Origin of the sequence: Labrenzia sp. C1B70, assembly GCF_000475395.1 — a bacterium.
Taxonomy (GTDB): Bacteria; Pseudomonadota; Alphaproteobacteria; order Rhizobiales; family Stappiaceae; genus Roseibium; species Roseibium algicola.
This window is the reverse complement of sequence record NZ_AXCE01000006.1, coordinates 285,268-342,938: the sequence shown is the minus strand read 5'-3', so window position 1 is coordinate 342,938 and position 57,671 is coordinate 285,268. Positions and strand designations below refer to the sequence as shown.

The following is a 57,671-nucleotide window of genomic DNA, read 5'->3' as shown; positions in this document are numbered from 1 at the left end:
TTGAAAAGGCAACCGGATACCTGTCATGTAAGCGCCGCTTCCACGGTCGCGCAGCCAAACGTAACGCTCGCACCCGAACCAGAACCAAAGAGGCCCCGAATGCCCACCTTTCCAGGTGACACACCTGACCTGCGCCGTGCGATCATCGAGACAGCCCGCGCCTTGCCTCGTCTCGGACTGACCAAGGGCACGTCAGGAAATGTCAGTGCACGCACCGAATCCGGTTTTTTGGTGACGCCGTCGGGAACGCCTTACGAAAATCTGACTGAAGACAAGATTGTCGCGCTGGACTGGGAGGGCTGCTACCGCGGCGAGACACTACCGTCTTCCGAATGGCGGATGCATCTTGACTTCTATCTGGCGAAGCCGGATTGCGGCGCGGTGGTGCATTGCCATAGTCCTCGCGCGACCGCCCTGTCCTGTCACCGGCGCGGTATTCCTGCATTTCACTATATGGTGGCGCTTGCCGGTGGCGACCGTATCGAATGCGCCCATTACGCCACCTTCGGCACCCGCGGATTGTCCGAGGCAATGATTTCAGCACTTGGCGACAGAAACGCCTGCCTGCTTGCAAATCATGGGCAGATCGCCGGTGGAGCAACCTTGCAGAAGGCGCTGTCAACCGCGGAAGGCGTGGAAGATCTGGCAGACCAGTATCTATCAGCCCTGATCCTGGGTGAACCTGTGATACTGGATGCGGAGGAAATGACCGTAATCTTGAAAAAATTCAAAACCTACGGAAAACAAACAAGCGAACTTGAAGACGGCCAGACAGCTGCCTTCGAACTGCCAAGACGGATGGACTGAAAATGCGGCTGGGAATTGACTGGGGTGGAACCAAGATCGAAATCATCGCTCTTTCCAACGAGGGCGAGGAACTGTTCCGGCAACGGGTCGACACACCCAGGGACGACTATGAAGGTTGTCTGGAAGCAGTCCGTTTTCTGGTCGAGGCGGCCGAAAAGGCAACTGGACAGACGGGAACGCTCGGTCTTGGAATTCCCGGTTCGCTTTCCCCCAAGACAGGCCTGGTCAAGAACGCCAATTCCACCTGGATGAACGGCAAGCCCCTGGACCAGGACCTGCAGAGGGTCCTTGGCCGCCCGGTTCGTATCCAAAATGACGCAAACTGTCTCGCTGTTTCCGAAGCGACCGATGGCGCAGGTGCTGGAGCGCATATCGTTCACGCTATCATCATCGGCACAGGCAGCGGCTCGGGCATCGCCATCGACGCGAAAGCCCATCTTGGTGCCAACGGCATCGGTGGCGAATGGGGAGCGATCACCGTGCCCTGGCTAAAGCCGGAGGAGTATCCGGGTCCCGACAGCTGGATCGGCCACAAGGGCGCCATCGATCGCTGGTGTTCGGGAACGGGTTTTCAGCTTGACTACAAGGACAGGACCGGAACGCTGCTGAAAGGCCATGAGATCATGGCACTGAAACGTTCCGGCGACGTGGTGGCAACTGCCGTCTACGAGGCTTATGTCAGCCGTCTTGCCCGTGCGCTTGCAATGTCGGCTAATCTGCTCGATCCGGACGTATTCGTCCTGGGTGGCGGCATGTCGAATATCGACGAACTTTATGCCGACCTTCCCCCCGCGATGACGCCTTACATCTTCTCCGATACCTTCGAGACACCGATCCGCAAGGCTATGCACGGCGACAGCTCTGGTGTGCGGGGAGCTGCCTGGCTCTGGGGGTGAGAAATCACCTGGAAACCAAAAACGACAAACCGACCCCGCGAGTTGCGGGATCGGTTCTTAGGGGCATGGCAAGACTAGCCTGACTTTTTCGCTCCAGCGCCGCGCCCTTTGCTGACGAGCACAATCCCTGCCCCGACAGCTGCGACGGCCGCCAGTTTCGCCATGTTTGGCACTTCACCAAAGGCGAGATATCCAAGGCCAAGACCAATCACCGCGGCGACGGAGCCTATCTGGCTGAGATAGACAGGCCCGGCTGTGTGCTGAAGGCGAAAATACAGCCCGTACTGAAAAGCGAATATCGTTATTTGGGCTGCCAGCAGGCCAGTGGCCTCCAGTGACCAGGTGCCGGGCACAACGGGGATACCGGCCATGGCAGTAAATAGTCCGAGTGCCGCAAACCCGACCAGCATCATGCCGAGAGCAAGATTGACCGGCCTTGCGCCTGCTGGCCACTTCACCGTGCGAAAAATGTTTCCGGAAGCCAGGAATACAGGGATCGACAGAGCAAACATTGCCCACCAGGAGGCATCCACGGAAAGCTGACGTCCAGACGCCGCCAGCAAGATGCCACCAGCCAGACCGAACAGAACGCCAACCCCACGCAGAACCTGAAACTTCTCCAGGCGCAACAGAACAGCAAATCCATAAGTCAGAACCAGCGGAAAAGCGTAGCTCAGGGAAACAAACCCCGCCCCGACCTTTGGCGCAGCAACCACTGCGATCATGTTCGGGGCAATGAACAGGAGACCGCTGACCAGCAGGTAGAAGGCAAACTGGCCCCGGCTGACACCTGTGTCCCCTTTGGCGGCGATACTTCCTCCGGACGCAATCCTGCTAATAACGAACAAACCCGCAGCACCGCCAAGGATGGACCACTGCAACAGGGCCAAAGGATGCCACCCGGTCATGGGGGCGGCCTTCGCAATCACCGTGGATACGGCGAGAAAACCACCGACAATCAACAACAGCACCAACGGCTGATCCAAAGGACTTTCACGCCTCTCGCCTGAAAGAGAAGCTTGTTGCTGCAGGGAAGCCGTACTTGCGGATGTTCCTAATCTGGTCGTGTCCACCATGGGACTGTCCTTCCTCACAATTTGGCGCTGGCTTGATGCTGCACCGTTACCAGAACAGATAACGCATTTTATCTTGATTTCAAGATACTTAATTTCAAGATTCTTGACATCAGTTGACAGAACCACCCGAAACAGCGAGTATCGGAACAACAAAAACAGTCGATATGTCAGCTAGTTACGCAACCTCTTGTTCCCTTGTAAAAAAGTGCGTCATCTGACTGGAAATGATCTGGAGTTTCCGACCATGACCACCCGGTCAAGCGACACCAAGAAGCCATCGGATCACCTGTTCGGAGATCCGGAAGACCTGCTAATCGACCGTGCGGAGCGCGCGCGCAGGCAATGGCAAAGGGAAATACCCGAGATCGCGGAGCAGTTGTCGCCAATGGTTCTGCTTGGTCGATTGAACGAAGCATCTCAGGTGATGGGTCGCGACTATCTTGCCCCTGCCTACGCGGATATCGGACTGAAGACGGGTGAATTCGATGTTCTGGCGACCCTCGTGCGGTCAGGACCACCCTACAAGCTGACACCGACGGAATTGTACCGGACCACGATGATGAGCTCGGGCGGCATGACGGCCCGGGTCGATAAACTGGAGAAAGCAGGTCTGGTTGAACGCTGCCCGCATCCAGATGACAGGCGGGCACTCACCGTTTGCCTGACCCCAAAGGGACTGGACCTGATAAAGGGGCAAATGCCCGACTACATTGCAAAACAGCAGCAGGCGGTGAGCGGGTTAAGCGAAAAAGAACAACAGCAATTGTCAGACCTTCTGGAAAAGCTCATTCGCTCCGTCAACGATCCTCTTGGCAAGACCTGACTGGCGCATACGCTAGCCAGGCGCCTCTGGTCTGGAAACCACAAGCCACCCCGGCCTTGTGACTTACCGTCACTGTGATGGAAACCCGGATTGTTTTCCTGTCCCAGATGACCAATTCTTATCCGTAACAACACACCGGGACCACACATCATGCTCAAATGGGTTACGCGCATTCTCGCCATCATGCTTTTCGTCCTGCCGGCACAGGCACAGGAAGAGCTGCAGATCCGGGATATTGAAAAAGGTACCGGCGAAGAAGCAAACGTCGGTGAAACGGTGGTGGTGCACTACACCGGCTGGCTGATGGACGGAACGAAGTTCGACTCCAGCGTCGACCGAGGCACGCCATTTTCGTTCACGCTGGGAGAGCGGCGCGTTATTCCCGGTTGGGAAAAAGGCGTCGAGGGCATGCAGGTCGGCGGCAAGCGCGAGCTGATCATTCCGCCGGACATGGCTTACGGGTCGCAAGGCGCAGGCGGGATCATTCCGCCGGATGCAACATTGAAATTCGAAATCGAACTGCTTGAGGTCAAGGCGAAGAAATTCTCCGATATCGACAACGGCACCCTGAAGGCAAAGCTCGCCTCAGGCACCACGGTCATTGATATCCGGCGTCCTGACGAGTGGAAGCAAACCGGCGTCATTCCGGGCAGCCACCTGGTTACGTTCTTCAATAACAGTGGCCAGGTGAACCCTGCCTTCGGCAGCGAACTTCAGAAGTTGATTTCCGGCCCCTCGGACGAAGTGGTGTTAATCTGCCAGACAGGGCAACGAAGCCAGGCTCTGTCAGAATATCTCGCCGGACAGGCCGGCTTCACCAACGTGATCAACGTCGAAAAGGGAATTGCACACTGGATCGAAGATGGCGGCGAAGTCACTCAGGCAGCCTTGCCGGAGAATTGCTGGCTCTGCTGAGTTCGGATCGTCCGCCTTATTCCAGTTGATCTGGAAGAGCTCGTCAGACAATGACGCCACCGCTGGTTCAGTGATCCAGTGGCGGCATACGGTTCCAGGCATCGAGCGCGGCGATCTTGTAGGCCTCGGCCAGCGTCGGGTAATTGAAGGTGTTTTCGACGAAATACTCCAACGTACCACGCAGATTGAGAACGGCCTGACCGATGTGAACCAGTTCGGTCGCCCCTTCGCCCACAATATGACATCCTAGAAGCCGGCGGGTCTTGAGCGAGAAGATCATCTTCAGCATGCCGGTATCGAGGCCCATGATGTGGCCGCGTGACGTTTCGCGGAAACGGGCAACGCCGCACTCGTAGGGAATGCCGCGTTCCTTGATCTCCTCCTCGGTCATGCCGACGGTCGAAATTTCCGGAACCGCATAGATGCCGTAGGGAAAATACTCTGGCGGATCGTAGGCCTTTTCTCCCAATGCCTGGCAGGCTGCAATGCGCCCCTGCTCCATGGATGTCGAGGCAAGGCTCGGAAAACCGATGACATCTCCAGCCGCATAGATATGCGGTACGTCGGTCTGAAAAGTCATCGGATCGACCTTCAGACGACCACGGTGGTCCACTTCCAGGCCGCAGCTTTGCAGGTTCAGGTTCGGGGTCGCGCCCATGCGCCCTGCCGCAAACAGGATGACGTTGGACCGGACACTACGGCCGCCTTCCAGCGTGATTTCACATTCTGCGGGACCGTGTTTTTCGATCTTCTGGACTTTTGCCCCGAAGCGCAGCGCAATTCCGCGGTCTCGGAGCTGATGCGTGAAATCGGCAACGAGCTCCTTGTCCAGGAAGTCGAGCATCGTTTCACGCGGCTCGATCAGCGTCACGTGTACATCGAGCGCGGAAAATATCGAGGCATATTCGACACCGATAACACCTGCGCCGATGACAGCGACCGACCGGGGCAATTCGCCAAGCTCGAGGATCTCGTCGCTATCGAGAACATACTCGCCATCAAAGGGAACATAGTCGGGGCGGAAGGGCTTGGTGCCGACGGCGATGATGAACTTGTCCGAGGTGATGAAATGAACTTCCCCGGCATCGCCCTCCACTTCGATCTTGTGCGGCTCGATGAACCTTGCCTCGCCCCGGATCGTATCGACCTTGTTTCGGGCAAACTGGTGCTCCAGAACCTCGACCTCGTGATTGAGGGTGATGTGCAACCGCGCACGAAGGTCCGCAGCCGTCAGGTCTTCCTTCACCCGGTAGGAGCGGCCGTAGAAGCCCCGTTCGCGCCATCCGGTCAGGTTGAGCACGGTCTCACGCAAAGTCTTGGAAGGAATGGTCCCGGTGTGCACCGAAACGCCGCCGACCCGCCGTCCGCGTTCCACCACCAGAACATTGTATCCGAATTTTGCCGCCTGAATCGCCGCCCGGCGCCCGGCCGGTCCGCTGCCGATCACAACCAGATCGTAGTGTTCCATGTGCCCCTCACTGCCAGTTTTCTGTCAGCCACTCGGCCTCCGTTCGTGCGGAGGCACCTTGTTGAAAATCGCTGCACTGCAAAAACAGCATCTTGGCGGAAGGGTCAAGAAGGCAAGCAGAAAATGAAGGTTTTCCGTGAGCTTTGGTGGAGAAGCCGGTCCTGACCAGAACTTGTATCCAGGTTGCAAGACAAACACGGTCGGTCATCTATATACTCGCCATCGATGAGATTCTCGGTCTCTGCCGAGCCATTTCTCTCACATTTCATGCGACCTTTCAGGAAGCTGAAGTTCGAGAGCGAAACGAAAATATGAAGGACCTTCACGACAGCCAGGCGTGAACGGGTTTCCCAACACTGAAAGGGTCGACCACCGAAATGGGATCATCGCCTTCCCAGACGGCGTGCCGGGCAATGGCATTGCTTGAATGTATTACAGTCAGGCTGCCGCATGCGTTGGTTCTATTCAGTGCGATGCTGCTGTCGCCGATCGATAACGCGAAGGCGGAACAATCCGGCCAATGCCCGATGCATGAAGAGATCGTTCTTGCAGCGGAAGATGCCTTTTTTCCCTATTCAGGCCTTCATGAGGGAGAGCTACGCGGATTTGCAGTGGATCTAGTAACCGCCGCCTTGAGCGCAAAACACTGCGACGTCACGCTTCACGTCATGCCGTACAACAGGTGCATACGTGAGGTCGCGCAGGGCAGACAGCTTGGCTGCTTCGACACCACCGGCTCGGATGAAAACAAGCGCAATTTCATTTTTCACCAGACACCGCTCTTTTTCGGAAAGATCCTGGTCTACAGCCATCCGGACAACACGGCGAAATTTCATCCCGATTTCCTGAAAGACAAGACCTTCTCCGTGGTCAGAGGGTACACCTACACCGACGCCTTCGATGCCGACGAGACGATCTCGAAGGTTGAAGTGGATTCCGATCTGCAGACACTTGCGCTGGTAGCGAAGAGGCGAACCGACTACGCCGTCGCTTACGAAAAGGTTGCCGACTTTCACATCAACAACAGTCAGGATCTCATTTCCCCAGCCCCCAAGGCTGTCCACGAACTCGCAAGGTTCGGTCTCTTCGTGTCGTTTTCCAAATTGACGCCCGAGCGCTCAAGCGCGGTAGCAGCCCTTCTCGATGAGGGACTGCACGCCATACAGGAGAATGGGACTTATAATGATATCGATGCAGCCTGGGACGAATGGCTGAAGCACGGTCTGAAGGATGGGCGCCCCGCGCCGCACTGGAAAAGCCGGTAAAACGTCAGGTAGTCTTTTTTCATTGCCATCCAGAAGCGTATAATCTATCCCTCTTGCCATGAACATGAACCTGAAAGCAGCTTGGTGGTGGCGTCGCGCGAAATAGGCGGCCAGCGATCAGTCATGCTCTGAAGGGATCGAGTATCAAACCAAAGGCCGCCGCGGGACACCGCTGGCGGCCTTGGTTCTTTATAAGGCCGTCACAAAGGCAGCCACCAGAACGGGACCAGAGACATGCCGGTGCTGGCAGACCAGACCTATGAAACCGATTGCGGGATCACCATCCTGCGCACATCGCGCCCTTCCGACTACGAAACCGGAACGTCGGAATGGATCGACCGGCTGGATGCCGAAATGGGGGCGGTCCTTTCCTCCTCCTATGAATATCCCGGACGGTATACTCGCTGGGACATGGCGCTGGTGAACCCGCCCCTGGTGATGGAAGCAACGGACAGAAACGTCGAGATCCGTGCTCTGAACGACCGCGGCGGCCTGCTGCTGCCGGCAATTGCCGAAGTGTTTAAAAAACATGACGATGTGGACACGTTCAATGCCGACACCGGCAAGATCCAGCTAACGGTCAAGCGGCCCAACCGGTTGTTCAACGAGGAAGAACGCTCACGCCAGCCGTCTACCTTTTCGATCATCCGTGCCCTGAAGGACATGTTCGCCTGTGGCGATGACCAGCTCGGGCTCTACGGCGCCTTCGGCTATGACGTTGCCTTTCAGTTCGAGCCCATCGAACAGAAGCTCGACCGACCGGACGACCAGCGCGACGTCGTCCTGTTTCTGCCGGATGAGATCCTGATCGTCGATCACCACGGCAAACGCGCCTACGTGCTGGAATATGACTTTGTTGTCGGTGGCCGTACCACCAAGGGCATGGAACGGACGGGAGCCAAGCAGCAATATACGCCGGCGAACCGTGACCCGGGCCGCGGCGATCATGAACCTGGCGAATATGCAAAGCTTGTCGAGAAGGCCAAGGACTACTTCCGCAGGGGCGATCTGTTCGAGACCGTGCCCGGCCAGACCTTCTACGAGCCCTGCGCCAATCCACCGTCCGCCGTTTCGCGGCGCCTCGCCCAGATCAACCCTTCCCCCTATTCATTCTTCTTCAATCTCGGCAATCAGGAATATCTCGTCGGCGCTTCGCCGGAGATGTACGTCCGGGTCACCGGTGGTCGCCGGGTGGAAACCTGCCCGATTTCCGGAACGATCCGGCGCGGCAAGAACGCCATTGAAGACGAAGCCCAAATCCGCAAGCTGCTGAACTCTGCCAAGGACGAAGCGGAACTGACCATGTGCTCCGATGTCGACCGCAACGACAAGAGCCGCGTCTGCGTTCCCGGCTCCGTTCGGGTGATCGGGCGGCGGCAGATCGAGATGTACTCCCGCCTGATCCATACGGTGGACCACATAGAAGGCATCCTGCGTGAAGACATGGATGCGCTCGATGCTTTCCTCTCCCATACCTGGGCGGTAACCGTGACAGGCGCGCCCAAACGCTGGGCCATGCAGTTTATCGAAGACCATGAAAAGTCCCCACGCGCCTGGTATGGCGGCGCAATTGGTGCCGTGCTCTTCAATGGAGACATGAACACCGGCCTGACGTTGCGCACCGTGCGCATCAAGGATGGCACAGCCCAGATCCGTGCCGGCGCGACCCTGCTGTACGACAGTGTTCCGGAAGACGAGGAAGCCGAAACCGAACTGAAGGCGGAAGCCATGCGGGCAGCCGTTCGCGAGGCCGGTCTTGCCGTCAACGCGCAGGAAAAGCGCGAGGACCGGAAACCCGGCAAAGGTATGAAGATTCTGCTGGTCGATCACGAAGACAGTTTCGTGCACACGCTTGCCAACTATTTCCGCCAGACCGGCGCAGATGTCGTTACCTATCGAACCCCGGTGGCAGACCACGTTTTTCACGACGTCAATCCGGATCTGGTGGTCCTGTCTCCCGGCCCAGGCAATCCCAAGGACTTCGACTGTGCCGCCACCATCGGCCGGGCTCGCGCGCGCGCCTTGCCCATCTTCGGTGTCTGCCTCGGGCTGCAGGCGCTCTCCGAATACTTCGGGGCGGAACTGGGCCAGCTTGACGTACCGATGCACGGCAAGCCATCGCCGATTTCCGTTTCCGGAAACTCGTTGCTGTTTGAAGGCCTCAACGCCCCGGTGGTCGTCGGCCGCTACCACTCGCTTTACGCCAAACGGGAAACGGTGCCGGCAGATATCCGCGTGACTGCGGAAACCGACGACGGGATCGTGATGGCGATAGAACATGAGAAAGAAGCGATCGCGGCGGTGCAATTCCATCCGGAGTCGATCATGTCTCTGGATCAGGATGCCGGCCACAAGATTATAGAAAACGTGGTTACACGCCTTGTTGCGTCAAAAGACCAACAGGTGGCAGCAGCTTCCTGATTTGCGAGCGCCAGGGCAATGTCAGCCCTCTCCAAACGTTGAAATCCCGAACGGCGCCGTTGATGGCGCCGTTTCACTTTTTCCATTCAACGTCTTGTTTCTCAATACCGTTTACCCACGCGCGCGAAAAGTGCCTGCCCATTTCGTTCCTGAAATTTGATGTTCCTCATCTGAAAATTTCGTGACTGAAAAATCAGGAACGATACCGGGTGTCATTGCATTTTCTCCCCGACCGCCTCAACGGCACGGACCTCAAGTCAGGTCTCAGTCAGTTGCAGGTGTCTCACGAAGCAAAGGAGAAAACCAATGCTTACCCTTAAGAAGACAATCGTTCCGCTCATGAGCGCATTCATCGCCTCCACGGCAATGGTCAGCTTCGCACAGGCGGAAGACCCTTGCGGCAGCGACGGAAGTGGCGACAAGCCAATCGTTGCATGTCCTGAAGCAAACGCAGCAGCTGCGGCTGACGCACCGGTTGATGCCCCCAAAGCAATGGTGGGCGATCTTGACGGTGACGAACCGTTGACCGCCGAACAGCAGGTTGAAGGCCGTGTTGAAAACCACGCTTCAACCAAAATGGACCTGGACGGCAATCAGGCAACCAACCAGCCGCTCATGGACAAGACCGACGGCAACGATTCCTGATTGAGCCGTCGAAAAACAGTCGCGCCGAACCGGCGCGGCTTTTTTTCTTTCAACTCCCGGCACCCTCGTGATTTTTGTCACGATTTTTCCCGCAACCTGAGGTAAAGCTGACGCAGTTTTTTTGAAGGAGATTTTCCTTGCATATTCTGCTTGCAGCTCTTGGCATTTTAGCCGCTGGCGCTTTTTGGATCTATCGAGTTCGCAGGGTCGCCGACAACACCAGGGTGGTGCTTGATGCTGCTCAAGACATCAAGGCAGCCGCGCGGCGTTTCGGGTTCAGGACACGAGCAAACCAGCACCCGGCGGAAGGTGTCGATGACCCTCGTGTTTCGGCTGCAGCTCTCCTGGTCCTCGTCGCCGAAACCGATGGCGGCATTTCCAGAGCCGAACAGGATATGATCCTGGAACAGCTTCAGTCGGTGTTTGCAATGCCTGCCGGTGAAGTGGAGGAACTGTTCCAGTTTGCCAAATGGCTCGCCAACCAGAGCAGCAATCCGGACGACATGATCCGGCGCCTCATCAAACGTACGGTAAATCTTGGCGGCCGCGACACTCTGCCAGATTTGATCCGCATGGTCAGTGCGGTGGGAAAGGCCGACACCGGAACCCTTACAGACGACACCCAACAAGTGATCGAGCGTCTCAAACAACTGAATGCCTGAGATCTAATTTTACGTTACGTAACATTAGTATCGAAAGATAAGTTCTGCATCTTCGTTTCGCATGTTTCAGCATGCTTTGAAGACTGCTTTGCCAAAAGAAAGTTGATTAACAGATTACAACAGAGTTCTATAGATATACGCAGTCTGGTTTATTCAGCCTTCACTGTTGAAAAGTATAAATACCAAATCCTGTCAAAACAGGTTTCAGGGAGACATGATGGCCGTAAGCGTACCAGAGGCAAGGACACGCCGGGTTCGGTCGTGGGGTGACGCATGCCGCTGCCTCGTGGCGGCAGCCATTGTGATGTTTCCCTTTTATGGTCAACCTTCCGCAGCCGAAGATGGCGCGTCGTTGAAGAACCACATCCTCGGTCTTGGGACCTGCCCTCCCTGGAACCCGCAATCGGTCGAAATCTGCCGTTACAGCGTGGACAAGGTGATGTCCTCACTGGCCCCAAGGCTCGACGCCGGGCCCGACCGACAACACTTGCTTGTCAACGAGGGCGCCAGTGCTGCGGCACTCAAACTCAAGGCAACCGAACTTGCCAACAAGCTGGGACCTGAAGACCGGCTGGTGATCTATGCCAACTTGCCACTTGGTGTTGTCGAGCAAACCGGTACCGCTGACCAAACCAACTATGCGCTGGAGCTCTGGGCCAGCGCCAAGCCCGAGACAACGCTTCAGGCGATCAGCGACGGAACCTGGATGTCTGCTTCCGCATTTGCGGCACTGATCCACGCCATTCCTGCTGGCGAAGTCATTTTGATACTCGACACCAACAATCCTCAGGCGTTCGACCTTGGCCTTCTTGAACATCATGCGGTCGATAACAAGAACAGGCCGGAAGCGTTGGTCATTTCCTCAGGTCCAGGCCAGTCAGCCAATTATTCCGCAGACCGTACGATATCGCTGTTCGGAAAGCATCTCGCTGTCGCGTTGCACGCTGGCGAAGGCACCCTGCAAGACATCGTGACGACGGCTGTCAACGGCACCCGGCAGGCGGCCATTCCCATCTGCGCGGAACTCAAGGAAAAGCGCGGCGAGACAACCGAACCGCAGCCCGACTGCACCCAGGTGCCGGAAATACACGATCCCGATGCCCTGCTGAACAGGACCGTGCTTCTGCCACTGTCGGAATCCAACGTGAACTGAAGCAGGCGTCTAGCTGGCCAGGTTCTTCTGGTTGGCCGCTTCAAACACCTGCAGCCCGCCGAACTTCAGCCGATCGAGCGCCTCACTCACTTCTTCCGGGATACTCCGGACAAGTTTGGACGTCGGTGCGGGCATTCCGATCAGATAACCCTGAGCTTCGTGGCATCCGCGCTGTGCCAACAGGCAGAGCTTTTCCGTGTCTTCCACGCCTTCGGCGACGACGCGCATCTTGAGAGCCTTGCCGAGCCTGACCACCGTTTCGATGATCGCCAATGAACCGTAATTGCGCTGTGCTTCGGATACGAAGGACCGGTCGATCTTGATGCAATCGAAGGGAAAGCGGCTCAGGTAGCTGAGGGAGGAATAACCGACGCCGAAATCGTCCAGCGCTATTTTCACCCCGATTTCCTTCAGGCGTGTCAGCACCGCCAGCGCTCTGGCGTCGTCTTCAATCAGAGTGTTTTCGGTGATTTCCAGTTCGATCCGCCCTGCCGGAACACCTGACGTTTCGATGGCTCTGCGAACGTCATCGACAAAGTCCCGATCGCGGAACTGAACCGGGCTGACGTTGATGCTGATGCTGGCAGTCGTGATTGTCGAAGAGGCTATCCTCAAGGCTTCAGCCAACACATATTTGCCGATCGGAACGATCTGTCCGGAAGCCTCCGCGACGGGAATGAACTCGGCAGGACTGACAAGTCCCCGCTCGGGATGGTTCCAGCGGATGAGCGCTTCATAGCTGACGATACGCGCGGTTGCCAGGCACATGCGCGGCTGGAAAAACAACTCGAATTCGCCCGCCGAGAGTGCCGTATTCATGTCCTTTTCCAAGGCCCTGCGCTGGCGGACTTCATCCCCCATGCCCGGCTGGAAGACACAATAGGTATGCCGTCCGCCGTTCTTGGCGTTGTAAAGCGCGATGTCGGCATTGGAGATGACCTGGTCTTCGGCGTCGTATCCGGTCATCAGCGCAACACCGATGCTTGCACCCGGTTTCAGAATTAGCCCGTGACCACAGTCGATCGGCTCCGACAGGGACTTGACCAGACGCATGGCCATATCCTCTGCCTGATTGGCGAATTGGATGCCGTTCTGGATGATCGCAAACTCATCGCCGCCGAGGCGTGAAACGGTATCGCCGTGGCGTCACGAGTGGCGCAAACGCTCGGCGGTGACCCGGATAACGATGTCACCGACCGGGTGACCGTGCAGATCATTGATATCCTTGAAGCGGTCCAGATCGATGATCAGAAGGGCTGCCGACATACCGTGCTGCTTGCACTTGCCGATGGTCTGTTTGAGCTCGGCATTGAAGACGGCGCGATTGGGCAGGTCCGTCAACGGATCGTGCTGGGCAAGGTGCAGGATCTGTGCCTCAGCCTTCTTGCGCTCCCTGAGGTCAACCAGAGCGGAGACGCGGGTCGGAATGCCGCGATAGGAAATGACACGGGTGCGGATCTCGACGGGCACACGCTCACCGGAGCGGTTGATCAGAGTGACTTCCCTCGGTTCCTTTTCCGCCTTGACCAGATGCTCCTCGAGCGTGCCGGCGAGTTCATTGTCGACAAACTCGTACAGTCCGCGCATCTCGAGTTCGTCAATCGGATAGCCGATGAGATCCTCGAAGGTCTTGTTACCGTCCAGGATCCGTCCGTCGACCGAAATGACGATTGCATCGAATGTGGCGTTGGCAAGGGCCGACAGGCGTTCAGCCTCTTCGCGCGTGCGCTTGGCGTCTGCGGCACGATTGTGAGCCTGTTCCTCGTTCTGAACGGTGTCCATGAGCGCATTGAACAGTCGCGTCAGGCGCTCTGAATCATCGCCCTTGGCAACTTCCAGCCTCATGGAAAGGTCCGCCTTGCCGGCAATCAGGCGATCAAGAGCATCTTCCACATGTCCGATACCGAGCCGCGTGCCGTGCTCCGCCTCGTTGAGGCCAAGATCTTCACTTGCAAGGTCGAGCCGGATCGGCTGCATCTTGTTCAGGACGGACAGCACGAGCCAACCGGACCCGAAACTCCAGACAAAGCAGGCAAGCGCTCCGGTGAACTGGACCAGAAACTGCGGTAGATGAGCTCCCAGCGGCAACTGGTCTGCTGGTGCCAGAAGCGCCAGGCCCAGCGTACCGGCAACGCCTGAAAATCCGTGTACGCTGATTGCACCGACGGGATCGTCAATCTTCAGGACACGTTCCAGAAGGACCGCACCGAGAATGGCAACGGCACCTCCGGCAGCGCCGATCACCAGTGCACCGACCGGGGCCAGAAGATGGCAGCCGGCAGTGACGGCAACCAAGCCACCCAATAGCCCCGAGATCGAGTTTTCCGGCAGAATGACCTTGTCTTTCTGCCGGCCAAGAAGATACCCCGCCCCGGTGCCAGCCGCGGCGGCGAGAACGGTGTTGGCAAGGATCATCGGCACATGCCAGGAGGCGGCAAGTGTGGAGCCGCCGTTGAAGCCAAGCCAGCCGACAAAAAGGATCAACGCACCAGACGTTGCAAGAACGGAACTGTGGCCCTGAATGCGATAGGCACGCCCGTCGGCTCCGAAGCGGCCGGATCTCGGCCCCAGGATCACACAGGCAGCCAGCGCGATCCATGCGCCCGTGCCATGGACCACCGTTGACCCCGCGAAATCGACAAAGCCGATGTTGGCAAGCATTGCCGTGGCATCTGAAAACAGCGCCTGTCCCCAGGCCCAATGCGCAAACACAGGGTAGATCAGCCCGGCGGTCAGCACGGAACACCAGATGTACGCCGAAAGGCGCATGCGTTCTGCCACCGCACCGGAAATGATCGTTGCCGCCGTACCGCAGAACATGACCTGGAAGGCGAAGATGGTCAGCCCCCAGGGATCAAGGTCGGACAGACCGAACAGCCGCGTATCAAATCCCGCAAACCAGCTTCCGCCGGCGCCGAATGCCAGCGAAAAGCCAAAGACCGCAAAGATCAGAACGGAGACGGCGAGATCGAGAAGGTTCTTCTGGGCAACGTTGATCGAGTTCTTGGAACGGACGAGGCCAGCTTCCAGCAACATGAAGCCAACTTGCATCAACAAAACCAGCCCGGCTGCAAACAGCACCCAGACCATGTCCAGGCTCTTCTGGAAAGTCGCCAGCTCCATTGTCTGCGCGGCCATTGCCGGTCCCGCCACCAGAATACCGGCACCACAGAGAACGGATCTAGTGTATGCCGCCCGGCTCATGATGTATTTGCCCCACTGTTCGAAAACACAGGCATGATTTCGCCGAGAGGTTAATTCTGTCTTGCTAATTTTGTCAGGTCTTTTACTGCAAAATGGATGCCCAATTCTTCGGCAGACCCGCCAAAATTCCAATGAGCAAAAATATCAATTTAAGCAATTGAAATAATTGATCAAAATCCTCTCAGCCACGCCAACTCCAACGACGTGCCGGGTATATTCCATCAAAAAACATGCTCAAAATTAAAGCAGCTAACAATCTGTAAAAGTTGAAGAATTTCCGCTGCCACTTGCCAACAGGCGGTTTGACATCAACTCACACAAGCGGATTGCAGGGGCATCCGTTTCAACGGCCCTGCAGTATCTAACCGGAAGTCTCACCAGCAAGCGCACATGCCTGCCCGGCAATGGCCTCACCAGTTCCTGCAACAGCTGCCTCCGCCCGGCGCACCGCTACCACACCCTTGAGCCGGGCAGTCAGCCACGTCCAGTCTTGAGGATCCACCCTCACCTCTCCCGTTGCACTACGCGGAGGGATCTCCCGGAAGCCATCGTCCTGGGCCTCGGCAATCGCAAAGCGGAAAACATAGTTCGGGGTCATGCCCATGCGCAGATCGGAGATGACGAGTTTTCCGTCGTCCAGTTCGGCCCTGTAGTAGCCACGGCTGAACCAGTCCAGTTTCCGGAAGGCTTGCGTATCTTCAACGCAGGCAACGAGTTCCGGGTGTCGCGGATGGGTATAGATCTCCGGTTTCCCACCCTCGTCCAGAAGCGAATAATACAGATTGTCGTAGCGGTCTTCCTGAAGGCCGATAACCTTCCAGACGAGAATGTTGAAGGGAGCCGCAATTGCAAAAACCTTGTCCGGAAGAATGCCTTCCTGCCTGAACAGATCCTGCGCCTTCTGCTCGACATGACGCTGAAGGACGACGCTCAGGCCAAGATATCCGGTCGAAACCACCAGCGCAGCCGTCATCCAGGCCTGAAAGCGTCGTGTCCAGTTTTTCCTGAACAGAGCCCAGATCACGACGGCCAGAAGAGGCAGGGTATAGAGCGGATCAATAATAAACACCGACCCGACGCCGACGGGATCCGGATAAAAAGGCCAGAACAGCCGCGTGCCGTAGACCGTCATTGCATCAATGCCTGCATGGGTGGCAAGACACAGGAAGACAGTGAGCCAGGTCAGCCAGCGGCAGTCCCTCAAGCCCTTGAACAGCCTTATGAGCCCCTCGCCCAACAACGGCGCTGCCAATGCATGTACAAAGACCGAGTGTGTCCAGCCGCGATGGTAGACGAAACTGTCGATTGGATCGTCATAGGGGATCAGGACATCCAGGTCCGGCAACGTCCCGAGGACCCCGCCGATAAGAGCAGCCTTTCTGGGGCCAAGTTTTTTGCCAAGGAGTGCTGTGGAGACGGCTGCGCCGAGAACAAACTGGGTAAGAGAATCCATCTACTGCCTTGGATCTGAACCGGAAGATAAGCCGGATATGTGCGGCGGAAGCATACAAATGACAAGGGTTTGGGACGAATTGATTTCCCGAACCACCAACAAGCCTTCAGGCTGAAGCGATTGTCTTGCCTTGTCATAACCTTGAAATGAAAAACGCCCCGCGGCCTATCGGGCGCAGGGCGTTGGAGTTTCGGTATGCCGAATTTCAGTTCAGCTCGTCGTCAGTCGACAACCCGGAAGGCGCCCTTGGAAGCGCTGGTGGTCAGTTTGGCGTAGGCGCGAAGTGCCGTTGAAACCTTGCGCTTGCGGATCTCGACCGGCTTCCAGGCCTGATCGCCCTTTGCTTCCATTGCAGCGCGGCGTTCGGCAAAGACTGAATCCGGCAGATCGACCTTCAAAACACGGTTCGGAATATCGATCACGATAGGATCGCCTTCCTCGACCAGTCCGATAGCGCCGCCTTCGGCAGCTTCCGGCGAAATGTGGCCAATGGACAGGCCCGAAGAACCACCCGAGAAACGGCCATCGGTAATCAACGCGCAGGCTTTGCCGAGTCCCTTGGATTTCAGGTAGCTGGTCGGATAGAGCATTTCCTGCATGCCCGGACCGCCGCGCGGACCTTCGTAGCGGATCAGCACCACGTCGCCTTCCTTGACCTTGTTGGTCAGGATCGCGGAGACGGCACTGTCCTGGCTCTCGAAGATCCGAGCCGGACCGGAAAACTTCAGGATGCTTTCGTCAACACCGGCAGTCTTCACCACACAGCCATCCTCGGCAATGTTGCCGTAAAGCACGGCGAGGCCACCGTCCTTGCTGTAGGCGTGCTCTGCTTCGCGGATGACACCGGCCTTGCGGTCGATGTCGAGGTCGTCCCAGCGACGCTCCTGGCTGAAGGCAACCTGTGTCGGCACCCCGCCCGGCGCTGCCCGGAAGAAATTGTGTACGCTCTCGGAATTCGTCTGGCGAATATCCCAACGCGAAAGAGCTTCCTTCATCGTTGCGGAATGGACGGTCGGAAGGTCCGTGTGCAGCAACCCTGCCCGGTCCAGTTCGCCGAGAATACCCATGATACCGCCAGCCCGGTGGACGTCTTCCATGTGGATGTTTTCGACCGCGGGCGCGACCTTGCAGAGCACCGGAACCTGTTTCGACAGACGGTCGATGTCATCGATCGTGAAGCCGATTTCACCTTCATGGGACGCTGCCAGAAGGTGCAGGATCGTGTTGGTGGATCCACCCATGGAGATATCGAGGCTCATTGCGTTCTCGAACGCCTTGAAGTTCGCAATGTTCCGCGGCAGCACGCTTTCGTCGTCCTGCTCGTAGTAGCGTTTAGCAAGATCGACGATCAGATGCCCTGCTTCCACGAAAAGCCGTTCGCGATCTGCGTGGGTTGCCAGCGTCGAACCGTTGCCCGGCAAGGCCAGGCCAAGGGCTTCCGTCAGGCAGTTCATGGAGTTCGCCGTGAACATGCCCGAGCAGGAGCCGCATGTCGGGCAGGCATTCTGTTCCATTGTCAGAACGTCTGCATCGGACATCCGGTCGTCGGCAGCGGCAATCATCGCGTCGATCAGGTCGACAGACTTGGCAACGCCATTTTCCAGCACCACCTTGCCGGCTTCCATCGGCCCGCCGGAAACGAAGACAACCGGAATGTTGAGCCGCATGGCAGCGTTCAGCATGCCCGGGGTAATCTTGTCGCAGTTGGAAATACAGACCAGCGCATCTGCGCAATGGCCGTTGACCATGTATTCAACCGCATCGGAAATCACTTCGCGCGAGGGCAGCGAATAGAGCATGCCATCGTGACCCATGGCGATACCGTCATCGACCGCGATGGTGTTGAATTCCTTGGCGACACCGCCAGCCTTTTCCACTTCTCGGGCAACCAGCTGGCCGAGGTCCTTCAGATGGACGTGGCCCGGCACAAACTGTGTGAAGGAGTTGGCGATGGCGATGATCGGCTTGCCGAAGTCGTCGTCCTTCATGCCGGTCGCGCGCCAAAGGCCGCGCGCACCAGCCATGTTGCGGCCGTGAGTGGATGTTCTGGAACGATACGGGGGCATTTTCGTTTCTCCCTACGTGTGCAGGCCTTTGTCCCTCCGGCGCGACGTGCTGCCGGAGCGGATCAGGTTTCCGCGCCCGATTTAGCTCTGATATGGGTTTGACAGGTTTTTTTGCCGAACGAAAGGCCGGAATGGGAAAAAAGAGTACGCTCCGGTACGGTTACCAGTCACAGCCGTGGCCGATGCTGAAATCACTCCGGTTTATTGCCTTCGATACGCCCCCGGCGACGTCCCGACAATTCGTTTGAAGGCCCTTGCAAATGCTGCTTCGGACTCGTAGCCGAGCCCGATGGCAATCTCCGCCAGTGTACGCTTTCCTTCCCTCAGATCCATTCGTGCCAATTGCATGCGCCAATGCAGGACATACTGCATGGCACCTTCCCCGGTCAGTTGCTTGAAGCGCGCGGCAAATGCGGAACGTGACATACCAGCCCTTTCCGCCAATCTGGCAATGGTCCAGCCTTCCTGCGGAGCCCGGTGAAAGGCCTGCAGGGCCCGCCCGATCTTCGGATCGCGCAAGGCTGCAAGCCAACCTGTTTCAAGCGCCTCGTTGCTCTGCAGCCACGCCCGGATCGCCTGTACAACGAGAATATCCGTCAGGCGTGTCAGCACCGTTTCTCCGCCAGGCTGCGGATTGCGCGCCTCTTCTGCCAGGTAATTCAACGTGCTGTAGATCCATGGGCCGGCGTGCTGAGCGAAGGTGTCCAATCGTATGACCGGGGGCAACAGCTGCTGCAGTCGTTCGGCAGCCGCGTGGTCGAGCTTCAACACACCACAAGTCATCCGGGTGACGGCCCCGCCCCCACCAAAAATCATGGTTTCGTATGACGGACTGTGTCGGATGGCAGGAATGTCGAACAGAGGCGTTGCGACAGCTTCGGCATCACTACTCATGACAACCGGTTTGCCATGCGGCAACAGCACAAGCTGCCCGGCGGTCAAGGAAATCGTCTCGCAGTGCTCGGTCTGCAGCAAACAACTCCCCTCGGTCACCACCAGAAGAACCATCTGTCCACCCATGTCCGGAACATCAATCGCCCAGGGAGCTGACAGTTCGGGATTGCAGTAGAAGGTTCCCGTAAGGCGTAGAAGATGCAACACATCGCCAAGCGGGGCAAAATCCAGCGAGGGCGAGGATTGGTCAGCTTGCAAGACCGGGCTCGGCAAGGACATCAGGAACTCCCTCTTGAACGCTGGTCATCTGCCCAGAAATCTGGACGATCTGCAAATTTTCTTATTCTTTATATCATAGATCATCTGGCGCACGTATCAGATCCTGGATTCCAGTTCAAACAAACCGGAGACAGCCAATGAACACCCTGAGCAAAAAAGCCGCCCTCGCCCTGTCCGCCCTGACCTTTCTGGTGATCGGCTCCCTGATCGTCTTTGCGCCGGAGCTTCTGTTTTCTTCAAACGGAATAACCCTCAATCCTTCCGCGGCGATGATGAGCGAGGTTCGCTCACCCGGCGTCCTCATCTTACTGGCGTGTTTCGCCGCTTCGATGGGTCTTTTCTATCGTTCGTGGGAGACAATCGGATTGCTGGTGTCCGCCGCCTTGCTGCTTGGCTATGGCACAGGTCGGCTTGTCAGCCTGGCCCTCGACGGCATGCCCCCTGCACCACTTGTCGCCGCTGCCGCAGTGGAGTTGGGACTTGGCTGCTGGTGTGCCGCTCACCTGCTTGCCAGCAGGGAAAATACCCCTTTGCACGCATAAAAAGAAAGCCGGTGCGGGTCGAAACCCTACACCGGCTATCCTTCAGACCGCCCCGGAGGGGGTGGATGTCGGGCGGCCCGAAACCTTCTGGATTACTCCGCCGCGACAGACGCTTCTGCCAAGGTGGGATAATCCGTGTAGCCTTTTTCGCTGCCGCCATAGAGCGTATCGGTATCCAGCGCGTTCAGCGGAGCATTCTTCTCCAGCCGCTCGACCAGATCCGGATTGGAAATGAACGGACGACCGAACGCGACAAGATCGACTGCGCCTGTTTCCACAGCCTCGATTGCGGAAGCACGGTCGTAACCGTTGTTGCCCATATGGGCGCCATCGAAGAGTGCATAGAGAGCTGACAAATCACCACCGTCCGGGATATCGCGCGGACCACCGGTCTGGCCTTCAACCAGATGCAGGTAAGCAAGACCATAGCCGTTCAGCAATTTGATCGCGTGCGAGAAGGTCGCTTGCGGATTGCTGTCGGCAATGTCGTTGGCGCTGGAGAACGGGCTCAGCCTGATGCCGACCCGGTCAGCACCCAGCACACCAACAACGGCATCCATGACCTCCTTCAGGAAGCGGGTCCGGTTCTCGATGGATCCGCCGTAGGCATCGTCACGCTTGTTGGAGCCGTCGCGCAGGAACTGGTCGATCAGATAACCGTTGGCAGCATGCACCTCGACACCGTCGAAGCCAGCTTTCTTCGCGTTTTCGGCGGCTTTTCTATAGTCCTCGACAATGCCCGGGATCTCGCTGGCGTCCAACGCACGCGGCGTCGGCGTATCAACGAATTGCGTTCCGTCAAACGTCTTGGATTTGGCAGCAATTGCAGAAGGAGCCACCGGATCTGCGCCACCCGGCTGGAGAACCGGATGAGAAATACGGCCGACATGCCAGAGCTGAATGACAATCTTGCCACCTTTTGCATGAACCGCATCGGTGACCTTCTTCCAGCCCGCCACTTGCGCATCTGAATAGATGCCAGGCGTCCATGCATATCCCTTACCCTGCGGCGAGATCTGCGAGGCCTCGGTGATGATCAATCCTGCTCCGGCACGCTGATCGTAATATTTCACTGTCAGATCATGCGGTGCATCGTCTTCGTGCCGAGCCCGGTTGCGGGTCAACGGTGCCATCACGATACGGTTCTTCAGTTCGATTGCCCCTGCCTTTGCGGGCGAAAACAGTTTTGCTTCTGACATGTTCTTCTTTCCTTTTGAAGTTTGTCTGCTTCACTATTTCTGGACTAAACAGTCCAATATTATGCGCACAACTCCGTGGTTCTTCATGAACGCTTCCACACCGCCCGGGCGATTATGGCATCAGGACGGTCCTTGCCTGCTTCAGGGTTCTGGCAATCCGCTCTGCCGGAACTCCAGCCTTGCGCAGCGCCAGGGTTCCAATGGCAAGCGATGAATAGGCGCTCGCCCTATCCCGGACAGCATCCGGGTTGTCCGGGTCGATCGCCCTGGCAAAGAGGTCTTCGATATTTTCCAGGTGACGACGGCCAATCTCGGCAACCTTGTCGTCATGGGGCGCAAGTTCGGTGATGCAATTGACCAGAAGGCAGCCCCTTGGCCCCCCTTTCGGATCGGACAAAGCCTGCATCATCGCGTCCACCGCGTCATCTTCAGCGGTTTCGGCAACTTCCTTCAGGCCACGGATTCCGTTTTTCGAATAATGCTCCAGCGCTCGCAGAAACAGCGTCTGCTTGCAGCCGAAAGTGGCGTAGAAACTGGAACGGCTAAGCCCCATTGCCTTGGTGAGATCGTCCAGAGACGTCGCTTCGAAGCCCTTCTGCCAGAAAACATGCATGGCCGCCTCAAGCGCCGCCGCTTCATCGAAGCTGCGCGGCCTGCCCGGACCTGCCGTGCGTTTCTCCGAGCCGGAAATATGGACCTCTGCGTTTCTCATGCCTCTGATATGGACTACGCAGTCCAGAATGCAAGAGGAGCAAGTCTGATTTCTGGACCGATCGTTTCAGATCATCCCAATACCTGGTCTGTGCAGGATAAAATTACATACGGCACGAACCGGCATAGGCATCGCCGACATCGTCGAAGACCCGGGCAACGGCTTCCATCTCATAGAGCTTGCTGGTGCGCCGGACCCCTTCCACAATATAGAAATCCTGAATGGGGAACTGGTTGGAATTGAAGCGGAAGTCGCCTCGAACGCTTTCAAAGGGAGCCGCACTGATAGCCGAGATCAACGCTTCCTGGTCCTTGATGCCCCCGGTCAGTTCCAGGGCAAAATGGATCAGCTTGGCAGCATCATAGCCTTGCGCAGCGTAGACCGAGGGCTCGTATTTGTAGGCCTTGCTGAACTCCCGCACGAACCTCTTGTTGGCCGGATTATCAAGGTTTGGCGCCCAATGAGATGCGCTGTAAAGTCCCTCAGCCATCTCCGCCGTATAGGGTAGCGTGACGGCATTGACCGTGTCGGACGAGAGGAACGGTACAATACCCTTCAGCCCGGAAGTGTGGAACTGTTTCACCAGTTCCACCCCCATGCCACCAGGCATGAAGGTGAAAATCGCATCCGGTTCTATTTCCTCGATCTGCTTGAATTCATCCGAGAAATCGGTCTGACCCAGTTTCGGGAACAATTCGCGGGCGATCTGTCCCTTGAAATGGCGGCGGAACGCAGCAACGGCATCCCGGGCAGCTTCATAGTCCGGAGCGATCGTGACGACGTCCTGGTACCCTTTGAGGCTGGCGTAACGCCCCATCGTCTCGTGGACCTGATCGTCCTGTGACGCAGTTGAGAAGAAGTAACGGCTGCAATTGCGCCCGGCGATCGGCGCAGGCCCGGAATGCGTTCCGATAAACAAGGTCTTCGACCGCACGATAGGATCGTGCACGGCAAGCATCACCTTGGAGAAATTGACTCCGACGATGAGATCGACGCCATTTTCCTCGATCAGTTTCGTTGCCTGCTGCAGCGCATTGTCCGGATCCAGCTTGTCATCAACCACGATCACATTGGTGGGCAAGCCACCAAGCGCGCCATTGGATTGCTCGACGGCCAGCATGAAACCGTCGCGCATGTGTTCACCGTAGACGGCCGCCGGGCCGGACAGTGTCGCCAACAGACCGATCTTCAATTCCTGCACATCCTGCGCGGCCGCCGAGTGGCACGTGAGCGCCATTCCAGCAGCAACGCCCGCCGCCAATCCGACCGTTCGAGAGATGAGGTGAGAGATCCAGCGCGTCATGATCTTTTTTGCCTGTCGTTTCTGGCTTCGCCTTTCGCCCTGCCCGGGCGAAATGCCTGCCGTTCATTCTATTGGCAGGCCGTTTGCGCGCAGTTTGTCAGAGACAGGTTAGGCTTTTGCAAACGCACATCCATTTGGCCCCGCAAGACCACAGACCCGTCACATTTCATGCAAAATTCCCTACTGCCGCCGCAATCCGGCCTGCGTGCCGACGCATTAACGAAGATTAATGCTCCGGTACCCAGATATGGCAATCGCTCCGAGCGTGCCCGAACCGCAAAACCAGGAGGGCCACATGTATTCCGTCACCGCGCCAGCCAACACTTGCGACTTCCCCGAAGGCCACGATCCGGACAATGCACCTCAAAAGAACGAGCTGAAGCTCGTCGTTCCCAACGATCCGTCCAAGGACGATGAAGTCCCTGTTAGCGAAACCGAAGTTCACACAGTGGCGGCAGACACAGGTTCTGACGCCAGCACACTTGCCGCCAAGATCCTTCAGATGCATGCAACCGCCGACGAACTGAAGCCGACAGCCTCCCGCCGCCCGACACTGACAGGTGCAACGGACGAAACCGGCTTCGATATGCCAGGCGTGTTGCGCACTCCGGTACGAGGATCCCGGAATATCGGTCTTCAGCCTGAACAAGTCCCCGCACCTGCAGCCGTTTCCAAAGCGGCAGCCAATTTCCGGCATGGTCCGAGTTTCAGAACACTGCTGGTCAGTACACTTGTGATTGTCGGCGTCGGCGCAGGAGCAATCTATTTGAGCCTGAGCGACCTGCTGGCCGGCAAAGAGGCAGACAGCCGCACGGTCCAGACCCAGCAGATCAATACCGAACCGACGATCGAGAGCCTGATTGCCGGCGCAGATCCCGAATACCAGGGCAGGACGGATCTGACCGCAACACCGACCGCAAGCGAAGAGCAGGTAAAGTCGGCCAAGGATCGTATCCGCGAGGTATTCGCCTCAAGGTCGGTAGCGTCCACTGCACCTGAAGACCATTCCAACCCGCTGGGTCATGACACCAACAAGGTTGCCGACGACAAGATCCAGTCGCGACTTGCTCCAGCTCAGCCCGCCCCCGTCAGAACCAATAGCCAATCGGCACGCGGTACCACCAACACCCTCGTTGCCAGCGCTGCTGCAGCAGTGCAGGAGACCGACGAAAATCCGGTATCGGATGCATCGCTGCTGGGAGCTGACCTTCCGGCCGTCACGGCACCTGACACCGACACTGCATCCACCTCTACTCCGGAAACCAGCGCCGCTGCGTCGGACTTTCCGCTTTCGGCAAAAATCAAGTCATCCGTGAACCTCCGTGAAGCGCAGAACAAGGATGCGACGGTTCTGGCCGTCATCCCGGCTGGAGCCGAGGTTCGTTTCAACACGTGCGGCAACTGGTGGTGCGGCGTTCAGTATGACGGCAAGACCGGCTACGTAGGTGAAAGTTTCCTGGAACCCCAGCAGCAGCCATGAGTAAAACCTGCGTTTGCCAGGTAGAGCCTTGTTAAGTGTCGAAGCGTAATATCCCGTCGATTTAGTTTTGCCCTGCGGACCGCGGGGACAGCTGCATCGACGGGCGCAATCAGCAGCGCCTGTGTTGATAGCTCTCGATATGTCGCAACACGTTTCCGGCCGGTCTCGGCATTTGGATTGTTGCGCTTTCCACGGTGCATGTCAGGCACTGCAGACAGGAGACGGACCATGGCGAACCGTGCAGCCCTCAGCCTCAGCGCTTCCCTTCTCTTCACTTTCCCGGCCGCAATCACGCAAGCTCAGGCGGATGGAACCGATTGCACAGTCTATGCGACCGACTATGCCAACGCCCGCATGGGCAGCGGTGATGTCGTCGGAGATGCTGTGTCCGGCGGCATGGCCGGAGCGGTTGTTGGCGGCGAATGGCGCGGGGCATCGGGCGCTTTTCGTGGCGCCCGTGCAGGTGCAGCGCTTGGCGTCCTGGACAACATGGGCTCAATGCCCGGCGGTTGGCAGGCTCTTTACGACATGGCCTACCAGATGTGCCAGCAGCAGACGTCCGGGGTGAACGCCCCCTATTACCAGTCCCCCAGCGTCGGAACGTCTTCCTCCGACTGTCGTTCTTCAGCCAGCGTCAACGCGCCGCTGAAAAGATCCCCGAACGGCGGCATCATGGTCGGCTCTGATTTCGGCAATTGCCGTTAGCACCGCAGCTTGCTGCCAAAGACTTGGTGGAAGAGCCTTCAGCTCGCCCTGTCGACGGGTTGACGTCACAAGCGAAGCACAGTCAACTATGGCCGATTTTTAAAGGCTCCGGCCTGCCTTTGCGCCCAACGACAGGATTTTTCATGACACTCCGCTTCTCCCCGAAAATCGCTGCCACCGCCCTCGCCGGTTTCTGGCTCGCCACCGCGCCTGCTCAGGCGCAGCAGTGTGGCGGCGACTTCCGGCAATTCCTTGCAGGCGTGAAACAGGAAGCGATTGCCAAGGGCCTTTCCGCGAATGCGGCAGACCAGACCCTGGCGGGTGCGCAGGTCGACCGCAAGGTGCTGTCGCGTGATCGGGCGCAGGGTGTCTTCAAGATGACCTTCCTGGATTTTTCCAAGCGGGTCATTTCCGGCTACCGGATGAAAAACGGCGCCGCGAACATGAAGAAATACGCGAGCATATTCCAGCGTACCGAATCCGAATATGGCGTTCCGGCACCTGTCATTACCGCTTTCTGGGCGCTTGAAACGGATTTCGGCGCGGTTCAGGGCGATTTCAACACCGTCAATGCGCTGGCCACGCTTGCTCATGATTGCCGCCGCCCGGAACTGTTCCGGCCGCAACTGATCGCTGCCATCGAGATGGTCCAGCACGGTGATCTTGACCCGCGCAGCACCACCGGCGCCTGGGCAGGTGAGATCGGCATGGTTCAGATGTTGCCCGAAGACATCATCAAGTTCGGCCGCGACGGCGATGGTGACGGGCACGTGAAGCTGAAGGAAAGTGCCGCCGATGCCATTCTGACTGCCGGTGCCTTCATCCAGCATCTGGGCTGGCGCCGCGGCGAACCCTGGCTGCAGGAGGTCAAGGTACCGCAGAACCTCAACTGGGCTGAAAGCGGGCTCGACAAGACCAAGACCGGTGCCCAGTGGGCTGCTCTTGGCGTGCAGCCGCGTTGGGGTCAGATTTCCGGCAACCTGCCCGCTTCGCTGCTCCTGCCTCAGGGCCGCAAGGGGCCGGCATTCCTCGCCTATCCGAATTACAGCATCTATCTGGAATGGAACCAGTCGTTCGTCTACACGACCACTGCCGCCTATTTCGCGACAAGGCTCGCCGGCGCACCGGTCTACACGGAAGGCAATCCGGACCTTGGCCTGGACGACGCCCAGATGAAGCAGCTCCAGTCGAAACTATCCAGCATGGGTTATGACGTAGGCAAGATCGACGGCATCCTCGGCTCCGGCACCCGAAATGCCGTGCAGCAGGTGCAGCAGAAGCTTGGCATGCCTGCCGATGCCTGGCCGACGCCTGAACTGCTGCGCCGTCTCTGAGATCCAAAATCAGTCGACCGCTAATTGCTGCGGTTCTGGACGACACATTGGCAAATGCGCAAAAAAAGCCCGGAGCGTCGCAAAGCCCCGGGCTTTTTATTGTAGTGACGCGTTTAACTCAGTTGCTGCCGCTCATGCCGGCCTTCAACTTCTCCTCGATCGCTGACAGGTTGAAGGATCCAGGTGTCTGGCTTGGCGGATAGTCCTGCATGGTCTGCAGGAACCTTGAGGCCAGTGCCTGGATCGGAACGATCACGAACGCACGGTCCAGCAACCAGTCGAAATAGATATTCGCATTGTGCTGGGCCTTTTCGAAAGGATCCCGGCGCAGGTTGAAGACGGCGGGCACACGCAGTTCGGTGAAGGGCTCCTGCCAGACGCCGAAGGCCTGACCGCGGTTTTCCAGGAACACGACCTTCCAGTCGTCGTACCGGGCCGCAACCACCTGACCATCGTCATTCACGTACCAGAACTCGTGACGCGGCGATGAATCGGTCTCGCCTTTCAGATAGGCGTTGAGGTCGTAACCGTCGATGTAGTTTCGGTAAGTCCGTCCACCGAGTTCAACACCTTCAAGAAGCTGTTCCTTGATATCCGAAGCCCCTGCAATCGCGGCGAAGGTCGGCAGCCAGTCTTCGTGGGCAACGATACCGTTCAGCGTCACGTTTTCCTGGAAGACGCCGGGCCAGCGAACAAAGGTCGGCACACGGTAAGCACCTTCCCAGTTGGAATTCTTTTCGCTGCGGAACGGCGTCGTGCCGGCATCCGGCCAGGTGTTGAAGTGCGGGCCGTTGTCGGTCGAATACATCACCACCGTGTTATCGGCGATGCCGAGCTCATCCAACAGGTCCAGCAGCTCGCCGACATGCATGTCATGCTCGACCATGCCGTCGTGATAGGTATCCCCGCTCGGACCGGCAATCCCTGTGTGCTCCTCCTTCACATGTGTGCGGAAATGCATGCGGGTTCCGTTCCACCAGACAAAGAAGGGAACACCCTCTTCCACCGCTTCACGAATAAAACGCTTGGCTTCGGCAAGCGATTCCTCATCGACGGTTTCCATGCGCTTCTTCGTAAGCGGACCGGTGTCCTCGATCTTCTGCGTTCCGTCTGCATTTGCCCATGTATGGAGGACACCACGCGGACCGAACTGTTCACGGAAGGTCTTGCCGTTCGCCAGAACCATATCACCCGGATAGTCCCGGTTTTCCGGCTCTTCTTCAGCATTCAGATGATAGAGATTGCCGAAGAACTCATCGAAACCGTGGTTTGTCGGCAGATGTTCGTCCAGGTCACCCTGGTGGTTCTTGCCGAACTGGCCGGTCTTGTAACCTTGCGACTTCAGGATAGTTGCCATGGTGACGTCGGTTTCCTGCCAGCCTTGCTCTGCTCCCGGCAGGCCAACCTTGGTCATGCCTGTACGGACAGGTACATTGCCCCCGATAAAGGCAGCGCGGCCAGCCGTACAGCTTTGCTGGGCATAATAGTCGGTAAAGGCAACGCCTTCCTGTGCGATCCGGTCAATGTTGGGTGTGCGGTAGCCCATCATGCCACGGTTGTTGTGGCTGATGTTCCAGGTGCCGATATCGTCCCCCCAAATAGCGAGAATATTCGGCTTCTGCACCTCCTGCGCCAGACTTGTCTGGGACGTTACGGCAAAAGCTGCCGCGAGTCCGAGAACCACCGCGCTCAAACGCGGCAACGTGCGAAAATAGCTCATGAAAACTCCCACCTGAATGGTTGCTTAGACTGCGCCCCCAGATTGCAGACGCGTTTTGCATCATCCGGCAGACCGTCTTCACTTACCTTAGGTCAGCTTTTGGATCTGACAAGCGATTTTCGATATTTTACAGAAAGTTCGCATTCCCGAGTGTATCGGAAATCGAAAAGCGTCCATTCAATCAATGGGTGTATAGGACGGTTAGGCGAGATTTCTTTCCCCTATTCGACCTTGTTCTTGTTTGCACCTGGCTTGTCCTCGGCGACCGTTGCCACACCGTCATCCCCGAGCAGGAAAACAGCCAGGATCTTGGCCGGCCCTTCACCGGTGTTCTGACCTTTGTGGGTGACATCCATTGCTTCCAGAAGACCGTCGCCGGCACGGTAGACCTTCTTGCCAAGTTCCTCGTAAGTGACGGTAATCTCGCCTTCCAGAATGTAGGCAAAGAGCGGCGCATGATGCTGGTGCCACTGTGTCTCCTCGCCCGGCTCCATGGTGATCTCGATGGCCTTTAGCGAAGGGTTCGATTGCGGAAAGGCGACCTTTTCACCGGCAACTGTCGTATCTCCGGAAAACACGTCCCGCACCGTCGCATAAGGCGTTTGAGCAGCAGCTTCTTCATCCTGCGCGGCTTTGGACCCCGGCTTGGCATGCGGCTTGGAAGGCGCGGGCTTGCCGTCAGGCGTGATCGACTTGTCCGCCGACAAGACTGGCGTCGCACAAAGGGCGCCGCTCAGTACCGCAATGAAAGCAAAGCTGGACAGCTTCATGATGAATCCCCGGTTATTCACTTGCTTGGGTGGCTGGGCCAAAACGACGGCTTGGCTACCATCAAAATGTGCGTGCATTGTGCCTGACGATTGAAGGCACAACAATATTCTCACAATGACTTGAACAACTTATCACACACCAAAGCGCATTCAGCCATTCGACGTGCACAGAAGCATTGTCACCCCCAACAATAAACACACCAAATATTTTTACTGCTCTCTGAAACACATACTTAAAACTATCAATGTTCTTTTCTCCTACCATCTGGCGAAATACTTAGTTAATCCAAGCCCCATACCATCAGAGAACTCACTTCAGACATGTCGAGGCTCTCATGAGATTCGGAATTTCCCGCAAGCTGGCGGTGGTATTTGGTGCCCTGGTTCTGGTTTCCCTGTCCATGGGGTTCTTCTCCTACAGCCTCATGAAAAGTGTCGCGAGCGAAGGGGAACACCTGGGAGCAGAATTGGCGCCGCTTGGGGATGCCGCGATGGAGATCAAGCTCACCGCGACGCATGCGCATTTGCTTTTTGAGGAAATCATGTCCGGTGACGATGGCGAGAGCATCGACGAAGTCTGGAATCTCCTCGATGAAACACGGTTTTACGCGAACGCCATATTAAACGGCGCGAGCAACGAAGAAGGAACCTTCTACCCTTCCCGCTCCCCGGAAGTCCGCGAAAAGATCAAGGAAGTTCTGGCTGCAGTCGACGGGTTTGTTGCCTCCGCCCAAGGCCGGTACGCTTCCCTTGCAGGCGATCAGGGTGTCGGCAGTTCGGCTGACGAGAAGTTCGACGCGATCTACGACGATCTGGAACAGAAGATCGCTGCAATCTCCGCACCGCTGACGAATGATGCAAAGGCGCAAGCTCTGGCAGGTGAAGCAAGGTTCAGTCTTGCGCATGGACATTTGCTGGTCGCGGAAATCCTGGGTGGTGATGCCGGTGAGGAATTCGCAGAAGCTCTGGGCAGTTTCGAAAACGCCCGGAAAGCGCTCGAGGCTCATCCGGACCTTCAAAAGAGCAAGGACGTTCTCGCCCAGATCGGCGAACTGATCGACCTTGCGAACGTTCGACACCAGGCCATGCTTTCAACCGAGAAAGCCGGCTCGGGAGCCGATGTTGCCTTTGACGAAACCTTCGAACGTTTCATCGCCCTGGCGGATGACGCCGAAACGCTCATTCACCAGGAAATGGATAATGGGTTGTCATCCCTGCGCTCGGCCGCAGAAACGTCCAATGCACTTCAGGTCGGCGGCACGCTGGTGCTTACGCTATTTGCGGCAACAGCCTGGTTCTATTTCAGCCGCACTATCGGTCACCGCGCACGGCAGCTTTCCGAAAATGCCAACCTGCTGGCATCAGGCCAGCTTGAAATCGAGCGACCGACCTGGCGGGCAGCAGATGAGCTGGGCCAGCTCCGCGACACGCTGGACGTCTTCCAGGGCTCTCTGGTTGAACAACGCCAGTTGGCAGAAGAAGTCGACCGGCAGCGCGAGGTCCAGGCAGCAGACCGCAAGAAGCTGATGCACAGGCTTGCAGAAGATTTCCGTACCAGCACCGAAGCGGTCCTCGCGGCTCTCGACAATGCCACAGAGAGTCTGCAGGTTGCCGTTGATATGTCCACCAAGGCCGCCGAGGACTCCGGCTCAATCGTGCAATCGACCACTCACGCCGCGGACAATGCATCCGGCAAGGTCGATACGGTTGCCGCCGCCGCAGAAGAGCTTACCGCCTCCATTGCGGACATCAGCAGACAGGTGGAAGCGACCGCGTCCGTGGTTGCCTCGGCCACCGGCCAGGCCAGCTTGACCAACGAGAAGATTTCAAACCTGGCCGACGCAGCCGACAAGATTGGCGAAGTTGTCGTTCTTATCCAGGCTATCGCCGAGCAGACGAACCTGCTTGCACTGAACGCAACCATCGAAGCGGCGCGGGCCGGTGAAGCAGGCAAGGGATTTGCGGTGGTCGCGGCGGAAGTGAAAGAGCTGGCGACCCAAACCTCAAAGGCGACCGAGGAAATCGGCGGGCAGATTGCAGCCATTCAATCGGAAACCAGAGAGGCTGTGCTCGCAATCGAACAAATTTCAACGACCATGACAGAAGTCGACACCCATACGACAACGATTTCCGCCGCTGTTTCACAGCAGGGCTCGGCAACAACCGAGATTGCCGCAAACGCGCAGGAAACGTCTTCGGATACCAGCGTCGTCTCCCGCAACATGATGCAGATGCAGGAAGCCATTCAGGCGCTTGTTCAATCCTCGGACCAGCTCCGAGGGTCTTCTTCCTCCGTTCAGGATCAATCGACCAATCTCAGGAAATCTCTGGACGACTTCCTCGCCCGCCTGGATGCAGCCTGATGGTTTCAGCAACGTGTTGGCTGGTGGCAGGTCAGCCGCCAGCCAACCAAATCGCCTCTCCTAATGCTTCAGCGCATCGCCTGACCTTGCGTATGGCTTGGTACTCTTGAACTTCACGAGAGGCGATCTCCCCTCGCTCGCCGGTAAAAATGGCATTGCACGATGAGTGCTGCTTTGAACGTTTATCCAAGCAAAGATCTGAGCTTGGGCGATATCTCCACCTCGATCACTGTCGTCCCCTTGTGCGCAAGCGCTGCGGAAAGAGATGCCCTGAATTCGTCAGCGGTTTTCACCTTCGCAGTCTTTGCGCCGTATCCACGCCCAAGTGCCTCGATATCAAGCCCGGGAAGATCAAGCCCCGGAACGTTCGGCGTTTCCTCCAGGATCGCGAACTCCTTCAGGATCGCATATTGACTGTTGCGCATGGCAACGAAGACCACATGGGCTTCCTCCTGCACGCCGGTATAGATGCTCTGCACCGAATACTGGAACGAGCCGTCGCCGATCACGGCGATTACGGGCCTGTTGCGTCCGCTCGTTTCCTCGGCAATCGCAAGACCGACAGCGGCCGGCATGTCCCAGCCGAGACCTCCGGATGCAAAAGTGTAGAACGTATCCGGCTTGTCGATCGGAAATTGTCGCTCCAGCTCGATGACGTTGGATGGAGATTCTTCAACCAGCACGAAATCTGACGGCGCAGCCTCCCGGATCAAGCTGTAGACTGCATCCGGCGTCAGCGGCAGGGCCGAATAGTCGGGTACCGGCGCCGGATCCTTTTTGTAGGGATTGGGCTTTTCCTCACGTTGATTCAGCTGAGGCAGGATCGCCTGAAGGAAAAGCCTGCTGTCCGAGACGAGACTGTCTCCAACCGGTGCCTTGGCCGCCATGTCCGGATCGTCGGTGATTTGCAGCAGCTTTGTTCCTGCCGGAAGGTAGTCTCCCGCGACATATGGATAGTAGCGGAAGACCGGAGCTCCGACGGTGATGACCAGGTCGTGCCCCTCTAGCCTCTTGCAGATGGGGCCGATGGCCGAAGGCAATGTGCCGGCATGGAGCCGATGACTTTCCGGAAATGGCGTGCGTTCCGCGAAAGGAGCCGTCAGAACCGGGGCAGACAGCGCTTCTGCGAACGCGATCCCTTCGTCCCAGGCTTCTGACCGGGCAATGTCCGAGCCGTATACCAGAACCGGAGTTTTTGCTGCGTTGATACGCTCAGCGAAATCCTTGATCCTGGCCGGGTCGGCGGCCGAGCGCAGAGAGACGGAGCGGACTTCTGCAGGTCCCTCCATTTCCTTGTCCCAGTCGTCCAGCGGGAGAGACAGGAACACCGGCCCGCTCGGCTGTTGTACCGCTGCCGCGTAGGCCCGCATGAAAGCGGCCGGCACGTCCTGGGCCCTTGCCGGTTCATAACTCCACTTCACCCATGGCTGGGGCAAAAGCGTCGCATTGATGTTGGTAAGGAGCGGCTCGAGCAGCAGCATGTCTCGGGTCTGCTGTCCGGCGGTCAGAATGAGTGGTGTCTTGTTCTGGTAGGCGGTCAGGATGCAGCCCATCGCGTTACCGAGGCCTGCACCTGTATGGACATTCACAATGACAGGTTTGCGCAGTCCCTGCGCCAGGCCGTCAGCGATGCCGACGACGCTGGCTTCCTGCAGAGAAAGAACGTAGCGGAAGTCGTCCGGAAAATTCTTCAGAAAGGTTTCTTCAGTGGAGCCGGGATTGCCGACGATAGTTGTCAAACCGAGCTTGCGAAGCAGATCGAAGGTAACATCTTTTACAGTCGGCATAATATCCTCCGCCTGACGCTGAAACCCAAGCTCCCAGCGTCACAAAACAGGAAAACCACCCTTACTTCTTAAATTTCCCGGAAAAAGACTAAACCTCTACCTCCAAGTGAGACAAGCAAAGATTGCTTCTCTTGAGTGAACCCGTCAAACGTCAATCGGTTCGCCGGGATTTGGCTTTGCCACCTTGTCGCGATCGCCGCCCATTGCCTCAAGGAACGTATCCGCCGTCTGGTCGATGATCGGGAACGAGCCGTAATGGCAGGGAATGATCGTATCGAAGTTGAAGAACCGGGTGCAGGCAAGCGCTGCCGACTTGCCGCCCATCGTGAAGCGATCACCGATGGGAACAAGCCCGATCTTCGGCTGGTAGATCTCGTCGATCAGGGCCATGTCGGAGAAGATGTCGGTATCTCCCAGGTGATAGAGCGTCTTTTCTCCAGGAGCTTCGATGATGACACCATGTGGATTGCCCAGATAGATAGCCTCACCGCCAGCCTGGAAGGACGACGAGTGATCGGCACGTGTCAGCGCGACGCTGAACGGGCCGACGTTCACCTTGCCGCCGGAATTCATGGGGCTGATATTCTCGATCCCCTGCCGGTTGGCCCACATGCAGATTTCGAAATTGGAGGTCAGCTGCGCGCCGGTTTTTTTCAGAATGTCGACGGCGTCACCGATGTGATCGTTGTGTCCATGGGTCAGGATGACATGCGTTACGCCATCTGATGCCTGATCGACTGACAGGGTCTCCGGGAAAGACGGATTTCCGGTAAAGAACGGATCGAACAGGATGGATGCGCCTTCAATCTCGATCTTGAAAGCGGAGTGGCCATACCAGGTCAGTTTCATCGCAGTCTCCTAATTCCAGGACAGGTTGCCCGGACCCTATCAGTGACAGACTGCTCGCAACAAGCTGAATGCGTTCAATGTGCTCCGCAGGGCACGGTCCTGTTATCGATAATTTTGACAGTTCACCTGTGCAATTATGGCAACGCCTCGATTATTTCGACAACCAGAGCTAGCTTCCCCTATTCCTTCAACGCAAGATGACGTTGGGGATTCGCGAGACTTTGGAGCTATGCCGATGCGATTGCGTTCGAAACGTGCCTGGCTGGAAGTCATCTGCCCGGCAGTTCTGCTCTTGAGCAGCCTTTCGACATCCGCCCTAGCCGCCAATTGCAAGAACGATGGCGGCCTGCTTTTTCTGGGAACCAACAAGTCTGATAGCCGTTCGATCTGGGTTTCAGGCACGGTAGCCGGCGACTACCGACTGGATGCCGCCCAGGGTAATCAGACCGTCGACACATGGTCCCGCTCCAGCACCGGCCTGCATCTATCCACTTCTCCAGTTGTTTCGAGCGGAAACGGCGGCACGCACAAGCTTTATGGTGTCGACGGCGGGTCCGATTGTCTTATCGACACTCAGAACCAAAAACGCGACTTTCAGCTTCCCGACAACATCAAGCCCCCTAGCCTGGTAAAGCCTCCAATCAGCAGGCTGTTTCCGAATTTCGGACGACCAGTTCCACCGATCGCCGTCGTGCCTCCAAGCGGAGTGATGCCTGGTTTGCCGGGCCCCATTGCGCCGCCTTCAAGCGGGATCACGCCACCAGTTGGAGGATTGCCGCCTGCTGGCTTTAATCTTGGCCGTCCCGGCACGGCTGCACCGCCTATTGGCACCGTGCCTTCTGGTGTGCTGCCGAGTGCACCAGAGGGTGTTACCCCGCCTATTGGAACGCTTCCCCCGTCTGGTGGAGGCACAGGCGCACCGGGCACCGTCACGCCACCAATCGGAACCCTGCCGCCCGGCAGCCGCAATCCAAATCAACCCGCCCTTCCGGCCGGCTTTGTGCCGGTCAGGCGCGCTGATGGTCAGGTCATCAGTTACTGCGTCGATCCAAGATCAGCCGAGGAGACACAGACCGCCAATACACAGACGTTCTGCACCCGGGAACAACTGCTGGCCGCCGGCCGTCTGCAGCAGCAGGACGAAGTTCCAATCACTCCGGGCCGGGACCTGATCGAACCGACACTCTGGAATGCCTGGAGCACGGTAACCGGGGTCTACAGCGACGACCGTCGTTTCGGCAGGGACTTTCAGACACTCAGCGGAACCGCGGCATTTGGTGCCGACCGCAAGCTGACAGAAGATATCGTCGGCGGTATTTCCGTGACCTTTGAAACCACCGACACCGACGGTTTCAACTCCAACCTGACAATCGACACCCAGGGGTTTGAGATCGGCCCCTATGTTGCCGCACGAATTTCACAGCACTGGGCCGTTGATGGCTCGCTGAGCTATGGCTTTTCAAACAGTCAGTCGGATATCTCGGTTTTGAGCGGCGAATACAACACCCATGAACTCGGCGCGACTTTCAGTGTTCACGGTCAGTATGCGTTGAGCGAGATCCAGGTACGCCCCAAGGCGACCGTAACCTTCAACCGCGTGTTTTCCGATGGGTACGATCTGAATGGGACGATCCTCAACCGGGCTGTAAGCGTTCCCATCTCGGGCAATGCCGCCTCTCTGGGAACAATTGAACTGACGACCGAATTCAGCCGTCAATTCACCTTGCAGGACGGGCTGCTGATCCAGCCCTATGTGGAAGCAGGCGCGGTATACGAATATTTGCGACCGAACGACGGCAAGATACTCGATGATGAATTGAACTTTGTCACCGCATCGGCCTGGAGCTTTACGCTGCGCGGCGGGGCGACTGCCCTGATTGCGGAGAACGTGACGCTTGATGCAAAGGGAGGCTATCTCAGCCTGGGCCAGAACGGGCTGGACGTTTGGGAAGGGCAACTTCGTGTTGCCATCGGGTTCTGAGTGAAAATCGAACTGGTGTTTTCCATGCCTCGCTGGTAAAGCCGCCGAATGGCAAATGATCCCGCACTTTCCCTGGAAGACTTCATGGCCGCCGTGCCCGACCGCACCCGGCTGATCGGCCTGGATCTTGGCACCAAGACCATTGGTCTGGCGCTTTCAGATCTCGGCCGTGGCATCGCCTCTCCCATGGAAACGATCCGGCGCAAGAAGTTCACCCTGGATGCGGAGCAACTCCTGGCCATCTGCGCCAAGCAGGGCGTCGGCGGCATGGTGCTCGGTCTGCCGCTCAACATGGATGGCTCCGAAGGCCCCCGCGTCCAGGCGACCCGCGCTTTCGTGAGAAACCTTTCGCAGAAAACGGACCTGCCGATCACCTATTGGGACGAGCGGCTGTCGACGGCGGCCGTGACGCGCACGCTGCTGGAAGCCGATACGAGCCGTGCGAAACGAGCCGACGTGGTCGACAAGATGGCCGCTGCCTACATCCTGCAGGGCTTTCTGGACCGACTCGGCTTTATGGGCTTAGATAACGGCTGATCCCACCGCTGCCGGGTACAGGCCCCTGTTTCAAGGCCTGTCGAACGCGAAAGCCGAACACATGCTGACCACACTTGCCGCCCTGATGCCGGTCATCCTCGTGATTGCCTCCGGCTACCTGATCGCCCGCACCGGACTGATTACCGGCGAGCAATGGCGTGGTGTCGAACGGCTTGCCTATTATGTCCTGTTTCCGGCGGTGTTGTTCCGCACGATCTCGCAAGCGGATTTCGCCAGTTTTCCGACGCTCAACATGGGTGGTGCCCTGCTCGCCTCCATCTTGTCCATGGCGCTGCTTCTGCTTCTGGCACGCACGACCATCGAGCGTGCCTGGGGTATCGCCGCGCCGCGTTTTACCTCCATTTTCCAGGGAACCTTGCGCTGGAACGCCATGATCGCGCTCGCGATTGCCGACAATGTGGTCGGTGAAACAGGGCTGGCCATGCTTGCGGTCGCAATGGTGTTCATGATCCCCTTGCTCAATGTTGCCAGCATCCTGGTGCTGTCGCATTACGCAAGCGGAACGTCACCAAGTGGCGCCAAGATCCTGAAAGACCTGTTCACCAATCCCTTCATCCTCTCGATCGGCGCAGGCGGCATCATGAACGCGGGTGGCATCTCCCTGCCTTTCGTGGTCGACGATACCCTGGAGATTTTCTCCAGGGCCGCGCTCCCCATCGGCATCATCTGCGTCGGAGCCGGGCTGGACCTCGGCTCACTCCGCAGACCGGGACCGGCACTCGCCCTCGGCACCTTTTTGCGTCCGATATTCATGCCGTTGCTTGCCTTTGGCTTTGCCAGTCTTTTCGGCGTTACCGGCCCCGCATTGGTCGTGGTCATCATTGCCAGTTCAGTGCCCTGCGCCAGCAACTCCTACCTGCTCGCCCGCCAGATGGGCGGCGACGCAAAGCTGATGGCCGAGATCATCACGCTTCAGACCCTGGCAGCGACCCTGACGATCCCGCTCGCCCTGCTGCTGGTTACTTGATCAGGCTCTTTGGAAGTAGACGCTCGCCCAATCACAGTAACCAAGCCATGTGCAACGCCTGGCAGAAACTTGCAATTATGTATATTTTACAATAACTTATCAGCCATTCCCCACCAGAATGACAGCAAGCTGCGAGCGGATGGAAACCTGCAGGCTCTTTGCGACTATTGCGACAGTATTCTCCCCGAGATTCGGTCGTGATCTTGAGTGGAACACAATAGTTTCAATCCTTTGGCGGCGCCTGCGCGTGCCGCCTTTGAAACCTCTCCCGTCTACCGCCGCGCACGCAGCCATATTTTGTCCAGCCGATCAAATATTTAGCAGGTATGTGGACAGCGGGCATGATGTGATTTCCTGACTTGTCGAACCGGGCGTTCCTCCTTATAGGAATGGTCTCGATGACCGCGAGCAACACCCATCGAGACAGCCCTTACCCCCATCGTCATTTGCTGGGCATAGAGGGCCTTCACCCCCACGAAATTCTGGGCCTTCTGGACCGGGCGGAGGAAGCCGTAGAGGTTTCCCGCCAGATCAGCAAACGACGGCTGGTCTTGCAGGGACGAACCCAGATCAACCTCTTTTTCGAGAACTCAACCCGCACCCAAAGTTCTTTTGAACTGGCCGGAAAACGGCTCGGGGCGGATGTGATGAACATGGCAGTGTCCCAGTCGTCTGTGAAAAAGGGCGAGACGCTGATCGATACGGCGGCAACGCTGAACGCCATGCACCCCGACCTTCTGGTGGTTCGCCACCACGCGGCCGGTGCGGTGCATCTTCTGGCGCGAAAGGTCGGCTGCTCCGTGGTCAATGCCGGCGACGGCCCGCATGAACACCCGACACAGGCCCTGCTCGACGCTCTTACAATCCGGCGACACAAGGGAAAGATCGCGCGGTTGACCGTGGCCATCTGCGGTGACATCGCCCATTCTCGCGTTGCCCGGTCCAATATCATTCTTTTGAACGCGCTCGGAGCGCGCGTCCGTGTTGTTGCCCCCACCACCCTCTTGCCGTCCGGCATCGCCAAGATGGGCGTCGAGGTCTTCACCAGCATGAAGGAAGGTCTCGCGGGCGCCGACATCGTCATGATGCTGCGCCTGCAGCGCGAGCGCATGAACGGTGCCTTCATTCCATCTGTACGGGAATATTACCGCTACTACGGACTGGACGCGGAAAAGCTCGCCTATGCCAAGGAAGACGCCCTTGTCATGCATCCCGGGCCGATGAACCGCGGTGTCGAGATCGATGCCTCGATTGCCGATGGCGCCCAAAGCCTTATTCGCGAACAGGTGGAAATGGGCGTTGCCGTGCGCATGGCCGTGCTTGAAGCCCTTGCCGCCAATCTGCCGAACAACTGATCCAGGGGACAAGACACGTGGCTTACGACACACCCAAACCTCTGGTTCTCTCAAACGCCAGAGTGATTGACCCGGCACGCGGCCTGGATGCTCCAGGTTCCGTCATCATCGCGGACGGCACCATTCTCGCCGCCGGGCCGGAAGCTGCCAACCAGGGCTCTCCCTACGGTGCGGAAATTATCGACTGCAAGGGCGCGATCGCCTGTCCGGGCCTGATCGACTTCTGCGTCTCCGTCGGGGAACCGGGTGCAGAGCACCGGGAAACGCTCGCCAGTGCCTCCCAGGCTGCCGCAAGCGGCGGCGTGACGACAATTTGCACAATGCCCGATACGGATCCGGTCATTGATGATCCCGCGCTGGTCGATTTCATCCTGCGCCGGGCGCGTGACACGGCCATCGTCAACGTGTTGCCACTGGCCGCCTTGACCAAGGGCCTCAAGGGCGAGGAAATGGCCGAAATCGGCTTGCTGAAGGAAGCAGGAGCCGTTGCCTTCACCAACGGCCACAAGTCGGTAAAGAACGCTCAAGTGATGCGTCGCATGATGACCTATGCCCGCGATTTCGACGCGCTGGTCATCCACCACACGGAAGACCCGGACCTCGCCGGCGGGGTCATGAACGCCGGCCTGAACGCCAGTTGGAAAGGTCTTTCCGGTGTGCCGCGTGAAGCGGAAATCATCATGCTGGAGCGAGACCTGCGCCTGGTTGCCATGTCCAAGGGCAAGTACCACGCAAACCTCATTTCCACCTCTGACAGCGCAGACGTGGTTCGAGCAGGCAAGGCGAAAGGGCTGGACATCACCGCCGGGGTGTCGATCAATCACCTGACCCACAATGAAAACGACATCGGCGCCTATCGGACGTTCTTCAAGATGTCGCCCCCACTGCGCGATGAAGACGACCGGCAAGCGATGATCGCGGCTGTTGCCGACGGCACCATCGACATCATCTGCTCCAATCATGACCCGCAGGACGTGGAAACCAAACGTCATCCGTGGGCGGAAGCAGAAGACGGCGCCATCGGCCTTGAAACCCTTCTGGCGGCCGCCTTGCGGCTTTATCATTCCGAGCAGGTCGACCTTGTCACCCTGCTTGGCGCCATGACCTGTCGCCCGGCGGACCGGCTGGGACTGGAAACCGGACGCCTTTCCAAAGGGGCTCCGGCGGATGTGACAGTGTTCGATCCCGAGCGTCCCTGGGTCCTGGAAAAAAGTACCATCAAGTCACGTTCGAAAAATTCTCCCTTCGAGGATGCACGGTTCTCGGGGCGGGTGCTGCGCACGGTTGTCGGCGGGAAAACGGTTTTCAGCCACACCTGAACAAACCCCTGTTTCCGTTCCAACGTTGATCCTGTTCGCGCCACAATTCTCCCTGAATCTGGCGCGAACGGAACTTCCAACGGAACATGCTGATGCGCCTGATCGCCCTTGCCTTTCTGATACCTGCGCTGTTTACCGGCAGCGCTTCGGCGGCTGATCTCTACATTAAGTACAAGCTTTACGCCCTTGGGCTGCCTATCGGCTCCGGCGTCCTGTCACTGGATGTCGACAGCAAGTCCTATTCCGTCAGCGCCAACGGCCAGACCGCCGCCTTCGGACGGCTGGTGTCTGACGGCAAAGGCACAGTTGAAGTCGCTGGAACCGCAGAAAAACTCGACCTGGAGCCAGCCCGCTACGCTCTTGACCTCAAGAGTGAAGACGAGACCGGAACCATTACCATGCGGATGCGTAAGGGCAGTATCGATGCTATCGAAGTTCGGCCGCCGCAGGATCGGATGAAGGAACGGGTCAAGGTAACCGCCGAGCATCTTAAGAGTGTTCTTGATCCCCTCACCGCCGCCGTGCTTCCTGCCCCGCAAGGCCTTGCCAAGGAGAGCTGCAACAGGACATTGCGCATCTTCGACGGCAAGGAACGTTACGACGTTCACCTGCAGTACAAATCCCGAAAGGCCACCAGAACGTCTGATGGCCGTTTCAAGGGCGACGTCATAGTCTGCGGTGTCCGTTACGAACCCATTTCCGGCCACCGGCCAAAGCGCAAGTCGATCCAGCAACTCGCGGCAAACAAGTCCATGGAAGTCTGGCTCGCACCGGTTGGTGACAAGCCGTATCTCGTCCCGCTCCGGGCCAGTATTTCCCTTCCGTTCGGGTCGCTGCTGGTGGAAGCGGAAAAATACAAGCTCTCGGAATAGACCCCGCGCTATTTCCCTGCAAAGACACTCTTTTCTCAGTTGCCGGACTTGATCCGGGCTGCCATGCAGTTACATTGCGATGGCTATTTATTATGCACGTCATTGGAGTATCGCGTGCCAGAACCGATCAGCTGGGCCTTTGCCTGGCCCTACTATCTCGCCGCCCTCGCCTTCGGCTATCTGCTCGGTTCGATTCCCTTCGGCCTGCTGTTCACGCGCATGGCCGGACTTGGAGACATCCGCCAAATCGGCTCGGGCAACATCGGCACCACCAACGTTCTGCGCACCGGCCGCAAATCTCTGGCAGCTGCCACGTTGCTGGGGGATGGATTGAAGGGCACCGTTGCCGTTCTGATCGTCAATCACTTCTACGGCCAGGAAATGGCTCTTATCGCCGGCCTTGGGGCGTTTCTCGGGCATCTCTTCCCGGTGTGGCTGAAGTTCAAGGGTGGCAAGGGTGTTGCAACCTACCTCGGCATTCTGCTTGGCCTCTATTGGCCGATGTTCCTGCTCGCGGCAGGCATCTGGATCGGCATGGCCTTTCTGTTCCGTTATTCGTCTCTGTCCGCACTGACGGCGACCCTGCTGACCCCGATCGTGCTCTATCTCGTTTTCCATCAGGTCCAGATAGCTCAGATGTTCGTCTTGCTGTCGGTGCTGCTATGGGCCAAGCATCACGAAAACATTGGGCGGCTTCTGCGTGGGGAAGAAAGCAAGATCGGCTCGAAATCCAAACCGGCGGCCAATGCTTCGTCTCCGCCCGGCGATGAAAGCGCGTGAACCGCGTTTCTGAAAATATAACTCCCGGCAACCTCTCCGAGGCGGAACGTCTGGCGTGGCTTCGCCTAATACGATCGGAAAACGTCGGTCCCGTTACATTCGCGGAACTTCTGAAACACGCTGGCTCCGCTCAACGAGCGCTGGAGGTGCTTCCCGATCTTGCTAGGCGCGGTGGCAAGGCAAGCCGGATTTGTCCGCTTGAAGACGCTGAAGCCGAGCTGGACGCTCATGGGCGGATCGGGGCCCGGTTGATTGGCCTGCATGAACCCGACTATCCGCAACATCTTCGACATATCGACGGTCCGCCGCCGCTCCTGTCCGTCAAGGGCGGCACCTCCGCGCTGACCCGGGAACGGATGATTGCGATCGTCGGTGCCCGCAACGCTTCGCTTTCTGGCAGAAAACTTGCGACACGATTTGCACAGGGGCTTGGAGCAGAAGGCTTTTCAATCGTGTCCGGCCTCGCCCGCGGGATCGATGCTGCCGCTCATGAAGCCTCACTACAAACAGGTACCATCGCCGTGTTTGCGGGAGGCATCAATGTGCTCTACCCGCCGGAACACGACAGGTTGCTTGCTGCCGTTCTCGACACAGGAGGCGCCGTCATCAGCGAGATGCCTCTTGGCTGGAAACCCCGCAGCCGGGATTTTCCCCGGCGCAACCGGCTGATTTCAGGCCTGTCTCTGGGGGTCATCGTTATCGAAGCCGCCAAGGCCTCCGGCTCTCTTCATACCGCTCGTTATGCTCTTGAGCAGAACAGGGACATTTTCGCCGTACCGGGTTCCCCCCTGGATCCGCGTTCGGAAGGTGCCAACGGCTTGATCCGGCAGGGTGCGGCACTTGTCTCGACCGCCGACGATGTGCTGGAAGGCCTTGGTGGCCGACTGGTGCCAACCCTTCCCTTTGGCAGGCAGTTCCGCGAAGAGAGCGAAACCGCCCTTCTTTCCCGCTCCGAACCGGACGGAAAGCTGCGTGACCGCGTCCTTGCGGCGCTTGGTCCAACCCCGGTGGACATGGATGAATTGATACGCTTTGCGGATGGTGATGCGAGGTCGGTTCATGTCGTGCTGCTGGAACTCGAACTTGCCGGGCGCCTCGAAAGACACCGCGGCAACAAAATCTCCGCTTTGATGTAAGGGGCCGTTTTTCCTTGAATCTCAGTGGATAACCCGTATCTGGACCGAACCGCTTGACCCGGAAGGATCAAAGGTCCATTTGACAGGCGGCGCTTGATCCTTGATCGTCTGCGCCACTGAATTAGCACTCAGATCACCTTCTCCACCGGGCGGGGGCTCCGTATCCGGCAAAAATATTTTGGGTAAGAATGAACGTCGTCATTGTCGAATCGCCGGCGAAAGCCAAGACGATCAACAAATATCTCGGTTCCGACTATACGGTGCTGGCTTCCTACGGCCATGTGCGAGATCTGCCGGCCAAGGACGGCTCGGTGCTGCCGGACGACAATTTCGCCATGAGCTGGCAAGTGGATGCGAAGGCGCAGAAACGGCTGAGCGAGATCGCCAATGCGGTCAAGGATGCCGACCGCCTCATTCTCGCGACTGACCCCGACCGCGAAGGGGAAGCAATTTCGTGGCACGTTCTGGAAGTGCTGCAAAAGAAGAAGGTGCTGAAGGACAAGCAGGTCGAGCGCGTGGTTTTCAACGCGATCACCAAGAAGGCGATCCTGGAAGCGATGGACAATCCGCGCCAGCTGGATACGCCGCTGGTCGATGCCTATCTCGCCCGCCGAGCACTGGATTACCTTGTCGGTTTCACCCTGTCTCCGGTTCTGTGGCGCAAGCTGCCCGGTGCCCGTTCCGCCGGGCGCGTGCAGTCTGTCGCATTGCGGCTGATCTGCGACCGGGAAATGGAAATCGAAACCTTCAAGCCGCAGGAATACTGGTCGATCTTCGCCAACATGAAGACACCGACCGGGGACATGTTCCAGGCTGGCGTGACCGGTTTTGACGGCAAGAAAATCGGCCGTCTCGACATCAACAACGAAGCGGAAGCAACCGCGATCAAGACGATGCTGGAAAGTGCCAGCTTCAAGGTCGACAGCGTGGCTTCCAAACCTGCAAAGCGCAATCCGGCGGCACCATTCACCACCTCCACCCTGCAGCAGGAAGCCTCACGTAAACTCGGGTTTTCCGCATCGCGCACCATGCAGGTGGCGCAGAAGCTTTATGAGGGCATCTCAATTGGTGGCGAGACTTCCGGTCTCATCACCTACATGCGTACCGACGGCGTTCAGATTGCCGGCGAAGCGATCGCTGCCGCCCGCTCCGTAATCGCCAAGGATTTCGGTGACAATTACGTCCCGGCAAGCCCGCGCGTCTATACCTCCAAGGCAAAGAACGCCCAGGAAGCACACGAAGCGATCCGACCAACGGACCTTTCGCGTCGCCCGAAGGATGTCGCCAGGTTCCTGGATCCGGACCAGGCCAAGCTTTATGAGCTGGTGTGGAAACGGACCATGGCTTCTCAGATGGAGTCGGCCGTTCTGGAACGGACCACCATTGAGATTCTCGCCGACGGTTCCGGTAAACGCGCCAATCTGCGTGCCACTGGCTCCGTCGTCCGCTTCGACGGTTTTCTCGCGCTTTACCAGGAAGGCCGGGACGACGAGGAAGACGAGAACTCCAAGCGCCTGCCGGCGGTCGATGAAGGTGCCGCGCTGACGGCTGCCTCTGTCGACGGGACCGCACAAGCCATCGAAGCCTCGCAGCATTTCACGACACCGCCGCCGCGCTACACCGAAGCAAGCCTGGTCAAGAAGATGGAAGAGCTTGGCATCGGCCGGCCGTCCACCTATGCCTCGACGCTTCAGACCCTGCGCGACCGTGACTATGTCGAACTCGACAAGAAGCAGCTTGTTCCGATGGACAAGGGCCGCATTGTTACCGCGTTCCTGGAAAGCTTCTTCCAGCGCTATGTCGAATTCGACTTCACAGCGAGCCTGGAAGAACAGCTCGACAAGATTTCCGCAGGCGAGCTTTCCTGGCTCGATGTGCTGCGTGATTTCTGGACCGGGTTTTCCGGCGCGGTCGATGAAATCAAGGACCTGCGCGTTGCCCATGTCATCGACGCGCTGAACGAACTGCTCGGGCCGCATATCTTCCCGCCGAAGGAAGATGGCACCGATCCGCGCAAGTGCCCGTCCTGCGACACAGGTCAGCTATCGCTCAAGGTCAGCCGCTGGGGCGCTTTCATCGGCTGCTCCAACTATCCCGAGTGCGGCTTTACACGGCAGCTCGGCAAGCCGGGCGGTGAAGACGGCGAAGGTGACGACGGCCCGAAGGTTCTCGGCACCGATCCGGAAACCGGCCTTGACGTTTCCCTGCGCAACGGCCGCTTCGGCCCCTATGTTCAGCTGGGCGAGGAAGCCAAGCCGAAACGAGCCTCCCTGCCCCGTGGCTGGTCCGCACCGGATATGGATCTGGAAAAGGCGCTGCAGCTTCTGTCGCTGCCACGCGAGGTGGGGCCACACCCGGAAGACGGCAAGATGATCTCGGCAGGTATCGGTCGCTACGGGCCGTTCGTGCTGCATGAAGGCACCTATGCCAATCTGTCCACACCAGACGAAGTGTTCTCCGTCGGCATCAACCGTGCTGTTGATGCGCTGGCGCAGAAACGCGCCAAGGGGGGTGGCCGCGGTGGTGCAGCGGCAACGCCACTGAAGGAGCTTGGTGAGCATCCGTCCGAAGGCGGCCCGATCAATGTCTATGACGGGCGCTATGGGCCTTACGTCAAGCACGGCAAGATCAACGCCACGCTACCGAAGGACACCGACCCCAAGGCCGTGACGATGGAACAGGCGCTGGAGCTGATCGCGGCAAAGGCCTCCAAGGGCGGCACCAAGAAGAAGGCGGCTGCCAAGAAACCTGCTGCGAAGAAAACAGCAACCAAAAAGACGACCACCAAGAAGACGACGGCAAAGTCATCCGCAAAGGCAAAGGTCGATGCGTCGTCCGAAGAGGTGCCCTGGGATGATGCGAGTTGAGCGCAAAACGGATTAACACGCGCAAGCACACCAATCGAAAACACGCCAAGGTTCCGGGTGAAATGCCATCACGCGAGGATATTCTCGCGTTTGTTGCAGATAACCCCGGGCGTGCGGGCAAGCGCGAGATTGCCCGTCATTTCGGTATTATCGGCGGGGCCCGCATCCATCTGAAAAAGATGTTGAAGGACCTGACGGACGACGGCCTGATGGAAAAGCGCAACAAGCGCATGATCCGTCCTGGCGATCTGCCGCCGGTTTTCGTGGCCAATCTCATTGCACGCGACCGGGATGGTGAGCTGATCGCGACCCCTGTCGACTGGGACGACGAGGCTGGCACTCCGCCGAAAATTCTGGTGCTGACCGGCAAGACCAAGGCGACGCAACCCGGCCTGGGTGACCGCGCACTCGTGCGCCTGACCGAAGCTGAGAGCGGCCCCGAAACAGAACATGTTGCCCGCGTCATCCGCGTTTTGGAGAAGCGTCAGGGTGCAATCCTCGGGATTCTGCGGAGGCGTGACGGCACCCGCCCGCCCTATCTCGAACCGATTGACCGCAAGCAACGGGAACTCGACATCGATCCGCGTGACCTCAAGGAATCAGAGGACGGAGATCTTGTCAGCGTTCAGGTGACGCGCTCCGGCCGCTACGGCCATCCCGTCGCGTCGGTGGTTGAGCGCTTCGGCTCGATGAATTCGGAAAAGGCGGTTTCGGAGATCGCCCTGCAATCGCATGGCATTCCGCATGTCTTTCCGGCAGCTGTAGAAGCGCAGGCCGAGAGCGCAAAGCCGGTGGAGAAACTCGGCAAGCGCGAGGACTGGCGGCAGGTGCCGCTGATCACCATCGACCCGCCCGACGCAAAAGACCACGACGACGCCGTCTACGCCGAAGCGGACGAGGACCCTTCCAACGAAGGTGGCTATGTTTGCTATGTGGCGATTGCGGATGTCGCATACTACGTCACCCCCGGCTCTCCGATGGACCGGGAAGCGAACCTGCGCGGCAACTCGGTCTATTTTCCCGACCGGGTGATCCCGATGCTGCCGGAGCGAATTTCCAACCAGCTCTGTTCGCTCCGGGAAAAGGAAGACAAGCCGGCGCTTGGCGTGCGGATGGTGTTCGACAAGACCGGACGCAAGACCGGGCACACCTTTCACAGGGTGCTGATGCGTTCGGCGGCAAAACTCTCCTATCTGCAGGCCCAGAAGGCGATTGACGGCACGACAGACGAGAAGACCGAAACCCTGCTCGACGGCGTCCTGAAGCCGCTATGGGCCGCTTACGCCGTGCTGAAAAGGGGACGTGAGGCGCGCGAACCGCTGGAACTCGATCTGCCGGAACGCAAGATCAAGCTGAAACCGGATGGAACTGTCGATCATGTCTATGTTCCGGAGCGTCTGGACGCCCACAAGCTGATCGAAGAATTCATGATCCAGGCGAACGTGGCAGCCGCCGAAACGCTGGAGCAGAAGAAAACGCCCCTGCTCTACCGGATCCACGATGCCTCGACCCCGGAAAAGCTGGAAAGTCTGAAAGACTTTCTGTCGACGATCAACATCAAGCTGCCGTCCTCCGGTGGTCTCCGCCCCTCCGCCTTCAACGGCATACTTGCCAAGGTGAAGGACACACCGCAGGCCAATCTCGTCAACGAGGTGGTCTTGCGCAGCCAGGCCCAGGCAGAATACGCCCCGCAGAACATCGGCCATTTCGGCTTGAACCTGCGGCGGTACGCGCATTTCACGTCACCGATCCGCCGGTATGCCGATCTGATCGTGCACCGTGGGCTGATATCGGCGCTCGGGCTTGGCAAGGATGGCTTGCCGGAAGGTATCGAGACGAAGCTTGAGGCCATCGGCGCTGAAATCTCGGCCGCTGAACGGCGGGCAATGCTTGCCGAACGCGACACCATCGACCGTCTGATTGCCCTTTGGATGAGCGACCAGATCGGCGCGAGTTTTCAGGGCAGAATTGCAGGGGTGGTCAAGTCCGGCATGTTTGTTCGCCTGTCCGATACAGGTGCCGACGGCTTCGTACCAGCCTCCACAATCGGCCTCGATTATTATCGCTATGACGAAGGGTCGCACGCCCTGATAGGTGACAAAACCGGCGAGACCTACCAACTTGGCGATCAAGTGGAGGTCCGGCTGGTGGAAGCAGCCCCCTTTGCCGGTGCACTGACATTCGAGCTGCTGAGCCACGGCAGCATTGCCGGCAAACGCATCCGGAAAGCCGCGCCAAAGGTGCGGCGCGGGCCGCCGAAGGGCGGACGCAGCAAGGCCTCACCGAAGAAACAGGGTCGAAGGAGATCTTCGTGACGGTCCGGTATGAACTGCACGACAAACTGGAAACGCCGGAAACAGCATCCGAAAAACCGCGGCGCAATGTTCTTCAGGCCATGCTGCGCGGTGCCGGCAACCGGTGCATGAACTGCGGAAAAGGCAAGGTGTTCGATGGCTTCCTTCAGCCACACTATGCCTGCTCTGTCTGCGGTGAGGAGTTCCATCACCATCGCGCGGACGACGCCCCGCCCTATTTCACAATCACCATTGTCGGCCACATTATCGTTCCCGGCCTTCTGGCCGTGGAAGTGTTGTGGCATCCCGCGTTGTGGATCCATATGTCTCTCTGGGTGCCGCTGACGCTGATCCTGTCGCTGTCGCTTCTGCGACCGATCAAAGGCGCGCTGATCGGTCTGCAGTGGGCGCTCTACATGCATGGTTTTGACCCGGATGCGGAAGACGACACGCCTCCCATTCCGGTGCCTTCCGAAAGGGTTACATGAGCGGTTCGTTCGAAAAGCAGCTGGCAAAAGACGAAAAAGCCGGAAACTATCCGTATATCCGTCCCAAGGATGCCGCGACGCTGCTCATTCTGGACCGCGACGATCGGGGTTCCGTGAAGCTGCTGATGGGCCGTCGTCACATGCGCCATGCCTTCATGCCGGGAAAATTCGTGTTCCCTGGTGGCCGAGTGGATGTCTCCGATTCCCGTGTGACCGACGTGCTTCCCTATCATCCGGACGTCGAGGCAAAGCTTACGCAGGACCTGAAGAACGCCAAGTCTGCCGCGCGCGTTCGTGCGCTGGCCCTGGCCGCCATTCGGGAAACCTATGAAGAGGCCGGGCTGTTTATCGGCCGTCAGGCACACAACAACCACCTGCACCTTGGTACCGGCTTCGAAGCATTTGCCGAGCGCGGCATACAGCCCGACCTGAGCGGCCTTCGGATGATTGCGAGGGCCATCACCCCACCGCAACGCCCGCGACGCTTCGACACCCGTTTTCTGGCCGTCTGGGCGGACGCCATTGCCGACAGGTTGCCCGATGGAACCGGCCCGTCCGGCGAACTGGAAGACTGTGCCTGGCTGACTTTCGAAGAGGCGAGGCAGAAGGATCTGCCGATGATCACCAACAAGATCCTGACCGACCTGGAAGACAGGCTGGCGAAAGACCCTGAGCTTTCGCCGACGACGCCTGTCCCCTACTATTTCTTTCGCAAGGGCGGTTTCGTGAAGCAGGAGCTCTGAAGTTACCTGTACCTGGCGGATTGCCGGCCGTTGCAACACACAAAGGTGTGTCCAGGCTTATGCCTTTCCTGATTGCCCTTTCCGGTTTGCCCGGCGTCGGCAAGTCGACGATAGCAAAGGATCTGAGCGGGCGGCTGCCCGCATTTCTTTTGCGTGTGGATGCGGTTGAAGCTGCCCTCAAACGCAGTGTCTTGAACATTCATCCGGCTGAAGACGCGGGTTACCTCGCCCTTGCTGCTATCGCTGCCGGAAACCTGGAACTTGGTCACAACGTCGTTGCCGATACGGTCAACCCGGTTGCCGAATCCAGGCAATTGTGGAGGGAAACCGCTCAATCAACCGGCGCGACACTGCTGAATGTCGAGATTGTCTGCTCGGATGAGCGCGAACACCGCAAGCGCGTTGAAAGCAGGGAAACCGAGATTGACGGACTGACCCTGCCCCGGTGGCCTGAGGTACGAAGTCATGAATACGAACCGTGGACGGAACCATGTCTCCAGCTGGATAGTTCCAGCCTGAGCGTGGGCCAATCGGTTGATACGATAACGAAGGCTTTGACAGCACTGCGGCAGAATGGCTGACATGGTTCGAAAAGGCGGCTGAACCATAGCAAGTGCTTGACTTTCGCGCTGCGATGAGTAGTTTGCGCGCTGATTTCAGACATTGGGGCAGATTCATCGCCAGCCATCTGGCCGCAAGAACTCTTTGCCCGACAACAGAGAACAGGATCCAAGGCCATGGCCAAGGCGACAACAATCAAGATCAAGCTCCTCTCCACGGCTGACACCGGCTTCTTCTATGTCACCAAGAAGAACTCCCGTACGATGACCGAGAAGATGGTCAAAAAGAAATACGACCCGGTTGCCAAGAAGCACGTCGAGTTCAAGGAAACCAAGATCAAGTAAGATCTGGTTCCTGATGATTTTTAAAGAACCCGCCGGAAACGGCGGGTTTTTTCATGCGTGGCCGAATGTGATTTTGAAATTTTGTCGGCGCAGGCCAGCGTCGTGAAACATGTTTCCACAAATGATTACTGTGCGGACGCAGAGGCACGACGACGCAGCTTCAGCATTGCTGCTGGTGCTGCTTCTTGATTTTCGGTTGAAAGATTAGTGGTCGGCGGGAACACGGCATTCGAGGAGGCCACTCATCGGCCGGTTCCCTGCCGACCTGCCCCACGGACCCAGGAGATGCGGCGGACCTGAGCACTCCGAGGGGAAACTGTATTGCCCGTTTTGACGCTACGGCATTCTTTACCACGTCATTGAGGCGATCAGGAAAAACACTAATCTGCGGTCACACTACCTGAATGTTGCCTGATTGCAATATTTTCCGCAAAATATGCACAGAAACAATGCCGTTTTAGTAAATCCGTAACCTTAATATGAAGAGCGCGTGAACGCGAGGTTTTGCGATTCGCAGGAATTGGTTGCACGCAGCCATGCCAAACAACCGTGAAACCTTGCAGAAATCTTTACCTGCCGCAGCTCTACCGACGGCGGCCCGTTACGCTTCGCCGAGATATGCCCGAACTGTTTCCAGGAATTTCGCTACGGAGATCGGCTTGGATATGTAAGCTTCGCACCCGCCCTGCCGGATACGCTCCTCATCACCCTTCATGGCGAAAGCGGTCACGGCGATAACCGGGATGGAAGCGATATCCTCGTCTTCCTTGATCCATTTCGTGACTTCCAGCCCCGACACTTCCGGCAGCTGAATATCCATCAGGATCAGATCGGGATGATGCTCACGGGCCAACTGCAAGGCTTCGATGCCGGTCCGGGTCTGCAATGTATTATAGCCGTGCGCTTCGAGCAGATCATGAAACAGCTTCATGTTCAGCTCGTTGTCTTCGACGATCAACACGGATTTTGCCATATGTCCGGCCCTTTACCCGGCCTCTTGCCGGTCCCATTTTATCTTCGCAGCACATTTTAGTCCGCGGTAGAACCCTTCCCCGGTCCGCATTAAATTTCTTCTAACCCGGAATCGTTTCAGAAAGGCAAAAAAACACAATGAAAAATATACAGAGCAAGTCATTGTCCGTTGAAGAAGCACAAGGAATTGCTACTGAAGCTCTTCTCCAACTCAGCCGTGACCCGGAACAGATCGGCAGGTTTCTTGCTTTTTCTGGAATTGGACCGGAAATGATTCGAGAAGCGGCGGGAGAACCGGGGTTTCTTGCCGGTGTGCTCGAGTTCTACATGATGGATGAAGCGCTGCTGCTTGCCTTTTGTGAAAATGCCGGGATACGGCCAACGATGATGGCCGCTGCACGCTACGCAATTGCCGGCGGAGACGAAGACCATGCCTGAACCGACGCAAGTGCTGCCCGAAGTTCTTGCGCAGATCCAGGCACTGCCGTTTTCGAACCGTCCTTTGATCATCTGCGATGTGGATGAAGTGATTTTGCATCTGATCGCTCATCTGGAAGACTATCTTCACGCTCGTGACCTGGCTTTCCTGAAGTACGAGTACAGGCTGACCGGCAATATTGGTCGGCGGGACAACGGTGAACCACTGTCGTCCGACGACGTTCGCAGACTGCTTCTGGAGTTCTTCGACGAAGTCAGCCATCGTCAGGACATGGTCCCCGGTGCAGGCGATGCGCTCAATGCACTTGCACAGCAATGGGACGTTATCCTGCTGACCAATCTGCCCGGAGGTCACAACAAACCTGTGCGGGAAAAGCTGCTCACCGGGCTCGGTATCACCTTTCCGTTGCTGACGAATTCCGGTCCCAAAGGTGGTGCGGTTGCAGCTCTGTCTCGTGGACGTCCGGAGCCGGTTGTCTTCATTGACGACAGTCCGACCAACCACACCTCCGTGAACGCGACCCTGCCGTCTGCTGTCCAGATACAGTTCATCGCAGACGCCAGATTTCTGCAGACCACTGAAAAGGCAGGTTACATCGATCTGTTGAGCAGCGATTGGCAGGAGACGGCCGCCTTTATCGGAGCTATTCTGCAGGGCTCGAACCGAAACCAGCAGAGCGGCTGATTGCCCATCCGCACCGCAGCCGATTGCCAACGCCGTGTCCCAACCCGTTCCGCCCTTACGTGCCCTTTGCCGAGACTGCGGTGCCCGCCTCGCCCCGTCCGCAGCCAGGTGCACCCGCTGCGGCAGCCCGAGGCTGGTCAAGCATCCGGAACTCGACACGCTGGCCATTGCCCATATTGATTGCGACGCCTTTTATGCCTCGATCGAAAAACGCGACAATCCGGAGCTGCAGGACCAACCGGTAATCGTTGGCGGAGGTCAGCGCGGGGTGGTTTCCACATGCTGCTACATCGCCCGCATTTACGGTGTGCGGTCCGCAATGCCCATGTTCAAGGCGCTTGAGGCTTGCCCGCAAGCGATCGTGATCAAGCCTGACATGGCCAAATACGCGAGTGTCGGCAAGGAGATCCGTGAACGCATGCGTGCGCTCACGCCCCTGGTGGAGCCTTTGTCCATCGACGAAGCTTTTCTTGATCTGACGGGCACCGAACGCCTTCACAAGAAGTCTCCGGCAGAAACACTCGCCGGCTTCATACGCGACATGGAAGCCGATATCGGCATATCGGCGTCTGTCGGCCTTGCCCCCAACAAGTTTCTGGCAAAACTTGCGTCCGATCTCGAAAAGCCGCGTGGTTTCTCCGTCATCGGCACGGCGGAAGCTGAAGACGTGCTGGCGGCCATGCCTGTGGGCCGCATCTGGGGTGTCGGCAAGGTGTTCCAGCAGAAACTGGAGAGGGACGGCATTCGGACAATCGGACAGCTGCAGGAAATGGAAGCGACGGATCTCGCCCGCCGATACGGCACCATCGGCCTGCGTCTGGCCCGTCTTTCGCATGGAGACGACAGCCGTGAAGTCACTCCTGAACGGGGTGCAAAAAGCGTTTCTGCGGAAACCACCTTCTTCACCGACATTTCGAGTTTCGACACACTGCGTCCCATTCTCAGAAACCTGGCCGAGAAAGTGTCTGCGAGGCTCAAGAAGGCGGAACTCTCAGGGCGCGGAGTGACCTTGAAACTGAAAACCGCCGACTTCAAGACGATCACCCGCGCCAGGCATTTTTCCGATCCGACCCAATTGGCCGACAAGATCTACGCGGCGGGTGAAAATCTTCTTCAGATCGAAGCCGATGGCCGACGTTTCCGGCTTATCGGCATCGGGGTCAGCGATCTGGAAAATGCGGACCGCGCCGATCCGAGAGACCTGCTCGACCAGTCGGCCGAACGACGGAAGAATGCGGAACTGGCCGTGGATCGGCTTCGGGACAAGTTCGGAACGTCAGCTGTCGAACTCGGCCTCACGCACGCAGCGCGCGCGGCGAAGGAAGCCAAGAAGCAGGGTGACAAGTAGTGCGCCTGTCACCCGATCATTTCAAGAAGCGGTCTTGCCCGGTTACTGCTGCGGGCACTCGGTCTCATCGTAAAGCTCCAGCGATGCCATCTTGCCTTGGATGGTGAAATCGCCGTAGTCGAGCTTCAGGTGTCCGCTGATGCCGTTTTCATACAGCCAGAATGACAGCTGATAGACTGGCAGAAGTTCTCCACTTGCGTCTTCGGCACTCGGGTCGAAGTAGGCGACGGTAACGGGCCAGTAGCCCTTGCCGGACAGCGGAGCATCCACGTGGTCAGCATCGGTTTTTGCGTCGTTGACGGCTTTGGCACCGATCACCGTTGTCGTGGCATAAACCTTTTCCCCGGTTTCGGCGCCGTCATAGATGTCGGCTGCAACAAAATGGACACCCGCCTCGGCCGACTTCATGATCGTCAGAAGATGCTCCGTCGGAAACAGCACTTCCCGGCCAATCTCCAGCGATTTTTCCGAAGGTTCCTTCAGTTCGACAGTACGTGCTTTCTTTCCGCTCCGTGCCGTTCCACGGGTCGCTTCGACCAATTTCTGATCGACAAAGGTCTTGGAGAGGAACTGGTAGCTCTCGGCGCGTGGCTCTTCGAAGGAAGTCGTCTGCAGATCAGTGATCTGTGAACCACCGTCGGTATTCTGGAACTCGGTGACAAAGCGGAAGTTTACGCTGTAGCCCTCGCAGGCGCTTCCGGAGAAATCGTAGACCATGCGTCCGTTGAGGCCCGCGATCCCGGCTTGCTCCTCACTGTCTCCCAGGTTCATGTCGTAAACGGCGCGATGGGGCACGAGTTTAAAGCCGGCAGTGCCGCTCGCATCGGCGTCGGTCACGCCAGACACCGCAAAAGCTGCGGCGGCCAAAACGATCGCACCAACGGTCGAGGACACTGACTTCGGAACGCATTGCATCAAAAAAACCTCATTCTCGTCCTGGTGGAAACGCCACCTGGACCGGTTCCACACATTATGCGGCAAACTGCACATTCCGCCACCGCGAATGTGCAGCCATGCCCCAAGCCCCGCTGGACTGTTATTTCACAAATCGTCCTTCTCAAGTGGTGACCGTGGCAATCGAAACCAAGCTCCTCCACAGTTTCCTTTTACCGTACACACCCCATTTTGACCTTGTCACCTGTGACGAATTACGCCAAGACACGCCGAAAGCTCTCAAACTTGGAGACCCCCATGAGCAGCGCGATCGAAGCCCGGCTGAACGAACTTGGCATCACCCTTCCGGAAGCGGCGGCACCCGCGGCCAACTATGTGCCTTTCCTGCAGACCGGCAATCAGCTGTTCGTTTCCGGCCAGTTGCCGATGGCAGGCGGCAAGCTTCAGATCTCCGGCAAGCTGGGTGACGGTCTGGGCATCGACGAAGGCAAGGCCGCTGCCAAGCTGTGCGCCATCAACCTGCTTGCCCAGGCTAAGGCTGCCACCGGAAATCTCGACAAGGTTGCCCGACTGGTGAAGATCGTCGGCTTCGTGAACTCCACGGCCGAATTCGTCGACCAGCCGCAGGTCATCAACGGCGCTTCCGACTTCCTGGTGGAAGCGATGGGCGAAAAGGGCCGCCATGCGCGCTCCGCCGTCAGCGCCGCGTCCCTGCCCTTCGGTGCTGCTGTCGAGATCGAAGCGATTTTCGAAATCGAAGACTGACTGCTTGCGGGGAGCCTGGCCTCCCCCACACTCTTCCCGAAGCCACACCGGCCGGTGAGGCATTTTCCTTCCTGACGAGCCCCCGCCATGACACCGGAACTCGAAGCCATCTTCGCCCGCCCGATCGCCCATCGGGGTTATCACGATGCCGACAACGGCGTCATTGAGAATACGCCTACCGCAATTCAGCATGCGATCGACAAGAATTTCGCGATCGAGGTGGATGTTCAGGAAACGGCAGACGGCGAAGCTCTGGTGTTCCATGACTACACGCTGGAGCGCCTTGCGGAGGGGACCGGCAGGGTTATCGATCTGGCCGCATCCGAGCTCACCAGCATTCACATGAAGACCGGCACAGACAAGCTCTGGCTCCTGAAGGATCTGTTCGATCTTGTCGACGGCCGCGTCCCGCTGGTGGTCGAGATCAAGTCGTTGATGCGCCGTGATGCGCAAATGGACTTTGTCCGGCACGTGACGGACCAGGTGGCGGGCTACAAGGGCCCTGCATGCATCAAGTCATTCGATCCGGACATGTTGTCCATAGCAAAGGCACGCAACGCCTCGGTGCTGCGCGGTATCGTCGCCGACGGCGCCGAGCCCGGACCTGACTATGCCCGCTACAGCCGTGTCGACCGGTTCATCCTGCGCCATATCCTGCATGCACCGCGCACGCGCCCGCATTTCATCTCCTACGGTGTCAAGGACCTGCCAAAGGCCGGACCCAGTCTGCTGCGCTCTGTGTTCAAGGTGCCGCTGATGTCCTGGACGGTGAGGACCACCGAACAACGTGAAAAGGCCGATCGCTACGCAGACCAGATCGTTTTCGAGGGCTTTGACCCGGACAGGAGCGCAGCCCGTTCCCTGTAGAAATAACCATTACACGACATCAACCTCTTGCACTGCAAAATGCCAGCGCTACATCAAGAGTATGGTTTCAATCTTTGGTTTCTTCTGACGCATGACCTCCTCCCGGTCCACGGACGGCAACTCCCCGGCTACAGATGACGGCGGACAGACAGCGACCTTGCGAATCCTGTCTTCCTTGAAGGATGTCACTGCCTCCAACTGGGATCAGGTGGCCAATCCAGGCTGGCAGCTTTCCGGACGGGGGCTCTTGAAGAAAGACCCGAAATGCGAGGCGCTGGCAGAGCTTTCCGGGGCACTTGGCGGCAGTTCCGAATTTGCCGGTGAGGACATCGATTTCAACCCGTTTCTGTCCCACGCTTTTCTGGAGGCTCTAGAGGCTTCCGGATGTGCAACGGAAGCGACAGGCTGGCTACCCAGACACATGGTGCTGGAAGATAGCGGCGGCGAGGTCCTCGGTGCCGTGCCGGCTTATCTCAAGAGTCATTCGCAAGGCGAATATGTGTTCGACCACGGTTGGGCCGACGCCTTCTACCGTGCAGGCGGTGACTATTATCCGAAACTTCAGATCAGCGTGCCCTTCACGCCGGCAACCGGACGCCGGTTTCTGACAGGTGCCGGTGTCAACCGTGAAGCGGGCCTGCAAGCG

49 protein-coding genes and 1 pseudogene (1 of these 50 running past the window's edge) are annotated in these 57,671 nt (G+C 58.0%); 34 read left to right on the top strand and 16 right to left on the bottom strand.

Annotation, left to right across the window (positions count from 1 at the left end):
* Positions 1 to 99 precede the first annotated feature (99 nt).
* A complete protein-coding gene (locus tag Q666_RS43285; RefSeq protein ID WP_023004089.1) occupies positions 100 to 807 on the top strand; it encodes a class II aldolase/adducin family protein in 708 nt (235 codons plus the stop codon).
* Positions 808 to 809: 2 nt separating this feature from the next.
* On the top strand, positions 810 to 1,703 hold the full coding sequence (locus tag Q666_RS43280; protein WP_023004088.1) for an ROK family protein: 894 nt from the start codon (positions 810 to 812) through the stop codon (positions 1,701 to 1,703).
* A gap of 74 nt (positions 1,704 to 1,777) precedes the next feature.
* Here Q666_RS43280 and Q666_RS43275 read toward each other — a convergent pair whose 3' ends face one another.
* Positions 1,778 to 2,779, bottom strand: a complete 1,002-nt coding sequence (locus Q666_RS43275) for a DMT family transporter (RefSeq protein ID WP_031270778.1) — start codon at positions 2,777 to 2,779, stop codon at positions 1,778 to 1,780.
* Positions 2,780 to 3,023: 244 nt separating this feature from the next.
* Here Q666_RS43275 and Q666_RS43270 point away from each other — a divergent pair, with 244 nt between their 5' ends.
* The gene (locus Q666_RS43270; RefSeq protein WP_023014493.1) at positions 3,024 to 3,602 is read left to right on the top strand and encodes a MarR family winged helix-turn-helix transcriptional regulator; all 579 of its coding nucleotides are present in this window, start codon (positions 3,024 to 3,026) and stop codon (positions 3,600 to 3,602) included.
* A gap of 150 nt (positions 3,603 to 3,752) precedes the next feature.
* Entirely contained in the window at positions 3,753 to 4,517 is a 765-nt protein-coding gene (locus Q666_RS43265; RefSeq protein ID WP_023004085.1) for an FKBP-type peptidyl-prolyl cis-trans isomerase, read from the top strand.
* 67 nt (positions 4,518 to 4,584) lie between these two features.
* Here Q666_RS43265 and sthA read toward each other — a convergent pair whose 3' ends face one another.
* Both sthA and Q666_RS65895 read right to left on the bottom strand, forming a co-directional pair.
* Positions 4,585 to 5,985: a Si-specific NAD(P)(+) transhydrogenase gene (sthA, locus tag Q666_RS43260; protein ID WP_023004084.1), complete on the bottom strand. Its 1,401-nt coding sequence runs from the start codon at positions 5,983 to 5,985 to the stop codon at positions 4,585 to 4,587.
* A 7-nt stretch (positions 5,986 to 5,992) separates the two neighbouring features.
* The gene (locus Q666_RS65895) at positions 5,993 to 6,193 is read right to left on the bottom strand and encodes a hypothetical protein (RefSeq protein ID WP_152533308.1); all 201 of its coding nucleotides are present in this window, start codon (positions 6,191 to 6,193) and stop codon (positions 5,993 to 5,995) included.
* Between the two features lie 205 nt (positions 6,194 to 6,398).
* On the opposite strand from Q666_RS65895, the gene Q666_RS43250 reads away from it, so the two are divergent.
* From Q666_RS43250 to Q666_RS43230, 5 genes are all read left to right on the top strand, one after another.
* Complete coding sequence (locus tag Q666_RS43250; protein WP_161633294.1) at positions 6,399 to 7,250, top strand: transporter substrate-binding domain-containing protein; 852 nt, start codon at positions 6,399 to 6,401, stop codon at positions 7,248 to 7,250.
* 234 nt (positions 7,251 to 7,484) lie between these two features.
* A complete protein-coding gene (locus Q666_RS43245) occupies positions 7,485 to 9,671 on the top strand; it encodes an anthranilate synthase component I (protein WP_023004081.1) in 2,187 nt (728 codons plus the stop codon).
* A 306-nt stretch (positions 9,672 to 9,977) separates the two neighbouring features.
* Entirely contained in the window at positions 9,978 to 10,316 is a 339-nt protein-coding gene (locus Q666_RS43240; RefSeq protein WP_023004080.1) for a hypothetical protein, read from the top strand.
* Positions 10,317 to 10,453: 137 nt separating this feature from the next.
* Entirely contained in the window at positions 10,454 to 10,978 is a 525-nt protein-coding gene (locus Q666_RS64770) for a TerB family tellurite resistance protein (protein WP_023004079.1), read from the top strand.
* 217 nt (positions 10,979 to 11,195) lie between these two features.
* A complete protein-coding gene (locus Q666_RS43230; protein WP_208994020.1) occupies positions 11,196 to 12,131 on the top strand; it encodes a hypothetical protein in 936 nt (311 codons plus the stop codon).
* A gap of 9 nt (positions 12,132 to 12,140) precedes the next feature.
* Here Q666_RS43230 and amt read toward each other — a convergent pair.
* The 4 genes and pseudogenes from amt to Q666_RS43210 all read right to left on the bottom strand — a co-directional run bounded on the left by amt (position 12,141) and on the right by Q666_RS43210 (position 20,027).
* Positions 12,141 to 15,221, bottom strand: a pseudogene (amt, locus tag Q666_RS66530) (ammonium transporter).
* Between the two features lie 475 nt (positions 15,222 to 15,696).
* Positions 15,697 to 16,788: a metal-dependent hydrolase gene (locus Q666_RS43220; RefSeq protein WP_023004075.1), complete on the bottom strand. Its 1,092-nt coding sequence runs from the start codon at positions 16,786 to 16,788 to the stop codon at positions 15,697 to 15,699.
* A 221-nt stretch (positions 16,789 to 17,009) separates the two neighbouring features.
* A complete protein-coding gene (gene ilvD / locus Q666_RS43215; RefSeq protein WP_031270774.1) occupies positions 17,010 to 18,854 on the bottom strand; it encodes a dihydroxy-acid dehydratase in 1,845 nt (614 codons plus the stop codon).
* A 201-nt stretch (positions 18,855 to 19,055) separates the two neighbouring features.
* Entirely contained in the window at positions 19,056 to 20,027 is a 972-nt protein-coding gene (locus Q666_RS43210; RefSeq protein WP_023004073.1) for an AraC family transcriptional regulator, read from the bottom strand.
* Positions 20,028 to 20,164: 137 nt separating this feature from the next.
* Between Q666_RS43210 and Q666_RS43205 the strand changes: the two genes are divergently transcribed.
* The gene (locus tag Q666_RS43205) at positions 20,165 to 20,569 is read left to right on the top strand and encodes a DUF4345 domain-containing protein (protein ID WP_023004072.1); all 405 of its coding nucleotides are present in this window, start codon (positions 20,165 to 20,167) and stop codon (positions 20,567 to 20,569) included.
* A gap of 92 nt (positions 20,570 to 20,661) precedes the next feature.
* Here the strand turns inward: Q666_RS43205 and Q666_RS43200 are convergent, their stop codons facing one another.
* From Q666_RS43200 to Q666_RS43190, 3 genes are all read right to left on the bottom strand, one after another.
* Entirely contained in the window at positions 20,662 to 21,768 is a 1,107-nt protein-coding gene (locus Q666_RS43200; protein ID WP_023004071.1) for an alkene reductase, read from the bottom strand.
* A 112-nt stretch (positions 21,769 to 21,880) separates the two neighbouring features.
* Positions 21,881 to 22,480, bottom strand: coding sequence for a TetR/AcrR family transcriptional regulator (locus Q666_RS43195; RefSeq protein WP_023004070.1), 600 nt, complete (start codon positions 22,478 to 22,480; stop codon positions 21,881 to 21,883).
* 103 nt (positions 22,481 to 22,583) lie between these two features.
* Complete coding sequence (locus tag Q666_RS43190; RefSeq protein ID WP_031270773.1) at positions 22,584 to 23,783, bottom strand: ABC transporter substrate-binding protein; 1,200 nt, start codon at positions 23,781 to 23,783, stop codon at positions 22,584 to 22,586.
* A 295-nt stretch (positions 23,784 to 24,078) separates the two neighbouring features.
* Between Q666_RS43190 and Q666_RS43185 the strand changes: the two genes are divergently transcribed.
* The 3 genes from Q666_RS43185 (at position 24,079) to Q666_RS43175 (ending at position 27,302) form a co-directional block, all read left to right on the top strand.
* Positions 24,079 to 25,263: an SH3 domain-containing protein gene (locus tag Q666_RS43185; RefSeq protein ID WP_161633293.1), complete on the top strand. Its 1,185-nt coding sequence runs from the start codon at positions 24,079 to 24,081 to the stop codon at positions 25,261 to 25,263.
* A 228-nt stretch (positions 25,264 to 25,491) separates the two neighbouring features.
* Positions 25,492 to 25,968: a hypothetical protein gene (locus tag Q666_RS43180; protein WP_023014490.1), complete on the top strand. Its 477-nt coding sequence runs from the start codon at positions 25,492 to 25,494 to the stop codon at positions 25,966 to 25,968.
* A 143-nt stretch (positions 25,969 to 26,111) separates the two neighbouring features.
* Positions 26,112 to 27,302 (top strand): lytic murein transglycosylase, encoded by a 1,191-nt coding sequence (locus Q666_RS43175; protein WP_023004066.1) that lies wholly within the window; start codon positions 26,112 to 26,114, stop codon positions 27,300 to 27,302.
* A gap of 118 nt (positions 27,303 to 27,420) precedes the next feature.
* Here the strand turns inward: Q666_RS43175 and Q666_RS43170 are convergent, their stop codons facing one another.
* On the bottom strand, positions 27,421 to 29,022 hold the full coding sequence (locus Q666_RS43170; RefSeq protein ID WP_023004065.1) for an arylsulfatase: 1,602 nt from the start codon (positions 29,020 to 29,022) through the stop codon (positions 27,421 to 27,423).
* A 221-nt stretch (positions 29,023 to 29,243) separates the two neighbouring features.
* On the bottom strand, positions 29,244 to 29,792 hold the full coding sequence (locus tag Q666_RS43165) for a cupin domain-containing protein (RefSeq protein ID WP_023004064.1): 549 nt from the start codon (positions 29,790 to 29,792) through the stop codon (positions 29,244 to 29,246).
* A gap of 335 nt (positions 29,793 to 30,127) precedes the next feature.
* On the opposite strand from Q666_RS43165, the gene Q666_RS64765 reads away from it, so the two are divergent.
* Positions 30,128 to 32,155, top strand: coding sequence for a methyl-accepting chemotaxis protein (locus Q666_RS64765; protein WP_023004063.1), 2,028 nt, complete (start codon positions 30,128 to 30,130; stop codon positions 32,153 to 32,155).
* Positions 32,156 to 32,337: 182 nt separating this feature from the next.
* Here the strand turns inward: Q666_RS64765 and mdlC are convergent, their stop codons facing one another.
* Both mdlC and Q666_RS43155 read right to left on the bottom strand, forming a co-directional pair.
* Complete coding sequence (mdlC, locus tag Q666_RS43160; protein ID WP_023004062.1) at positions 32,338 to 33,942, bottom strand: benzoylformate decarboxylase; 1,605 nt, start codon at positions 33,940 to 33,942, stop codon at positions 32,338 to 32,340.
* A 144-nt stretch (positions 33,943 to 34,086) separates the two neighbouring features.
* Complete coding sequence (locus Q666_RS43155) at positions 34,087 to 34,791, bottom strand: metal-dependent hydrolase (RefSeq protein WP_023004061.1); 705 nt, start codon at positions 34,789 to 34,791, stop codon at positions 34,087 to 34,089.
* A gap of 235 nt (positions 34,792 to 35,026) precedes the next feature.
* On the opposite strand from Q666_RS43155, the gene Q666_RS43150 reads away from it, so the two are divergent.
* The 14 genes from Q666_RS43150 to rpmG all read left to right on the top strand — a co-directional run bounded on the left by Q666_RS43150 (position 35,027) and on the right by rpmG (position 51,056).
* Positions 35,027 to 36,772 carry an autotransporter domain-containing protein gene (locus Q666_RS43150; protein ID WP_152533307.1) on the top strand — a complete coding sequence of 582 codons (1,746 nt, stop codon included), beginning with the start codon at positions 35,027 to 35,029 and terminating at the stop codon, positions 36,770 to 36,772.
* A 48-nt stretch (positions 36,773 to 36,820) separates the two neighbouring features.
* A complete protein-coding gene (ruvX, locus tag Q666_RS43145; RefSeq protein WP_023004059.1) occupies positions 36,821 to 37,309 on the top strand; it encodes a Holliday junction resolvase RuvX in 489 nt (162 codons plus the stop codon).
* Between the two features lie 61 nt (positions 37,310 to 37,370).
* Positions 37,371 to 38,297 carry an AEC family transporter gene (locus Q666_RS43140; RefSeq protein ID WP_023004058.1) on the top strand — a complete coding sequence of 309 codons (927 nt, stop codon included), beginning with the start codon at positions 37,371 to 37,373 and terminating at the stop codon, positions 38,295 to 38,297.
* A gap of 389 nt (positions 38,298 to 38,686) precedes the next feature.
* A complete protein-coding gene (locus tag Q666_RS43135) occupies positions 38,687 to 39,652 on the top strand; it encodes an aspartate carbamoyltransferase catalytic subunit (RefSeq protein WP_023014489.1) in 966 nt (321 codons plus the stop codon).
* 17 nt (positions 39,653 to 39,669) lie between these two features.
* Positions 39,670 to 40,971, top strand: a complete 1,302-nt coding sequence (locus tag Q666_RS43130; RefSeq protein ID WP_031270764.1) for a dihydroorotase — start codon at positions 39,670 to 39,672, stop codon at positions 40,969 to 40,971.
* A gap of 92 nt (positions 40,972 to 41,063) precedes the next feature.
* Positions 41,064 to 41,843: a DUF3108 domain-containing protein gene (locus Q666_RS43125; protein ID WP_161633292.1), complete on the top strand. Its 780-nt coding sequence runs from the start codon at positions 41,064 to 41,066 to the stop codon at positions 41,841 to 41,843.
* Positions 41,844 to 41,957: 114 nt separating this feature from the next.
* Positions 41,958 to 42,623, top strand: a complete 666-nt coding sequence (plsY, locus tag Q666_RS43120) for a glycerol-3-phosphate 1-O-acyltransferase PlsY (RefSeq protein ID WP_031270763.1) — start codon at positions 41,958 to 41,960, stop codon at positions 42,621 to 42,623.
* Positions 42,620 to 43,759, top strand: a complete 1,140-nt coding sequence (gene dprA / locus Q666_RS43115; RefSeq protein WP_023004053.1) for a DNA-processing protein DprA — start codon at positions 42,620 to 42,622, stop codon at positions 43,757 to 43,759. Before plsY ends, dprA begins: the two co-directional genes overlap by 4 nt.
* A gap of 188 nt (positions 43,760 to 43,947) precedes the next feature.
* Complete coding sequence (gene topA, locus Q666_RS43110) at positions 43,948 to 46,626, top strand: type I DNA topoisomerase (protein ID WP_023004052.1); 2,679 nt, start codon at positions 43,948 to 43,950, stop codon at positions 46,624 to 46,626.
* A 62-nt stretch (positions 46,627 to 46,688) separates the two neighbouring features.
* Entirely contained in the window at positions 46,689 to 48,941 is a 2,253-nt protein-coding gene (gene rnr / locus Q666_RS43105) for a ribonuclease R (protein WP_023004051.1), read from the top strand.
* Positions 48,938 to 49,408, top strand: coding sequence for a DUF983 domain-containing protein (locus Q666_RS43100; RefSeq protein WP_023004050.1), 471 nt, complete (start codon positions 48,938 to 48,940; stop codon positions 49,406 to 49,408). Before rnr ends, Q666_RS43100 begins: the two co-directional genes overlap by 4 nt.
* On the top strand, positions 49,405 to 50,151 hold the full coding sequence (locus Q666_RS43095) for an NUDIX hydrolase (RefSeq protein WP_023004049.1): 747 nt from the start codon (positions 49,405 to 49,407) through the stop codon (positions 50,149 to 50,151). The genes Q666_RS43100 and Q666_RS43095 overlap by 4 nt, the downstream gene beginning before the upstream one ends.
* A 59-nt stretch (positions 50,152 to 50,210) precedes the next feature.
* A complete protein-coding gene (locus tag Q666_RS43090; protein ID WP_023004048.1) occupies positions 50,211 to 50,732 on the top strand; it encodes an AAA family ATPase in 522 nt (173 codons plus the stop codon).
* 156 nt (positions 50,733 to 50,888) lie between these two features.
* Positions 50,889 to 51,056, top strand: coding sequence for a 50S ribosomal protein L33 (gene rpmG, locus Q666_RS43085; protein WP_023004047.1), 168 nt, complete (start codon positions 50,889 to 50,891; stop codon positions 51,054 to 51,056).
* A 601-nt stretch (positions 51,057 to 51,657) separates the two neighbouring features.
* Here the strand turns inward: rpmG and Q666_RS43080 are convergent.
* Positions 51,658 to 52,029, bottom strand: coding sequence for a response regulator (locus Q666_RS43080; protein ID WP_006934912.1), 372 nt, complete (start codon positions 52,027 to 52,029; stop codon positions 51,658 to 51,660).
* A gap of 137 nt (positions 52,030 to 52,166) precedes the next feature.
* On the opposite strand from Q666_RS43080, the gene Q666_RS43075 reads away from it, so the two are divergent.
* From Q666_RS43075 to Q666_RS43065, 3 genes are read left to right on the top strand one after another with little or no spacing between them, the layout of a single operon-like run.
* Positions 52,167 to 52,466: a DUF3572 domain-containing protein gene (locus tag Q666_RS43075; protein ID WP_023004046.1), complete on the top strand. Its 300-nt coding sequence runs from the start codon at positions 52,167 to 52,169 to the stop codon at positions 52,464 to 52,466.
* Positions 52,459 to 53,151, top strand: coding sequence for an HAD family hydrolase (locus tag Q666_RS43070; RefSeq protein ID WP_023004045.1), 693 nt, complete (start codon positions 52,459 to 52,461; stop codon positions 53,149 to 53,151). The genes Q666_RS43075 and Q666_RS43070 overlap by 8 nt, the downstream gene beginning before the upstream one ends.
* Positions 53,152 to 53,185: 34 nt before the next feature.
* Positions 53,186 to 54,499 carry a DNA polymerase IV gene (locus Q666_RS43065; RefSeq protein WP_023004044.1) on the top strand — a complete coding sequence of 438 codons (1,314 nt, stop codon included), beginning with the start codon at positions 53,186 to 53,188 and terminating at the stop codon, positions 54,497 to 54,499.
* Between the two features lie 42 nt (positions 54,500 to 54,541).
* On the opposite strand, the gene Q666_RS43060 is transcribed toward Q666_RS43065, so the two are convergent.
* Positions 54,542 to 55,414 (bottom strand): cell envelope integrity EipB family protein, encoded by an 873-nt coding sequence (locus Q666_RS43060; protein ID WP_023004043.1) that lies wholly within the window; start codon positions 55,412 to 55,414, stop codon positions 54,542 to 54,544.
* Positions 55,415 to 55,690: 276 nt separating this feature from the next.
* Between Q666_RS43060 and Q666_RS43055 the strand changes: the two genes are divergently transcribed.
* The 3 genes from Q666_RS43055 to Q666_RS43045 all read left to right on the top strand — a co-directional run.
* Entirely contained in the window at positions 55,691 to 56,158 is a 468-nt protein-coding gene (locus Q666_RS43055) for a RidA family protein (RefSeq protein WP_023004042.1), read from the top strand.
* Between the two features lie 87 nt (positions 56,159 to 56,245).
* Positions 56,246 to 57,025: a glycerophosphodiester phosphodiesterase family protein gene (locus Q666_RS43050; RefSeq protein ID WP_023004041.1), complete on the top strand. Its 780-nt coding sequence runs from the start codon at positions 56,246 to 56,248 to the stop codon at positions 57,023 to 57,025.
* 91 nt (positions 57,026 to 57,116) lie between these two features.
* A protein-coding gene (locus Q666_RS43045) for a GNAT family N-acetyltransferase (RefSeq protein WP_023004040.1) crosses the window boundary here: on the top strand, positions 57,117 to 57,671 show its 5' portion. Its footprint extends 771 nt past the window's final position; 555 of the gene's 1,326 nt are visible here — the first part of the coding sequence; its start codon is at positions 57,117 to 57,119; its stop codon lies off the right edge, out of view.

What these genes read in the sequence shown, in the direction of transcription:
- Q666_RS43080 (WP_006934912.1), bottom strand. Translation starts at nt 52,029, where the DNA reads ATGGCAAAATCCGTGTTGATCGTCGAAGACAACGAGCTGAACATGAAG.
- Q666_RS43205 (WP_023004072.1), top strand. Translation starts at nt 20,165, where the DNA reads ATGAACACCCTGAGCAAAAAAGCCGCCCTCGCCCTGTCCGCCCTGACC.
- Q666_RS43285 (WP_023004089.1), top strand. Translation starts at nt 100, where the DNA reads ATGCCCACCTTTCCAGGTGACACACCTGACCTGCGCCGTGCGATCATC.
- Q666_RS43210 (WP_023004073.1), bottom strand. Translation starts at nt 20,027, where the DNA reads ATGTCCTTGCCGAGCCCGGTCTTGCAAGCTGACCAATCCTCGCCCTCG.
- Q666_RS43125 (WP_161633292.1), top strand. Translation starts at nt 41,064, where the DNA reads ATGCGCCTGATCGCCCTTGCCTTTCTGATACCTGCGCTGTTTACCGGC.
- Q666_RS43060 (WP_023004043.1), bottom strand. Translation starts at nt 55,414, where the DNA reads ATGCAATGCGTTCCGAAGTCAGTGTCCTCGACCGTTGGTGCGATCGTT.
- Q666_RS43070 (WP_023004045.1), top strand. Translation starts at nt 52,459, where the DNA reads ATGCCTGAACCGACGCAAGTGCTGCCCGAAGTTCTTGCGCAGATCCAG.
- Q666_RS43200 (WP_023004071.1), bottom strand. Translation starts at nt 21,768, where the DNA reads ATGTCAGAAGCAAAACTGTTTTCGCCCGCAAAGGCAGGGGCAATCGAA.
- Q666_RS43190 (WP_031270773.1), bottom strand. Translation starts at nt 23,783, where the DNA reads ATGACGCGCTGGATCTCTCACCTCATCTCTCGAACGGTCGGATTGGCG.
- rpmG (WP_023004047.1), top strand. Translation starts at nt 50,889, where the DNA reads ATGGCCAAGGCGACAACAATCAAGATCAAGCTCCTCTCCACGGCTGAC.
- Q666_RS43055 (WP_023004042.1), top strand. Translation starts at nt 55,691, where the DNA reads ATGAGCAGCGCGATCGAAGCCCGGCTGAACGAACTTGGCATCACCCTT.
- Q666_RS43230 (WP_208994020.1), top strand. Translation starts at nt 11,196, where the DNA reads ATGGCCGTAAGCGTACCAGAGGCAAGGACACGCCGGGTTCGGTCGTGG.
- Q666_RS43220 (WP_023004075.1), bottom strand. Translation starts at nt 16,788, where the DNA reads ATGGATTCTCTTACCCAGTTTGTTCTCGGCGCAGCCGTCTCCACAGCA.
- Q666_RS43135 (WP_023014489.1), top strand. Translation starts at nt 38,687, where the DNA reads ATGGTCTCGATGACCGCGAGCAACACCCATCGAGACAGCCCTTACCCC.
- Q666_RS43185 (WP_161633293.1), top strand. Translation starts at nt 24,079, where the DNA reads ATGTATTCCGTCACCGCGCCAGCCAACACTTGCGACTTCCCCGAAGGC.
- Q666_RS43095 (WP_023004049.1), top strand. Translation starts at nt 49,405, where the DNA reads ATGAGCGGTTCGTTCGAAAAGCAGCTGGCAAAAGACGAAAAAGCCGGA.
- rnr (WP_023004051.1), top strand. Translation starts at nt 46,689, where the DNA reads ATGCCATCACGCGAGGATATTCTCGCGTTTGTTGCAGATAACCCCGGG.
- Q666_RS43280 (WP_023004088.1), top strand. Translation starts at nt 810, where the DNA reads ATGCGGCTGGGAATTGACTGGGGTGGAACCAAGATCGAAATCATCGCT.
- Q666_RS43155 (WP_023004061.1), bottom strand. Translation starts at nt 34,791, where the DNA reads ATGAAACTGACCTGGTATGGCCACTCCGCTTTCAAGATCGAGATTGAA.
- Q666_RS43090 (WP_023004048.1), top strand. Translation starts at nt 50,211, where the DNA reads ATGCCTTTCCTGATTGCCCTTTCCGGTTTGCCCGGCGTCGGCAAGTCG.
- topA (WP_023004052.1), top strand. Translation starts at nt 43,948, where the DNA reads ATGAACGTCGTCATTGTCGAATCGCCGGCGAAAGCCAAGACGATCAAC.
- Q666_RS43050 (WP_023004041.1), top strand. Translation starts at nt 56,246, where the DNA reads ATGACACCGGAACTCGAAGCCATCTTCGCCCGCCCGATCGCCCATCGG.
- ilvD (WP_031270774.1), bottom strand. Translation starts at nt 18,854, where the DNA reads ATGCCCCCGTATCGTTCCAGAACATCCACTCACGGCCGCAACATGGCT.
- Q666_RS64765 (WP_023004063.1), top strand. Translation starts at nt 30,128, where the DNA reads ATGAGATTCGGAATTTCCCGCAAGCTGGCGGTGGTATTTGGTGCCCTG.
- Q666_RS43250 (WP_161633294.1), top strand. Translation starts at nt 6,399, where the DNA reads ATGGCATTGCTTGAATGTATTACAGTCAGGCTGCCGCATGCGTTGGTT.
- ruvX (WP_023004059.1), top strand. Translation starts at nt 36,821, where the DNA reads ATGGCAAATGATCCCGCACTTTCCCTGGAAGACTTCATGGCCGCCGTG.
- Q666_RS43170 (WP_023004065.1), bottom strand. Translation starts at nt 29,022, where the DNA reads ATGAGCTATTTTCGCACGTTGCCGCGTTTGAGCGCGGTGGTTCTCGGA.
- Q666_RS43150 (WP_152533307.1), top strand. Translation starts at nt 35,027, where the DNA reads ATGCGATTGCGTTCGAAACGTGCCTGGCTGGAAGTCATCTGCCCGGCA.
- Q666_RS43245 (WP_023004081.1), top strand. Translation starts at nt 7,485, where the DNA reads ATGCCGGTGCTGGCAGACCAGACCTATGAAACCGATTGCGGGATCACC.
- mdlC (WP_023004062.1), bottom strand. Translation starts at nt 33,942, where the DNA reads ATGCCGACTGTAAAAGATGTTACCTTCGATCTGCTTCGCAAGCTCGGT.
- Q666_RS43240 (WP_023004080.1), top strand. Translation starts at nt 9,978, where the DNA reads ATGCTTACCCTTAAGAAGACAATCGTTCCGCTCATGAGCGCATTCATC.
- Q666_RS43265 (WP_023004085.1), top strand. Translation starts at nt 3,753, where the DNA reads ATGCTCAAATGGGTTACGCGCATTCTCGCCATCATGCTTTTCGTCCTG.
- sthA (WP_023004084.1), bottom strand. Translation starts at nt 5,985, where the DNA reads ATGGAACACTACGATCTGGTTGTGATCGGCAGCGGACCGGCCGGGCGC.
- Q666_RS43165 (WP_023004064.1), bottom strand. Translation starts at nt 29,792, where the DNA reads ATGAAGCTGTCCAGCTTTGCTTTCATTGCGGTACTGAGCGGCGCCCTT.
- Q666_RS43075 (WP_023004046.1), top strand. Translation starts at nt 52,167, where the DNA reads ATGAAAAATATACAGAGCAAGTCATTGTCCGTTGAAGAAGCACAAGGA.
- Q666_RS43195 (WP_023004070.1), bottom strand. Translation starts at nt 22,480, where the DNA reads ATGAGAAACGCAGAGGTCCATATTTCCGGCTCGGAGAAACGCACGGCA.
- Q666_RS65895 (WP_152533308.1), bottom strand. Translation starts at nt 6,193, where the DNA reads ATGACCGACCGTGTTTGTCTTGCAACCTGGATACAAGTTCTGGTCAGG.
- Q666_RS43180 (WP_023014490.1), top strand. Translation starts at nt 25,492, where the DNA reads ATGGCGAACCGTGCAGCCCTCAGCCTCAGCGCTTCCCTTCTCTTCACT.
- Q666_RS43140 (WP_023004058.1), top strand. Translation starts at nt 37,371, where the DNA reads ATGCTGACCACACTTGCCGCCCTGATGCCGGTCATCCTCGTGATTGCC.
- Q666_RS43175 (WP_023004066.1), top strand. Translation starts at nt 26,112, where the DNA reads ATGACACTCCGCTTCTCCCCGAAAATCGCTGCCACCGCCCTCGCCGGT.
- Q666_RS43270 (WP_023014493.1), top strand. Translation starts at nt 3,024, where the DNA reads ATGACCACCCGGTCAAGCGACACCAAGAAGCCATCGGATCACCTGTTC.
- Q666_RS43275 (WP_031270778.1), bottom strand. Translation starts at nt 2,779, where the DNA reads ATGGTGGACACGACCAGATTAGGAACATCCGCAAGTACGGCTTCCCTG.